The sequence below is a fragment of the Niastella soli genome (genome assembly GCF_017742245.1).
Lineage (GTDB): Bacteria > Bacteroidota > Bacteroidia > Chitinophagales > Chitinophagaceae > Niastella > Niastella soli.
The window spans coordinates 288,358-346,028 of sequence record NZ_JAGHKO010000002.1 but is presented as its reverse complement, the minus strand read 5'-3'; the positions used below and the strand labels follow the sequence as shown (position 1 = coordinate 346,028).

Below are 57,671 nucleotides of genomic sequence, written 5' to 3'. Positions count from 1 at the left end.
CACCCTCTTTCTATTAGAATAACTTAGTATTAATCGTATTTTCTTCCTTTACTATACAGCACTTCTCTGTAAGACAGCGCCAACGTAAATTTAAAGTAGTTTTCTTTCACCAGGTTGTTGGCCAGGGTACCTCTGGTTCCGCCTTCAACGGCTAAATGGAATGCCAGACCGCGGCTCATATAACCTCCAAAACCAACCGTGGCGCCTGATTCTTTTAACTGCTGGCCTTTTACCTGTAAATAAGAATTACCGGCAAATAAACCGGCCTGGAAATAGCTTTTCTCCGCTACCATGCCAAAGCGCTGTACCTGTCTGCTGAGCTGGAAACCGGCTGAATAGCGGTCGCGGTCAACCAGGGCATAGGTAGTACCACCAGCATTCAGTCCATTCCAGTTGGCGCGGGTATAGTCAACGGTGAAAGTAGCGCGGCCTTTATTTACCAGAGCGATGCCGGCGTCGTACTGCCAGGGCAGGGTAAATTTCTCACTACCCAGGTCTTTGTTTGATTCTACCACGCTGGTACCTTCCTGCACGGTCAGGGTTTTACTGAAGGTAAGGTCATTTTTGGTACTAACCTTTCCACCCACAGAGAACTTCCAGTTCTTGTTGATCTTGTTGCCATAAATAGCGCCGCCTTCGAACCGGAAACCACTGTAATAATTGGTCACCTGCGAAATAATGGGCGTGGTCAGGGTGACGCCTTCCAGGGTCTCTATCTGGTTGATAGAACCGAAAATGAAGTTGGAGCGTACACCCAGTGCCAGGTGTTTGCCTAACGCAAAGGCGTTATTCCAGAATAAATTATGTAAACCGCCGTTGCCATCGTACAGTCCGGTGTAGGTGTTGTTACTACCTTCAATGCTTTTCTGCGCAGTGAACGAATAGTTCACATAGCTGAAAGGTTTGAAACCGATGCTGCTGGCCCAATGGTTGCTGAGTTTGGCGGAAATAGAAATGCGGTTGATAACGATGTCCTTGGCGGAGCTGTTGCCGCCGTTGATACCATCACCTTTGAAGTTAACGGTTTTGGCTACCAGGGCCAGGTCAACCTGGGCTAAGCTTCTTTCCAGCCCAATTAATGAGGCCGGGTTCTTATTAAGAAGAAAACCTGGTGTGCTCATAAGCGACAAGGAAGTATTAGCCATCCCGCTGCTGCGGTCTGGGTCAGTATCAGGAATTTCACCGATGCCGTATACAGAATAAGGAGAGCTCAGGTTCTGTGCACGCAACGTGCCCATAAGCGCCACAAAAAGCCCGGTCAGTATAAATATTTTTCTCATTATATAGAGGTTAGTCGATTGTCAGAATGTTTAAGACCAGTTTGGTTTGGTATTGGATATTTTCTCTACTGCCTATAACACCCCGGTTGATCTGCTTGGCTGTATTTGCGTCGTTCTGTATAATGAACAATCCCATATCCTGTGAGCCCGATGTGTTCAGTAACGAGTTTATGTAGGCGGTAACATTGAACGTGTAAGAGGTATTGTTACCGTACATGAAATCGATGGAAGGGGCCTTGTACTGCACTGCCTGACCGGTGGAATCGAGCAACTGGCTGCCGGGTATGTTGGTGGCATCAGTTGTTCGCAGGAACAAGCTGTTGGGCAAACTATTGGTGAAATAATCGTAGGTGCCTTTTACCGGTTTCAGGATCAGTTTAGCGTCCATCAGCCGCACTACATCATCTACTTTTAGAATATTACGCAGTGAAGGGAATGTGGCTTTCATATAAACACCCGTGCCGGCCTGAGTAATGGCAAACGGTTTGGTGTTGCTGGCAAAGAACTCATGCTGACCGGTTGTAGTTGGCTGCAGGGGAGTGCCCGTGCGGTCGGTCAGGATGCGGTTATACTGATAGCTGGTACGGGTTATAATGAAATCGATGTACTTGTCGATCTTGGAAGGGATGGTTTGGTGAAAATACATCCGGAGGCGTATACTGCTGTCGGCCAGGTTAAAGCCATATACCGAACCGGCGGTTGTATTGGCTGGCTGAATGTACATGCCTTTGAAATAATCGAGGAAGTTGGTTTCGCTGGTAAACCGCGTATCCTTGGTCCTGATCTTATCGTACCAGTCCTGCCCCATGCTTTGCGGCATTTTTATGCGAACGGAGTCTCTGGGCGTGGGCCGGATCACCTGTGAATAGGTGGCCAGTGCAGGCTTGTTGATCAGAGAGACCTTTGAGTTATTGAAAAAATAGGTGAGATAGGTATAGTCTGGCTGTTCGGCCAGTTCATTCACCGTAACGGCAAAAGGTTTGGTGGTATCGCCGTAATAATATCCACTGGGGCGCATTAACAACACCAGGGAATCAAAAAAGGCAGTTTTAGGCATAAGGGTAGCTACATCTTCGGGCAGTACAGGGAGACCGGGTTGAAAAACGGTACTGGCGGTAGTTTTACCCGCATAGCTATCGAAGTAATTGCCTATCAGTGAAAAGTTATTGCCATTGGTGACAAATGAATCCAGCACGTAGCTCGATAATTGCACAGCAACCGTATCAACTGTAATAATGCGGGTATGGCTTTCAGCCAGTTCACTACCCACCTGAACATCTTTTTTATAACACGATGACAACAGGCCGATAAACAGTAAGCAGTAAGTCAGAGTAAAAGGTACCCTTTTGTGTATACGCATATTATGGTTAGTGAGTGAATTTTTAAGCTAAATCAATGGTTTAAGGTTGAATACAGCCGTAAGCCTCAAGCTGCAAGCCGCAAGCAATACACCTCAGCGGAAGCCGCGTCGAGCCGCAATAGACGATTCCCCGGCCATGGGCCGGTTTTTCGCGGTGTAAAGTAATGGAATATAAGGTTTATAGTTCCAGTATGGGGCAATATTTGTTTTCATTTTAACACCTCTTTGTGTTGATTTACACCGTTGATGCTATAGCTTGTGCGCGCTACAGGCTGGCGGTGCTTTGCAATTTATCGGATGACCGCCTTCGCTGAAGCTACGGCGGGCGCAGCACGAAATTTTGTTATTATATATTATTGCCATCGAATAATCGGCGAAGCGATTATTTTTGCCGGTGGAAACTAAATTTCAAATGTGCAGCCGAAATTGTGCAAATTTGCAAATTTATAATAAGCCTGCAAAAGTGCGTACAGGAAAATGAAGCGGGGGGCGAAAAATGTTAATACTTGGTTAATCTTATGGTTTACAAGAGTTAACATGTTGGTTGTTTCTGTAAGCTTGCAGCTTTTTACCATTAAATATTGTTTTATAGAAGCTTTCAAACTTCCTTCCGACTTGTCGGGGAGGGCCAGGGGGAAGCCTTTTAACAGCATAAAAGATGTAAAAACCAAATTGGTCGACTTGATAACCTTATCTATCTATTTTATAAAGTTGTTTGGAATACACAGAAATATTTTTACCTGCCGAATTATTAAATTAAAAAACTGACGCATGTGAAAATGCCGGCCGTGATCGGGATAATCGGCTTTCCCGGGCACTGGCAATGTTTTAAAAAAAAACAGAAAATAAAACAAAATGAAGAATGTTCTAGTTTACTCCCTGGCCCTTGTGATTGCTACAGCACCACTGCTCATTAACACTGCTTGTAATAAGAGTTCCAGCAGTTCAAGCGACTTAGTGGGTAACTGGGCAATCAGTGATTATTTTGATGGTCCTGCCCGCAGTGAAGCTGTATTATTTAAAATTGCAGATACTGTATTTGTTGGTACTGGTTTATCAGATAACAAACGTTTTGCTGATTTCTGGAAATATTCTCTGGATAAAAGATACTGGACAAAGATCAAAGATTTCAGTGGTGGCGTGCGCAGTTCAGGCGTTGCCTTTGCCCTGGGTAAAAAAGGTTATGTAGGAACTGGTTACGATACCCAGGTTAACTATACCAACGACATGTGGGAATACAGTGTTGACAGCAATGGCTGGGCAAAAAAGAACAATTTCGGTGGAACTCCCCGTGTTGATGCGGTTGCATTTGTTGATGCCAATGGCAAAGCTTACATCGCTACTGGTTACGACGACAGCTACCTGAAAGATGTTTGGCAATACAACCAGGCTAATGACAGCTGGACCCAAAAAGCCGGTATTGCCGGTTCAAAAAGAAAAGAAGCTACTACTTTCACTATAGACGGTAAAGTATACCTCATCAGCGGTAACAACAATGGTACTGCCCTTAACGATATTCAGGTGTATGAGCCAAATGGCGATACCTGGACTACCCTTAGAAAACTTACCAACACCAGCGACGAAAGCTATGATGACAAATACACGTCAATCATTCGCTACAATGCTGTTGCTTTTGTAATGGGTGGAAAAGGTTACCTGGCAACCGGTGAAAATGGAAGCCTGAACTCTCACACCTGGGAGTACGATGCAGCTGCTGATACCTGGACTGAAAAAACTGCTTTCAGCGGAACTGCCCGTACTGGTGCATTGGGCTTTACCCTGGCTGACCGTGGTTTTGTTTTAGCTGGTCGTAGCGGTACTGCTCCATTTGATAATATGTATGAGCTGCAGCCGAATATTGAAGATAATGATCAGGACAATCAGTAAACATCATAAATTGGTACTGCTGGCAGCTTTGTTAATTGCTGCCGGCAGTATTTTTTATATCCTGGCTGTAAAGAAGCCAGCTACTCCCGCCAACACCTTGCACTACACTACTTTTAAGACCGAACATGGCTGGGGGTACGATATATTGGTCAATGACAGGATAGTCATACACCAGCCCATGCTGCCAGGCCAATCGGGCTACAAAGGTTTTCCCACCGAACAGGAAGCCGGCGCTGATGCGCAAAATGTTATAGAAAGTATAAAATCAGGTACCCATCCCTTCTTTGGGCAAAAGCAGCTGCAACGTCCCGGCGTCTTACGTGCTCAACCGAAGTAATGACCAAGGAAAAGATCCGGGCAGCCCTTGCATCTGTGCTGGGGTTTAGACCGGTAAAAACTGTAAAGCACAAACTGCTGGTAATTAGTGTGCATATTTTGCTCTGGGGCCTGTTCCTTGTTTTGCCCCTGTTCATTTATCGTATCCGGATACCAGACCCAAGCTTCTATTACCGCGAGATCATTAATAAGTCCTTTCTCATTGGTCTTTTCTATCTTAATTTCTATTATTTATTGCCGCGGTTATTCAAAAGCCGCAAATTGTTTACTTACTTTTTAAGTCTTATTGCCGCCCTGGCCTTCCTATGCATGCAGCAATTGGTGCTTGAAGTATATGTTTTAAAAACACAGGCCAAACGGTTTCCGCATTTCTATCGTATCTCTCCCCGTCCGTTTATAGCAAAGGAATACTGGGGTAGGGGTGAAGGGTTTGGCAGAAGGGCTAACATGGATGGCCCATTGCCGGCAAATATGCCCGGTAATGGGGAGGAAATGCCGCCGCCGCCACCGCCGTTCCTACATGGGCACAACCCACGCATGCCCTACCTCATGACGCTGAAAGATGCGCTGAGCTCTGGTATTGTGATCCTGTTATTAAGCGGATTTATAAAACTGGCGCATTCGCTTTTTATAAGTGAGAAACAGAAAAAAATACTGGAGAACGAACGGCTGAATGCAGAACTGAACTTTTTGAAATTACAGATAAACCCCCATTTCTTGTTCAATACACTTAACAGCATTTATTCGCAGGCGCATTTCAAATCGGAACAAACCGAGCACAGCATTTTGAAGTTCTCGCGCATTATGCGGTACGTGCTGTACGATTCGGCCGCCGATAAAATACCCCTGACGCAAGATCTGGAATACATCAGTAATTATATTGATCTGCAACAACTGCGGTTGTCGAAGAACATCGCCGTTAATTATATGGTTACCGGGCCGGTGGCGGGGCTTTCTATTGCGCCCCTGCTGTTGATCACATTTATTGAGAACGCTTTTAAACACGGGATCAGTTATACAACACCATCAGAAATTAAAATAGCCATTGCCGTTACTGGCAACGAATTATTGCTAACAGTGGGAAACGCCATTACCCAAAAGAACAGGGATGCCACCGGTGGGGTGGGACTTATAAATGCCCGCAGAAGGCTGGATGTATTGTATCCTGGCCGGCACCTGCTTGATGTGGTGGAGAATGATCACCTGTATATTGTTAATCTGAAAATCGAATTGGACCATGAAAGTTAATTGCCTTATTATTGATGATGAACCCTGGGCGCTGGACCTGTTAGAAGATTTTATTCAAAAGGTCCCGTATTTGAACCTGGTAGCCCGTTGTGAAGGGCCTGTTGCAGCGTTCCCGTATTTTGAAAAGGAGGAAATTGACCTGGTGCTGCTCGATATCCGCATGCCCGATCTCAGTGGTACCCAGTTTCTTAAAACGTTGAATAAAAAGCCGGCCGTGATCTTTGTAACGGCGCATAATGAATTTGCGGTAGAGGGATTTGAGCTGGACGCTATCGATTATCTGTTGAAGCCTGTTCCCTTCGACCGGTTTATGGCTGCCGTGAATAAAGCGTATGAGTATATCAGCTATAGAAAGACCAAATCATTGTTGAAGAAAGATGACTTCCTGTTTATAAAGACTTCGCACAAGATCCAGAAGATCTTTTATAGTGATATCCTGTATCTGGAAGGCCTGAAAGATTATACCAAGATCCACCTGGTTGATAGCAAGAAGCCATTTGTTACGCTGCAAAGCCTTAAGTACTTCGAGAGCCGCCTGCCGCACGATGAGTTCATTCGTATTCACCGGTCGTATATTATTTCTTTACGAAAAGTAGATACGGTTTCGCGTAAGGCGGTGCTGCTGGGTGAAACGGAGTTGCCTTGTAGTGAACATTATCGTAATGTGTTGTATTCGATAATAGGGGAGAAGCTTTAAAAGGCAAACGGCAGACGGCAGACGGCAAACGGCAAACGGCAAACGGCAAACGGCAAACGGCAAACGGCAGACGGCAGACGGCAGACGGCAGACGGCAGACGGCAGAGAAGAAAGGCAATAGGCGATAGGAGAACCGGTTTCCTGTTGTGCTGCCTCGGCGTCGCCGCTATCGCGGCTCAGAACTGGAACTCGAAACCCTGAACTCTGAACTTTGACCTCTCCGTTAGTATACGCTAAGAAAGTTAGTAATTAAAAATAAATGCTTATATTTGGTGAAAGGAAATCAAAAACCTGATGTAACCACATGTCTTATCCAGCTTCACTTATAGCCTTTGCCTTTGTAAAAAAAGGCATCGATGAAGGGAAGTTTGTAACTCAAATGAAGTTACAAAAGCTAGTCTATTTTGCGCAGGGGGTGCACCTTGCCAAATACCATACCCCCCTTATCAATGAAACTTTTCAGGCCTGGCTGTACGGCCCCGTTATACCCGAAATATATCAGAACTATAGATTATACGGCAGCAGACCCATCACCGATACAATTGAATTTACCCCTTCGCCTAATTATAGGCCCTCTTCACGGCTCAATGCCGAAGCCCTCGAAACCATCAATTATTCCTGGGAAGTCTTAAAAGATTTCTCCGCTATGTCCCTGAGCTATTGGACACACCGGCCCGATGGCCCCTGGTCGAAGGTATATGTCCCCGATGCAAAAGATACCCCTATTAACAACAACGATATAAAACAATACTTCGAAAAATTGCTTATCCGGGCCTAATGAATATACCCCCCAATTCTGAGGTTGCTCCTGTAAACAGAGTAAAGGACCTTTTGCAGCCATTAGTAGAGGATACCACCAATACCTTAGTGACTGAAGCGAATGTAAAAGAGGTAAAGGGATTAGGTATGGAGGAGGAGTTTGCCAGAGTACAATTAAAACGGTTACTAGATGACAATAAAGCACGTAAAGTGTTTAGTGTCATCATTTTCGCCATCACCATTTTATGGATGTTCCTGGTACTGATCATTGTGGTGCAATGCAGCCGCAAGGTCTTTCACCTGAGTGATGGCGTACTGATCGCCCTGATTACCACTACCACTGCCAACGTGTTTGGCTTTTTCTATGTAGTGGTGAATTACCTGTTTAATAAGGATAAGTCGACATAAACCCTTCTGCGCGGCCTTTGAGGGGAGACGGCAGACGGCAGAGGGCAGACAAAAAATACACTTCTGCGCGGCCATCAAAAGGCAATAGGCAATGGGCAATAGGAAATACACTTTTGCTCGGCCTTTGAAGGCAGACGACAGAGGGCAGACAACAAATACACTTCTGCGTGGCCATCAAAAGGCAATGGGCAATGGGCAATCAATGTCGTTTAGTTAATGCGTGTTTTAAGGAGTCCCCTCCTGGGAGGGGTAGGGGTGGGTTTATTCTAGATTAATCAAATTAATACCCACCCCTATCATCAGTCTTTATGCGCTTCGGCCTCCCGATGCATCGGGAGGATTTAGCTCTCCTATTCGCTTAACTAAACGACATTGAATGGGCAATGGGAAATCACTTCTGCGCGGCCTTTAAGAACAGACGGTAAACTGCAAATCCCGACAAGTCGGGAAAGGCTGGCAGACAACAAATACACTTCTTCGCGGCCATCAAAAGGCAATGGGCAGTAGGCAGTAGGCAATAGGAAATACACTTTTGCACGGCTCTCCTTAGCTAACGCGGCAGGCGAATCCCGCCTACGCCAAGGCTTCGGCGGGCAAGGCATTTTATCCACATATTCCCGTAAAGGGAGCTGTCTAAAAGTTAAAAACGGTTTAATTATATAGTTAATGTATAATATATCCGTTCCCGGACTGATTATTGTTATTAAAAAGGGCTATTTTTAAAAGCTGCCTTCGGCATCGCCGGGTCAGCGGTTCATATTTCTGTACCGATAGTAGTGACCTTGCATTCACTAACTATCCCTAAAAACGGGAACGGATTCCATGCAAAAACCATTAATCGTAACACCAGGAAAACAGCTACGCCTTTTTCTGATGGGCCTGGTAGCTTTATTATCGACTTTTACCCCGACTAAAGCGGGTAACAGAACGGCCAATGGCCTGTTTTCGGATACTTCCTACTCAGCTGCCACCGCGCATATTTTCTCTATTTCCAACAAATTGAATGTGTACGACAGCCTGCATTTGAAGGATATGGGTCTGTCGAAAAAGGTTTTTACCATGGCCTTAAAAGGAATGGCCAAACTGGTGAGGACCCGGCACATAAAGGATAACCTGCTGGCCATCGTTGACTTCAGCCAACCCAGCATTAATAAACGACTATACGTAATTGACCTGAATACGTATCAGTTGTTGTACAATACCTGGGTAGCCCATGGCATGAAGACCGGCAAGGACAAAGCCATTTCTTTCAGCAATAAAATGTCCTCCAATAAAAGCAGTCTGGGTTTTTATGTGACCGGTCTTGCCTACAATGGCAGTAATGGCTATTCCCTGAAACTACAGGGAATGGAAAAAGGCATCAATGATGGCGCCATGCGACGCGGCATTGTTATTCATGGAGCTGATTATGTGAACGAAGACCTCATAAACAGCCAGGGCTATATAGGTCGTAGCTGGGGTTGCCCGGCGGTTGCCCCCGAAGTATCGCAACCCCTGATCGATCTGCTGAAAGAAGGCAGCTGTCTGTTTATATATGCTTCTAATACAACCTACCAGAGTAGATCTGCCTTCGTAAAGTAGTCTGAATAGGGATAATTGGGATGTATGGGATGGCTGAGATGTTCATCCAAAATCCCACAAATCCCAAAAAATCCACGATCTCAGTCTAACTTATTAACATCCAATACAATTACTGGTAATAAAAAAGCGTTCTGGTAAAAGGTGCATCCTGTTATCTTTGCGCCTTTAATTGTATATATGCTAAAGATCGGATTATTCGGCGTTGGACATCTTGGAAAATTTCATCTTAATAACTGGAAAGAAATCAAAGATGTAGAAGTAGTAGGTTTTTTCGATCCTAATGACGATGCAGCCCAGGATGTTACAGAAAAGTACCAGCTTCCCCGCTTTTTGGATGCAGAACGGCTGATTGATGCCGTAGACGTAATCGATGTTATTGCCCCCACCAACTATCATTACGACCTGGCTAAAATGGCCATCAGAAAGGGCAAACACGTATTTCTGGAGAAACCCATGGCGCATACCATGCAGGAGGCCCAGGAACTGGTGAACCTGGTAAAAGAATCGCGCATCAAGCTGCAGGTAGGCCATGTGGAACGGTTTAACCCGGCTTTTTTAGCAGTGAGGCAAATGGACCTGAACCCAATGTTCATTGAAGTACATCGCCTGGCGCAATTCAATGTTCGCGGTACAGAAGTGAGTGTTATCCTGGACTTAATGATTCACGATATTGACATTATCCTGAGCCTGGTGAAGAGTGAAGTAAAACAGATCTCAGCCAGCGGTGTAGCGGTTATGACCGATACCCCTGATATTGCCAATGTACGTATTGAGTTCAATAATGGCTGTGTGGCCAATTTGACCTCCAGCCGGATTTCTATGAAGAAGATGAGAAAAATGCGGGTATTCCAAAAAGATGCTTACATTGGTATCGACTTTCTGAATAAAAAATCTGAGATCATTAAATTGAAGTCACCTCAAGACGTTGATGCCTTTTCCTTTGACCTTGATACTATGCATGGTAAAAAGACCATTGCAGTAGTAAATCCTCAGGTTCCCGAAGTAAATGCGATCAAAAGAGAATTGGAGTCATTTCGTGATGCGATCTTAAACAATACACCAACCCTGGTATCGGAAGTGGATGGTTACCGGGCTATGGATGTAGCGCATCAAATTTTACAAAAGATAAAAAGCAATAATATCATTGTGTAACGTGCAACGTACAGATGTCATCCGTAAAACGAATCCATAGTACCTGGTACCTGTTTGGGGACTACATTGCGGCCATAATGGCCTGGATCGTTCTGTATTTTACCCGCCGGTATTTATTGCATGAAACCCTTATTGTTGAACATGGGATCTTCCTCAATAGCCGCTTCTGGTTTGGCATCACCCTTGTTCCCCTTACCTGGATCTTCTTTTATGCACTGGTAGGGGCTTACCAGTCCATGTACAATAAGTCACGGTTGAATGAATTCATTAATACCCTGCTTTGTTGTCTTATTGGCTGTACGGTCATTTTCTTTGCCATTGTGATCAATGATCCGCAAAACAATTACACTTATTATTATAAATCACTTTCGGCCTACGTTTTTGCGCAGGCGGTGATCACCTGGCTGGTAAGGAGGTCTTTATTGAATTTAGTAAGGAGCCAACTGCTACAGGGACACATGCGTTTCAATACGCTGCTGGTAGGTGGTAATCATATTGCCGAGAAAATATATTTGGAGACCCGCGAAGGGTTGCGGATCGCAGGTTATCATTATACCGGTTTTATCAGCGGGGGTGAACCCAATGGCATAAGCAAACATATTCCCTGGCATGGCTGGGTGAACGATCTGGAGAAAGTGATTGACGAACGGGATATAAAACTGGTGGTAGTGGCGTTGGAAAAAGAAGAAAAGACGCAGGTTGAGCGTATTGTGGACCGGTTGAGCGAAATGGATGTGGAAGTAAAAATTGTACCCGAAATGTTGGATATTTTGTCGGGGTCGGTAAAAACAAGCAACCTGTTTGGCGCGGTGCTTACCGATATAAAATCGGGTTTAATGCCCCAGTGGCAATTGAATATAAAACGGGTGATAGATGTTACGGTAGCCATACTGGGTATTGTTTTCCTGTTGCCATTTATCCTGTATGTGATCATCAGGGTAAAACTTTGTTCACCAGGACCGGTACTGTACTCACAGGACCGGATAGGGTATAAGGGACGTCCTTTCAGGATCTACAAGTTCCGTTCCATGTACCATCCTGCGGAGACCAATGGTCCGCAATTGTCTTCCACTTCCGATCCCCGGGTAACGCCCTGGGGCCGGGTAATGCGCAAGTGGCGGTTAGATGAACTGCCGCAGTTGTGGAATATTCTCAAAGGTGAAATGAGCCTGGTGGGACCAAGACCGGAAAGGGCGCACTATATAAACAAGATACACCATCAAGTGCCTTATTATTCCTACCTTTTAAAAGTAAAACCCGGCTTAACATCATGGGGCATGGTGCAGTTTGGGTATGCCGAAAATGTAGATGAAATGATCAAACGGATGAAGTACGATCTGATCTATATTGAGAATGTATCCCTGGCACTTGATTTTAAAATAATGGTGTATACCTTACGGATCATCTTCATGGGCGAAGGGAGATAGCTGCGAAAGGCAGTAGGCAATGGGTCTCGGCTGAGCCGAGAGCAATAGGAAATACACTGCTGCGCGGCCTTCCCTGGCAGACGGCAAATACACCGCTGCCCGGCAACCCTGAACCCAATAACATAAGAACTTAATAACAAAGAAAAAGACCTCAGAATTTGTATGAAGATACTTTGTGCACTAATGATTGTTGTAGGAACGCCTTTATTGGGATTTTCACAAACAGGCTACTGGCAACAGGAAGTACATTATAACATTAAGGTAGCATTGAATGATAAACAGCATAGTTTAAAAGGTGACCTGTCGGTTGATTACATCAATCACTCGCCTGATACGCTTACTTTTATCTGGTTCCACCTATGGCCCAATGCCTATAAAAACAAAAACACCGCACTGGCAAAACAGCTGGTGGTGCTTAATGAAAGTAAGAATCCCCTGTCTGGTGACAAGAAAAAAACGGAGGCCACCGAGCCGGGTTTTATCGACAGCCTGAAATTTGTGGTGAACGGACAAACCGTTTCCACTGAAAATGATACGGCCAATATCGACATGATAAAAGTGATATTGCCCCAACCGCTGTTGCCTGGCAAACAGGTTACGGTTGCTACCCCATTCTTTGTAAAACTGCCTAATTATTACTCCAGATCAGGATACAGCGGCCAACAGTTTTTTGTTTGTCAGTGGTATCCCAAACCAGCTGTATATGATAATACAGGCTGGCATCAAATGCCTTACCTCGATCAGGGCGAGTTTTACAGTGAATATGGCAGCTTCAAAGTGAATATTACCGTGCCATCAGAATATGTGGTGGGCGCTACCGGCAGTTTGCAAACAAAAGCGGAGCTGGATAGATACAAACAGATTGGCATTGAAAATAACAAGGGGGTAAAATCGGCACTTTATAAAACCACTACGCCGGGTAAATCGAAGACCCTGCAATATGTTGGCGATCGCATACTTGACTTTGCCTGGTTTGCCGCAAAAGACTTTGTTATCCGGTACGATACCTTGCAAATGGCCGACAACAATACCATCGATGTGTTCTCATACGGACAAACAGGTGGCAACAAAACCTGGAAGAACAGTACCAGCTATATAAAAGATGCCGTACGTCATTACTCTAATTGGATAGGTCAATATCCTTATCCGGTGGTACAGGCAGTGGAAGGACCCAAGAACCAGTCATCGGGTGGTATGGAATATCCGATGATCACATTAATTACCAGTCCGAACGCCAAAGAGGAAGAAATGGATGCGGTGATCACGCACGAAGTAGGGCATAACTGGTTTATGGGCATTTTGGGCAGCAACGAACGCGAACATGCCTGGATGGATGAAGGGATCAATTCTTATTTCCAGTTCAGGTATGAAGCCGAGAAATACCGTTCAAACAGCCTGTTCGGGAATATGATACCCAAAGAAGTAAAAGAGTTGGATGTAAAGGATTTTCAGGCAAGGATCTATGAAGTGTTGAACTCAATACCCGCCAAGCAGCCTATCAATACCGCTTCTGCTGCATTCAGCAACAATGAGGATTATGGCATTGTTGAATATGTGAAAACTGCCGTGTGGTTGTATATTATTGAGAATACTATTGGTCGCGATACGCTGGATAAAGGGATACAATCCTATTATAAAGACTGGCAGTTCAAACACCCTTCACCGGAAGATCTGAAGAAAGAACTGGAAGCAGCTTCTGGCAAAAATCTGGATGCCATTTTTGCGTTGCTGGATAAAGAAGGAAAACTATTATAAACCCGGAGGGTAAAACCCGCCTTTGCTCTTCGACCGCCATAGCCAAAGGCGACGGTGGTAAGGCTACGGCGAGTAAAACATTCACCATGAAAAAACTTTGCCTTCTACTATTTATTTCGGCGATCGGGTGTAGCGCGATTGGTCAAAACGCTTACTGGCAACAGGAAGTACATTATACCATCGATGTGTCCCTGAACGATACCGAACATTCTCTGGAAGGTTTTTTAAAGCTGCAGTATATCAATCATTCTCCCGATACGCTGCGTTTTATCTGGTTTCATTTATGGCCGAATGCGTTCAAGAATGATAGAACGGCTTTCTCAGAGCAGGCACTGCAAAACGGGAAGACCGATTTTTATTTTTCACCCCGCGAAAAAAGAGGTTATATCAACCGCCTTGATTTCAGGGTGGACAATAACACTTTAAAAACAGAAGATCATCCGCAATTTATAGATATCATAAAAGTATACCTGCCGGCGCCCTTGCTGCCCGGTCAGGCAACTGCAATAACCACTCCTTTTCACGTACAGTTACCAGCTAATTTTTCACGCGGCGGTCATACGGGGCATAGTTACAAGGTAACACAATGGTATCCTAAACCGGCTGTATATGACCGCTTAGGCTGGCATCCTATGCCGTATTTGGACCAGGGTGAGTTTTATGGCGAGTTTGGCAGTTTTGATGTGCGTATTTCGGTGCCGGATAAATATGTAGTGGCCGCCACTGGTGAACTGCAGGATGAAGCAGAAAAACAATGGTTGAAGGAACGGGCGTCTTTCATCCCGCCAGTGCCTGTAAAAACGAAGAGCGGCTTTCAAAAGAAACCTGTTGCAAAAAAAGCACCGGTTAAAAAGACCACAGGTAAACCGTCACATTATACAGCGAAATCAAAAAAAGAACAGCCTGCTGAAATTGCGAAGCAACCACCAATCATAAACCACAAACAACAAACCTTTAAGACCTTACAATACAAACAGAACAACGTACATGACTTTGCCTGGTTTGCCGATTCAAACTTTGTGGTGAAGCAGGATACCATTCAACTGTCATCGGGCAGAGTAGTACAGGCAATGAGTTTTTACAGATCGGCCCAAAGCGATGCCTGGGCAAACAGCGTACAGTTTATAAAGGACGCGGTGCATTACCGCTCGAACCTGATTGGCGAATACCCATATAATGTTGTAAGCGTGGTAGAAGCCAAAATGGGTTTTGAAGGTGGTATGGAATATCCCACTATCACCAGCATTTCGCCCGACATGGATAGCAAGAGTCTCGACATGACGATTGAACATGAAGTGGGGCATAACTGGTTTATGGGTATTTTAGGCAGCAATGAGCGGGACCATCCGTGGATGGATGAAGGCGTGAACTCATATTTCGATGACCGCTATAAAGCGATGAAATATCCCGAGCAGCATCATTCGAAGTGGATCCTTAAACGAATGCCGGACAATGCGTCAGAACTGGCCGTGGATATGCTGGCAAAGATCAAAAAGGACCAACCGGCGGCCCTCCCTTCCCCCGATTTTACCTCTTTGAATTACTCCGTGATCGTATACATGAAAACGGGGATCCTGGTAAAACACCTGGAGAACGCCATGGGTACCCAACGCTTCGACAGTTGTATGCAGGCCTATTACCGGCAATGGCAATTCAGGCATCCATACCCCCAGGATTTTCAACAAAGCTTTACCGTTGGCGATGGAAAGGCTGCAACGCAGTTTTTTGATTCATTGCAGCAGAAGGGTGGCATAAACCCAATGGCCCATCCTAAAAAATTAAAGCCGGTGTTTTTGGGGTCCTTTAAAAATTATGACAGCGTAAATTATATAAACCTGATGCCGGTGATGGGGTACAATGTGTATGATCATTTTATGATCGGGCTGGCATTGCACAACTACTCTTTACCTGCGCATAACCTGCAATACTTTTTGGCGCCCATGTATGCCACCGGTAGCAAGGTGTTTGTGGGTATTGGCCGGGTGGGTTATACCTGGCGTCCCAACAATACGTTTGAAAAAATTGATCTGTCGGTAAGTGGTGCTCATTTCTCCACCCTCGATGGCGCCGATAGCAATGCCAATAAAATAACTGCCGGTTTTTATAAAGTGGCACCAGCCCTGCGATTCACCTTTGCCAATAAAGATCCGCGCAGCAGTATAGAAAAATGGCTGGAATGGCGAACTTTCTTCATTTGGGAGAACGGTTTTCAGTATGTGCAGAAAAGCGAAGACGGCGAATTTTACCCAAGCAAAGGCAAAACCACCCAGCGATATTTGAACCAGGTAAGTTTTAATGTAGCCAATTACCGCGTGTTGTATCCCTACGATGTACGGTTACAGGTACAACAGGGCGATGGTTTTTATCGCGCCTCCGCTACTGGAAATTATTATTTCAATTATGCCAGTTCAGGTGGTTTGCAAATGCGGGTGTTCGCTGCCAAATTCGGTTATATTGGCGCAAAAACAGTTGCCAAACAATTCAGCACATTTGCATACCAGCCCAAGCTCACCGCTGTTCGGGGTAATGAAGATTATACATACAGCAATTATTTTATCGGGCGTAATGAAAACACTGGCCTGGCCAGTCAGCAGATCATGATGCGCGATGGGGGATTGAAGATCCGCACCGATCTTTTCCAGGGATTGCAGGGCCGTTCAGATGACTGGATCGCCTCCATGAACCTGGCTACCACATTGCCAAAAGGTCTGTTGCCATTGAACCTGCCCGTGAAAATATTCCTGGATGCAGGTACTTATGCCGATGCCTGGAAAAAAAATGCGGCCACCAGCCGATTCCTGTATGTGGCCGGTTTACAGGTGAACCTGTTGAAAGATCTGCTGAATGTATATGTGCCGATCGTGTACAGTAAAGAATTCAGGGATAACCTGAAAACGGTGCCTGATGAAAACACCTTCTTTAAAAAGATCTCCTTTAGTATAGACGTTCACCGGTTTAATATTCATAAAGCAACAGAGAATAAGATACCGTTTTAGTATCTTGTCAGCATCATGTTGCCAGGCAACCTACAATATCTTCGTCGTAAACAGGTTGATACCGTTAAATGGGACCAATGCATTGACAAGGCTCCTAACGGACTTATTTATGCCTGTTCTTTTTATCTCGATCATCTGGTGCCAAATTGGGACGCGCTGGTATTGGGTGATTATGAGGCGGTGATGCCATTGCCCTGGCGAAAGAAGTTTGGCGTGCGGTATTTGTACCATCCGGCTTTTACCCAGCAACTGGGCGTCTTTTCCCAAACTGGTTTAAACGACGGGCTGGTAGCGATGTTTATGGATCGCTTGTCTGCCCATTTTCCTTATGCAGAAATGTTGTTGAATTATGCGCATCCGGCCAAAGGGATGTCGCAACGGTCAAATTATGTGCTGTCGTTACAGGAACCCTATGAACAAATTCGGGCCCGATATAAAAACGACCTGGTGAAAAACCTGAAAAGGGCAAACCGGTTCCCGTTATCCTATTCAGATGAAGTTGATCAGCAATTAGTACTTGAGACTTATAAAGAATTTTATGGCAGCCGGACTCCCCATGTAAGAGGGGAAGATTATACCCGTTTTGAAAAGCTTTGTACTTTTCTTTCGAAAGGATCAACAGTGGTGCGGGCAGTTAAAGAAGAAGGGCGATTATTGTCGGCGATATTGTTATTGCGCCATAATAACAGAATGTATTTACTGGCTTCGGTAACATGGCCAGCAGGGCGTTCGCGGGAAGCGAATCATTTTTTGCTTGACCGGGTTCTACATGAATTTGCCGGTATCAATCTGGTGCTTGATTTTGAAGGATCTGATCTGCCGGGGGTTGCACATTTTTATAAGAACTTTGGTGGTATTGACCAGCCCTATTTTTTCTATCGTTATAACAAATTGCCCTGGTGGATCAGGTGGATGAAATAATTACCGCCGTTCATTTTCTTCCAGTATTTTTTCTGCCAGCAAAATATCCAATGGTCTTGTTATTTTAATATTGGAAGCTTCTCCTTCAATAAGTTGAATAGCTATGCCTGATTTTTCTACTACACTTGCTTCGTCGGTAAAGGCCGGGTTGAACGGTTGTTCAAAGGCTTTTTTTATGAGATCGCTGTAAAATGTTTGTGGGGTTTGAATGATGCGCACCTGCTGGCGATCGAGCATGTGGTTGCCAGTTTCGGTTTCAATACGCAGCGAATCGATGGGTTGAATGGCCGGGATGGCATTGCCTTTTTCAAGAGCAGCTTCATAGCAACGATGAATGAGGTTGGTAGAGATCAAACATCTAACCGCATCATGAACAAAAACTATGGATGGTTCGTTAATACAATCAAGCCCATTCTTTACGGAATGGAATCGGGTTTCACCACCCACCGTGATCCTTATACGGGCAGGATGGCTGGTAGTAGCTACGATCTCCTTTCCAGTGTGTACATGATCTTGTGGCAATACGAGGATGATCTCAAGTTCGGGCCATGCAGCCAGGAAAGTATTGAGCGAATGCCATAGCACCGGTTTTCCGCGTAAGGGCAGAAACTGTTTTGGCACTGCAGTACCCATGCGCAAACCGGAACCACCGGCCACTATTACGGCATATTTCTTCATTGATCCTGTACTTGGTTTAACGTTGTAAGTTCAAAGTTTTCAGTTCGTTAGTATTGGAGTTTGTTTTCCGAGCGGAGTATGACCTTTTTATTGCGCCTTTTTCTTCTGTTTAAATTTTAACATATTGAAAAGGGTGTTTTTCACGGTAATAAAACCTTGATAAGGTGACACAAAGTCGGTTCTGTCAGCAACCAGCATTTAGTCAGTATGCTAACCAATTTTTGAACCTGGAACTTATCACTTACAACTAAAATGAATCGCCTAATTCGCGTTCAATTTCTTCCATGTGCAATATGTCCCAGGCTTCGCTTTCTGTGGGTGCTATGTTCAATAATTCAAGCAATTCGACAGCGTCAAGTGCTTTCTCAACCTGCTTTTGCATACAACAGATCACAAAAGAAGCATTGTGCTCGTAAAAGCTTTGTTGTATTTTAACCAGGTGTTCACCGGCAGCGTTCTCAACGTTTTGAATGTCTTGTAAATTAAGCACCACGTTTTTAACTTCCTGTTTCAAGAAGGGCATTAAACAGGCGTCCAATTCTTCTGTCATATTAGCAGATAAAACAGGCTCTTTGATCTGAATGGCATGATATTTCTCACTGGTATCAATTTTGAACTGCATATTGACCTTTTAAGTACTTAAAAATAGCTGCAACCGTTAATAAAAGGGAACAACTAAATGTCAAAAATATTCGTTATTATTGTATAACACACAACAAATTATAAACAAAATGGACAACAATTTTTCAGCCCAGGTGAAGGAGATCATTTCTTTTAGCAGAGAGGAGGCTTTACGGCTTGGGAACGATTTTATCGGAACTGAACATTTGTTGCTGGGGTTGATCCGTGAAGGAGAGAACACTGCTGTCCGTATATTGAAAAGCTTTAATGTGGATCTGTACGAATTGCGGAAAGAGGTTGAACTGGCAGTAAAAGACAAGACCGGTAAAAACATTGCTAACATAAACAGTCTGCCGCTCACCAAGCAAGCCGAGAAGGTGATACGTGTAACTGTGCTGGAAGCAAAAGCCCTAAAGAGTCCGACAGTTGAAACGGAACATTTAATGCTCTCCATTCTTAAGAATAAGGAAAACATAGCAACTCAAATCTTAAATCAGTTCGACGTGGATTACGATTTATTCAGAAACGAATTAGGCGTTGTTAAAAGCAACGACGTACGCAGTGAATATGCCGACGAGAACGAAGACGATTTTGATGATGAAAAGAAATACTCGCAGCAGAAATCACGCTCTGCCGGAAATACTAAAAGTAAAACTCCGGTATTAGATAATTTTGGCCGCGACATTACACGCCTGGCCGAGGGCGGTGCCCTTGACCCTATTGTTGGGCGTGAGGCGGAAATTGAAAGGGTATCTCAGATCCTTTCCCGTCGTAAAAAGAACAACCCGATACTGATAGGTGAACCTGGTGTAGGTAAAACAGCTATCGTGGAAGGTTTGGCCCTGCGTATCGTACAAAGAAAGGTATCAAGAGTATTGTTTGATAAGCGCGTGATCTCCTTAGACCTTGCTGCCCTGGTGGCCGGTACAAAATACCGTGGTCAATTTGAAGAAAGGATGAAAGCCATCATGAATGAACTGGAGAAAAACAGAGATGTGATCCTGTTCATCGATGAAATTCATACCATCGTAGGTGCTGGCGGTGCAAGCGGTTCTCTCGATGCATCGAACATCTTTAAACCAGCCCTCGCTCGTGGTGAACTCCAATGCATTGGCGCTTCTACCCTGGATGAGTACAGAATGTACATTGAGAAAGACGGTGCCCTCGATCGTCGTTTCCAAAAAGTAATGGTAGAACCACCAAGTGTTGATGAGACTATCCAGATCCTCAATAACATCAAATCAAAATACGAAGACTATCATAACGTTACTTACAGTGATGATGCTATTGATGCCTGCGTAAAATTGAGTGACCGTTACATTACCGATCGTTTATTGCCCGACAAAGCAATTGACGTGATGGATGAAGTAGGCGCCCGTGTTCACTTAAAGAACATCAATGTGCCGAAAGAGATCCTTGAACTGGAGAAAAAGATCGAGGATGTAAAGGTGGAAAAGAATAAAGTAGTAAAGAGCCAGAAGTTTGAAGAAGCAGCTTCTTTACGCGATACGGAAAAACGTTTGCAGGAAGAGCTGGAAAAAGCAAAAGCAAGCTGGGAAGAAGAAAGCAAACATAAACGCTATCCCATAGACGACGAAGCCATTGCTGAAGTAGTGAGCATGATGACGGGTATTCCGGTTAAACGGATGGTGCAGGCTGAAAGCGAAAAACTGCGCCGCATGGCTGAAGATATGCGCGGGATGGTGATAGGGCAGGACGAAGCCATTGAAAAAGTGGTGAAAGCTATTCAACGTAACAGGGTTGGGTTGAAAGATCCTAAAAAGCCGATCGGTACATTTATCTTCCTCGGACCTACCGGTGTTGGTAAAACTGAGTTGGCGCGTTCACTGGCCCGCTACATGTTTGACTCGGAAGATGCGCTGATCCGCATTGATATGAGTGAATACATGGAGAAATTTACCGTGAGCCGTTTAATTGGTGCGCCTCCAGGATATGTCGGTTATGAAGAAGGCGGTCAGTTAACTGAGAAAGTTCGCCGTAAACCATATTCGGTGATCCTGCTCGATGAAATTGAAAAAGCTCACCCGGATATTTACAACATTCTGTTACAGGTACTGGATGATGGTCAGTTAACTGATGGATTAGGCAGAAGAGTGGATTTCAAGAATACGACCATTATCATGACCTCTAATATCGGGGTGCGTCAGTTGAAGGATTTCGGTGATGGTGTAGGTTTTGCTACTCAGGCACGTACACAAAGCGCCAATGAAAATAACAAAGCCGTTATTGAAAAAGCGTTGAAACGTACCTTCTCGCCTGAGTTCCTGAACCGTATCGATGATGTGATCATCTTCAATTCATTGACCAAAGAGCACATCTTCTCAATCATCGACATTCTGATGAAAGGTGTAATGAAGCGGTTAGCTAACTTAGGGTTTACCATGGAGTTAACTACCGAAGCCAAAAACTTCATTGCTGAAAAAGGATACGATCAGCAGTTTGGCGCCCGTCCATTACACAGGGCCATCCAGAAATACCTGGAAGATCCACTCGCAGAAGAGATCCTGAGCCTGCATATTAAACAAGGTGATATCCTGTTGGCCGATCTTGATAAAGAGAACTCCAAGATCAGGTTCACTTTAAAAGCAGCAAAGGAAAAATCTGAAGCCTCTTAAGGATTAACACATAGGATTTTATATACACCCTCCCGATTTATCGGGAGGGTTTTTTATGCATTTTTGTCTCCCGGAAACAACTAAATAGATAACCTTTCGTTAATAGATTCGTGTCCCTCGGTTTACACTATTCCCCGGTTTTAAGTGGCATTATCGACATGCCGGCATATTATTCAGGGCAACCTCTAAGGATGGACTGCTAACCAGGTGACACAGCGTAGTGTGCCGATTAAGTCCCACTACAAACTTTGATGTCGTCCGCCTGCTGGTGGGCGACATTATTTTGTATGCCATCGCCCGCCGTAGTATTGGCATAGGCGGGGCTACGTTGTGGAAACCATATAGTTGCATGCAACTTACATTTTCATCTGTGCCATCTGTGGACTATTTTTGCAACCATATCTATGCAACATAAGATCATAATTACCATCGACGGGTGGTCATCTTGCGGAAAAAGCACACTGGCCAAGCAACTGGCCCGCGAATTGGGTTATATATATATTGACAGTGGCGCCATGTACCGGGCAATCACCCTGTATTTTCTACGCAATCACGTTGACTGGACGCACCCTGAGATCGTACATGAGGCTATGGCACATATTAAGCTCACCTTTATGTCGAACCACAAATCGGGTCAAAGCGAGATGCACCTGAATGGAGAGAATGTGGAATATGTGATCCGCGACCTGGTAGTAGCCGAAAAGGTGAGCGAGGTAGCGGCCATCAGGGAAGTGCGGGAGTTTGCTGTACGGCAACAACAGGACATGGGTAAGAACCAGGGTATTGTAATGGATGGCCGGGATATAGGCACCGTGGTATTCCCCAAAGCCGAACTAAAGATCTTTATGACGGCCGATAATGAGATCCGGGTTAAACGCCGTTTCCAGGAACTGTACGAAAAGAACCCCAACGTTACGATGGAAGAGGTGAGGGCCAACCTGGAGATGCGTGATTACATCGATTCTCATCGCGAAGTAAGCCCCTTGCGCAAGGCAGAGGACGCCCTTGAATTGGATAATTCACACCTTACTATAAAAGAGCAGCTGGAGATAGCCAAGAAATGGGTACACGAACGGCTGCCGTCCACTACGGTCTAAGCATTTGATTTACATTACATCGCCCTGGCGTTACCGTTGGGTATTGTAAATAGAAATAGGGCCTTCCCCCTGGTTTGGCAAGGGGAAGGCTTTTTTATATTTATTACTGACTTGTTTTAAGTTAATTAAGTATTTTTACTATTGCGAATATGATGAACGCATATTACTTTTGATTTATGCGATGCATGAATAATCCAATCTTTCGCAAAACCTCCAGAACACAAATATTGATTGTCTCCCTTTAGATTTTTTCATTACCAGTATTCTCTGAACAGGCTGTATTAACCTCTTGTAGCGTAAAAGGAAAGTTATGTTCCCCCACCAATGGGTGCATGTCCCTGCCGGCTATTGTCGTTAACTCAGCTTCACTACCTCATTAATCAACAACACATCATCACAACTTATTTACGTCGGTAAACCGGCGTACCCCGATACTATTGCATTATACCCTTTAAGAAACGCAAAAGCCAATAGCCGCTGAAAACTAACCCCCAAATTATCTAACCACAAAATTGATTTGTTATGAAGCGGTATTTACTATTTGGTTTTTTTATTGCAGCAACGATCACTACGCATGCACAATTGGAAGAAGATTTTGATCCCGCACCTACGGGGTGGGTATTATCACAAGGAGCGAGTTTTAATTCCTTTAATGGTAACGTAGTGGTTCAAACGCCTGGAGTAGGAGGCAACAATCCCGCCAATATAGGTACGCCTGCGGTGAACAAAACATCGAATACAATGAAAGTATGTTTTGATATTTGGGCAACTTCTAAATCGGGCGGTACTACTGTAAAAGTTCCATTTGATTGTAATACATATGCCGATATTTTGTTTGTAAATTCAGCAGTTACCACATCAAATGATGCCGAGAAGCCAGAAAATATTTATGCCCGTCAGGATAATTACTTATTACCTGCCAATGGCGGTACCACTTGTTTTACATTTAATTTTCCATCGGTGGTAATGGCTTCTGATTTTAAAGTATTTATTTCCTTTCATGCCGGATGTACGCAAGGCGGCACGAAGTATATTATAGACAATGTATCAATAAGCGGGGTAACGCTCATTTGTGGCGGAAATAATTGTCCACCCGTAGCGCTGAACGATGTATTTAACCGCGCGAATGTTACTGAAATGTCATTTAGTGGCGCCTTGTATGGTTCTAATCTAAATTTTCCAGGTAACAGTGTAATAGATGCTACTGGTACAGACAACGATCAAAACGATGCATATGGCAATTTAAAATGGTCGGTGTTGACACAACCGGGTAATGGTACTGTTACAATAAATAGTAATGGAACATTTACGGTTACCCGAAATACAAGTGTTGTAACCCTGTTAACTTTCACTTACCAGCTAACAGATGATGGTCCGGATAATGATTTTGCCACCACTGCCGATAATATGACGGATGATGCCACTGTTACCGTTATATGGCCAGCACCTGGTACCCTTCCTGTAACACTGGTTAATTTCAATGCCAGTCGCAATGGAAATGCCGTGACCATGCAGTGGACCACTAATATGGAGAGCAATAATACTGGTTTTGAAGTTCAACGCAGCAATGGCAATGGCGCTTACGAAACGGTTGGGTTTGTAGGTACTAAAGCAACTGATGGTAACAGCGCCACGCCATTGCATTATCAGTTCAAAGAAACAAATAACGCCAAAGGAAATACCTATTATCGACTGGCGCAGGTTGACAAAGACGGTATGCGTAGTATATCAACAGTTAAAGGCGTTCGCGGTATGGATGATGCTTCAAGAATGACGGTATATCCCAATCCGGGCAAGTCGGATAATATAAATGTACTGTTTGGAAGCAGTGCTAACCGTAATATAGTGATCACCGATCTGAATGGAAAAGTAATAAAGCAATGGAACGATTATCATGACGATAATATGGTGATCAATGGCCTGCGTACCGGAGTGTATGTACTCATTGCAACCAATATAGGTACCACCGGGAGATTGATGCAAAAGATAGTGGTTTTATAGGTTTATCAGCAGGTGAATAAAAAAGAGCCCCGGCGGTGTACCGTCGGGGACTCTTTTGATTAATAGCCTTTACCTGCAAACGCCACAAGATCCTCCGTTCTTAGCGCAATGGGTGCATCTGCTGCAGTTTTTGCAGGCTGTGCAATACCTTGATCCTTTAGAGGTGCCATCCTTACATGCAAAACGCCCCGTTTCCGGAGCGTTAAGCTAAATTGTTCTTATGTTACAAAGCTACAGATTGGTTAGTTGAAACACTATTGCGCCCAATCATACTCTTCCTCGTTTTTAACAGGTACTCCCAGCTCAATATCTGTTACTTCATCATATTCGGCATTTATAACCAGCCAGTGTGACTCACTGATATAAGTTACAAAGGAATTGTAATCTTCTTCCTGCCAGTCTTTGATGGCGGCTCCAAACACGTCTTTAATTACTACTTCAGCAGGGGCTTGTATAATGGGCTTTCCCTGATAGGTGAGCTTGGGGTTGGCGCATCGGATGTACCCCAGTTTGCCATCTTCTTCCTGGTAAAAGGTGAATTTTAATTTGCTTTTGTTGTACTGGTAGATCAATTCGTTCTCATCTTCTTCGTCTTCGTATATCCTGTCGGGTTTGCCCAGCTTTGCAATTACGTCTTCTGCCTTCATGCCAAAAGTAAAATCGCCGATCCCTTTTTTGAGTTTTATATCCATATGAAAAAAGTTTTATAGTGAATAATTACCTCTTATTGTTTAAAAATTCCAGTACTTCATTAACAAACGGTATATGTCCGGGCATTAATTTAAGCAGGGTAGCTGCCTCATCAAACCATGCAAATCTATCCATTTCAGGAAATTCCACCATTTTACCTGATTTAGGGGGCCATTCCAGTGTGAAAGTATTGCTTTTTATGTTGTCTGTGGCAAAGTCCTGTTCAATGGCCCATATGTGTACGATCTTACCGCTTTTCTGTTTTACCGGCGTTAGTTGTGTAAGGTGGCCAGTTATGTCGATGGTTGTTTCTTCTTTAAATTCCCTTATAGCGGCCTTGAGAGGCTCTTCTCCGTCCTCCATTTCACCTTTTACAATACTCCAGTGGCCATCGTCTTTTTTACTGTAAAACGGTCCTCCGGGGTGCCCAAGGAAAAAGAATGGTTTTCCCTTTACCAGCTTGTATGGCAAAATACCGGCACTCTGTTTTTTCATAACGTTAAGGTAAGGCTAAAACGGAAGAACCCCATCCGCCAGCTGGCGGACGGGGTCCTTGCTTGTCATGTCAGTATACCTTCTTGAAGAACTTTCGAGTATTAGCGCAAGAACAGCATCTCACGGTATTTTGGTAACAGCCAGTACTCATCGCCTACCAGCAATTCCAGCTTGTCGGCATGGTAACGGATCTGATCAAAATACGCTTCTTTGATAGTATCGCAATAAGCGATGGCTTTCTCGCGGGTATTAGAGATAACGTTGGCTTTCTTACGAGCTTCGATCATCTTTTCAACCAGTTCAGCCATTTTGTTTACATGCTCAGAAACTTTGGTCAGGATCTGTTTCTGGTTAGCATAGCTGTCATCTTTCAAACCGATCTCTTTCAAACCTTTGATGTTTGTGATCAGTTCGTTTTGATATTTGATAGCCGCTGGTAAAATGTGGCTGGTAGCCAGCTCACCCATTACACGGGCTTCAATTTGTACTTTCTTGATGTATTTTTCCAGCTCGATCTCATGACGGGCTTCCAGCTCTACGTGTGTTAATACGCTGTTGCTTTCAAACAGGTGCTTGGCTTTATCGGTAACCATTGCATCCAGTGCTTTTGGCGTAGTGCGTACGTTAGGTAAGCCGCGTTTTTCAGCTTCCTGGTGCCATTCTTCGCTATAACCGTCGCCTTCGAACAATACTTTTTCGCTGGCTACGATGTACTCGCGAATAACGTGCATGATAGCGATCTCTTTCTTCTCGCCTTTTTCAATTAAGGTATCTACGTCTTTTTTGAATTTCTTCAGCGTTTCAGCCATGATCGAGTTCAAAGTGGTCATGGGGTTAGCGCAGTTTGCAGTAGAACCTACAGCGCGGAACTCGAATTTGTTACCAGTGAACGCGAACGGTGAAGTACGGTTACGGTCAGTGTTATCGAGTAACAGCTCAGGAATGCTTCTGTGCAGGTCTAACTTCAGGATGGCTTCGTCTTGCTCATCGAATTTGCCACCAACTCTTTCTTTAACATCGTTCAATACTTTGTACAGGTACTGGCCAATGAATACAGAGATGATTGCTGGCGGAGCTTCGTTTGCACCCAGACGGAAATCGTTTCCGGCAGAGGCGATAGAAGCGCGCATTAAATCAGAATAATCAAATACAGCCTTGATGGTATTCACGAAGAAAGTGAGGAACATCAGGTTGGTCTTTGGTGTTTTACCAGGAGCCAGCAGGTTGATGCCGGTATCGGTAGCCATAGACCAGTTGTTGTGTTTACCACTACCGTTAATACCGGCGAATGGTTTCTCGTGCAACAGGGCACGTAATTTATGACGGCGGGCAACGCGGTCCATAACATCCATTAACAGGGTGTTATGGTCAACGGCTACGCTTACTTCTTCAAAGATAGGGGCGCACTCGAACTGTGCAGGTGCCACCTCATTGTGACGGGTCCTTAAAGGAATACCCAGTTTGTATGATTCCTGCTCGAAATCGCGCATGAAAGCATAGATCCTGTCAGGAATAGCACCAAAGTAATGGTCTTCCAACTGTTGACCTTTGGCAGGTGAGTGACCGAATACGGTACGTCCACCCAGTACCAGGTCAGGACGGGCATTGAAGAATGCTTCGTCAATTACGAAGTACTCTTGCTCCCAACCCAGGGTAGCATTTACTTTGGTTACATTTTTGTCGAAATAGTGGCACACTTCAACAGCAGCTTTGTTCAAAGCTTCGAGCGACTTTAATAAAGGCGCTTTGTAGTCGAGTGTTTCACCAGTATAAGAAACGAAGATGGTAGGGATACAAAGTGTTTTACCCTGACCGATCTCCATAATGAAAGCAGGAGAAGAAGGATCCCATGCAGTATAACCACGGGCTTCAAAAGTTGCACGGATACCACCACTTGGGAAAGAAGAGGCATCTGGCTCTTGTTGGATCAGCGCATCGCCGTCGAAAATTTCGAGTGCAGTTCCATCGCCTTTCAGTGTGAAGAAAGAATCGTGTTTTTCGGCAGTTGTACCAGTTAAAGGTTGAAACCAGTGTGTATAGTGAGTAACACCTTTTGTCTCAGCCCATTGGCGAAGTCCGGCCGCGATCTGGTTGGCCATAGCGCGGTCAATTTTCTTAGCTCCCTTGATAGAGGCATTCAAACTTTTATAAGCCTCATCACTTAAAAACTCACGTGCAGTTTTTAAAGTAAATACATTCTCACCGAAGATGCCGGTAATTTTGGTAGGCCCTTCTACATCCAGGCCGTTCCCTGGAGTGGTCAGGTCGTTGATTGCTTTAAAACGTAATGATTCCATCACTAAAATTTTTGCTTTTGTGCAAATTAAAGACAAATCGCCTGTCAAAAAAAAAAATTGAATTTATATGATGTTTTTTTCGATAAAACGCAGAAAAACCAGGGCCAAAAGACGCTTTTGGTCTAAAATATCGGGGGAAAATGCGATTTTTTTAAATATAAAGATTTTTGTTAATCTTCTCCGGTTGGCTCCAATTTGTACAAATCACCGCTACGGAAAGGAGTAAAAGCTCGGGAATCGCTTTATATCTAACAATGGCACCGGGAAAAGGGATCACATACCCTATGAATATATATAATGTAATGCTAAAAGCCAGGCAAAATAGGATGAGCGGCTTCTGGAGGGTCTGTTTACTATGTATATCTCTTTTTATTATAGCGAGGAATACCAGCAGCCAGCAAAAGATGATCTCGGCTGCCGTCATGATCTGCAAAGCGCCTTTTGCCTCCCAAACATAGGGGCGAAAAAAAGTATGGCTGACTGCCTGTGGTAACACCCTGGCATAACTGGTTACTGTGGGTTGAAGGCTGTCGAGGGGAAACCGGGTCCCCTTTAATTGTAGGAACTGATGCTGTCGTTCCATAATCATGCCCGGCAGGTTTTTAGCCGGTGAGACCCAGGAGGTGGCAAAAAACAACAATCCACTAATACAATAAACCCAGAGGAAGGTAACTACCGGTTTTCGGTTAAATTTTACAACTATTGACCAGGCCAGTAAAGCGGGTATTAATAATAATAACACCTGACTTCTGTATATGATTACGCCTATTGCTCCAATTATACAATATACCACCTGCCTTTTTTTGTGTTCGTACAACAACCGCCGGAATTGCAGCAGCAACAGAGATGTGAAGAATAATAACAGGCCATCGCCCCGGATCCCGCTTAACCAGAATACCAGGGGCGGGAAAAAAAAGATCAGCCACAACAGGGGTTTTCTTTTGTCGGGGAACTCTTTTACAAAAAAGCTGAATAACCAATAGTGTCCCCAGAAAAGAATGAAATTGAAGAACACTACATTAATATAATAATTACCGCCACTAAAGATATCGGCAATGCTGAGCATTTTAATGATGCCATCATTTTCAAGGGTAAGTATGTATACACTGACTTTATGCCAAAAAGATCCGCCCGCTTTGGCAAATGATTCGGCGGGTAAAAGCTCCATAAAGAAACGGCCGGTATCATGTTTCAGCTTTTCCAGCTCCCCGGGTGAGTAATTATGATAGAGCCAGGTATCGTCGCCATTATAATAATGCAGGTATATATAGCCATATAAACAACCCATAACCACTTTAAAAAGAAAGGCCAGGGCCACTTCGGTAACAGTCAGTGGCACATTCCTGCGGGTAAGGCGAAAAAGAATAAAAATGAATATGATACTATAAAACAGGATGCCTGGTATGGTCATTATACATTTTATTGGCTATTGAACTAATGCCGACAAATCTATACATTTGAGCTTAATTTTCGTAGATGTATAGCAAGGTAGGAGCTCATAAGTTGATTGCCTTTGTATCAAACAGCGCGTGGTCTGTCTACAATTTCAGGTTAGATGTGATCCGTTACCTCATCGACCATGGGTTTCAGGTAATGGTGCTGGCCCCTGATGATGAGTATTCTGCCTACCTGCAGGAAAGCGGCTGCCGGTTTATTCCCCTTGATTTCAATAATAAAACAGAAAATCCTGTTGCAGATCTTGCTTTTTACCAGCAATTAAGGACCCTGTACCGTCAACATCGCCCCGATTTTATTTTTCATTATGTAGCCAAACCCAATATATATGGCTCCCTGGCTGCTGCGGCCATTGGCATTCCTTCGGTGGCTGTGATCACCGGGCTGGGTTATCCCTTTGCCAAACGCAACTGGCTCTATCATGTAGTAAAATTGTTATACAAAAGGGCTTTGCGTAAGACAGGCGAGGTCTGGTTCCTGAATAATGAAGACGCTAAAATTTTCATCAATGAGCGCATTGTAAATATCGAAAAGGTGAAGGTATTGCCGGGTGAAGGGGTAGATACCAATTATTTTTCCTTTCCCCAGCGCATTGTAAAAAAAGACAGCGAACCTTTTACTTTTTTAATGAGTACCCGGTTGCTCAAAAGCAAGGGCATTAGCCTGTATGCAGATGCGGCCCGGATCTTAAAGAAGAAGCATTATTCGGTTCGGTTTGAACTGATAGGTTTTTTTGAACAGCATCATCCCGATTCAATCTCCCGGGAAGAGTTAGATCGTTGGCAGAAGGAAGGACTGATCCAATATGGTGGGTTTGCCAAAGATGTACGCCCCTTTTTACAACAGGCCGACTGTTTTGTATTTCCCTCCTTTTATAATGAAGGCGTTCCCCGTTGCCTGATGGAAGCGGCCAGTATGGAATTGCCGGTGATCACCAGCAATAACCGCGGTTGTAAAGAAGTGGTGTTGAATAATACCACCGGCTTTTTATGTCATTTGCACGACCCGTTCGATCTCGCTGATAAAATGGAACGGATGATCAACCTGCCTGCCGAAGAAAGGAGCCGTCTGGGTCGTAATGGCCGCGCCCTTGTGATCAAAAAGTTCGACATCAAACATGTGATCGACGAATATGTTGCTACGCTGAATACCGATTGGGCGGAATAGGAATAGAAAATTTAGATTCCAGAAATGACAATACCCCTGATCGAAAGATCTGTTTTTCGTATGTCCAGCTATTCAGATCAGGTTGCGCATAGGTAAAGCTGTTTATGTTTTCCCAGGTAAAATTCTCCCAATTGGGTTGCAGGTAAAAATAGTGACCTCCATAAGTATGTTGAAAACTGCGCACCCAGTGATAATCGCTGGTGACAACGGGTATGCCACAGGCTGCATAATCGAGGAATTTGGCTGAAGCCTGTTGATTAAAAGGCGCTACGTTGGGCATATAATTAATAGCAAACCGGGCTTCCTGTATGTGGGCATATACCTCATTGAAGGGGATGGGACCTTTAAAGATAATATTACGGGCATTCTTATACTTTACATCCAGCAGCTGGTAATTACGCGTAAGTACTAATAAGGTTCGGTCCTTTAACGCGCCCGTAGTGAAACAGTCAAAAAGCAATTCCATATTTCTGCTTTTATCAATGGTACCAACATAAACAAAATCATATTGCTTTTGCACGTTTGTCTGGTAACTGATGCCAGATGGAATGCCACAATCCCGAAACCCAAAAGGAATAGCATCTGTGAAATTGAAACGCTGGCGCACATATTCACTATTGAAAATGCGGTAGTCGGGTTGCGCGTTGGTCAGTTTTTTTATGCTGTCTTTTAATTTACCAAAGGGTGGGACCGAGGCCGAGCAATATTCATGAATGGTGATCCTGTTTCTATTGCGTTGTACCTGGCGGCCCATAAAATGCCATTCTACATCGCAGGATATGGTGTGTAGCTGGGAAGGATGTACAATGAATGATTGAATTCCCCGCGCTGCAAAAAAATCAGCATACGCGTTGAGTTCGGGTAAAAAGGCTTTATGTTCATGAATGAAACCGATGGTCATGGGAAAGGCAAGTTAGTAAGTTATTTAGTTTGTTAGTTCATCCAATTTTAGGTTCCCTACTATTGGTAAACTCATGCAACTTTTGGCCATAAGCCTAAAAACAAACTAACAAACTTAGAAAGTGAGTTCCGGAAATTTTGAGGTCAAAAACTCCAATACGCCCGACTGGCGTATTCGCTGTTCCCAGGTAAAGCTTTCAACGGTGGGTTTGGAATAAGAGAAATTATTCACCTGTTCCCAGGTGAAATTGGCAAAGCCGGGGTCCAGATAAAAGAGATTGCCGCCGTATTGCTGTTGAAACCTTTCTACCCAGGCGTACCGGGTGGTAATTATTGGTAAACCCAGGGCCGCATATTCCAGGAGCCGGACGGAAGTCTGCTGGTTAAAGGGCTCCTTGTCAGGCACATAATTTATTCCAAAACGTGCTTTTAAGATATAGGTTTCCATGGAGTTATACGGCAATGGCCCCATAAAAACAATATTCTCATACTCCCCATACACGGTCTGCAGTTGTTCATAGTCCTGGCTTATCAATAACAGGGTTTTATCTTTAAGGGCCCCCATGCTGAAGCAATTTAACAGCAATTCAGGTTCCCGCACCGGCGACATATCGCCCGTGTATACAAAGTCATATTCCCGTTCATGTAAAAAAGGGTCGGCCAGCAGCCAGTGTTCCGGTACACCCATATCGCGGTAACCAAAGGGGATCTTATCGTGGAAATTGATCGTTTTTCTTACGTATTCATTTAGAAACAGCCGGAAATCGGGTTGGGCGCTAAAAAAACTTTTCCACCAGTTCTTCCACCATCGCCAGGGGGGAACAGAGGAGGAGCAATATTCATGGATCTTAAAAATTCCTTCTTTTGGTTTTGTGAGGTCGGCGCCCATTATCCACCACTCAATATGCCGGTGCATCAGGCCCAGCTCGTTTTTATCAACGACCTCACACGTTATGTGGTAGCCCGAAAAGAAACGGCTGTAAGCATCCAGTTCGGGCAGAAAGGCTTTATTATTATGAACAAATGCAATGGTCATGAGCTGGTAAATCGGGATAAATTTATCAATAAGATGACAGACTGTTTGTACTTTTGCGCTTTCCTAAAAAGCTGTTTGACAAACAGCTGGTGATAAATAGCTGATGGTGAGTGTTTTTTGCCTCTGCCGCTGCTATCTTTCCTGGCTCTAAAATACGATCAATCAGCATTTTAACTATATTAATTAATATGGAAGTAACAGTAAAAACGGCTAAACAACTACGACTTACCGAAGACGAATTTGAATTGATAAAACAAAAACTTGGCCGTACGCCCAATTTCACCGAGTTGTGCGCCTTCAGCGGTATGTGGAGTGAGCACTGCAGTTACAAAAATTCAATTAAGTGGTTAAAAACATTGCCCCGCGAAGGCAAGAAAATGCTGGTAAAGGCCGGTGAAGAAAATGCGGGTTTAATGGATATTGGCGATGGCTTCGGCGTTGTATTTAAAATAGAATCTCATAACCACCCCTCGGCTATTGAACCTTTTCAGGGTGCTGCAACCGGGGTAGGGGGTATTCATCGCGATATTTTTACTATGGGCGCCCGGCCAATTGCCTCGCTCAACTCACTGCGTTTTGGCAACCTGAAAGAAGCCAAAACCCAGCACCTGCTGGCGGGTATAGTACATGGTATTGGCCATTATGGCAATTGTTTTGGCGTACCTACCGTTGGCGGTGAAATATATTTTGAACAATGTTATCATACCAACCCGCTGGTGAACGCCATGAGCGTTGGTATTGTAAGGAATGGCGAAACCATTTCAGCTACCGCAAAAGGTATTGGCAACCCGGTGTTCTTTGTTGGTTCTGCTACTGGTAAAGATGGTATTGGCGGTGCTTCTTTTGCTTCGGCTGATATCACTGCTGAAAGTGCAGAAGAGTTACCAGCTGTACAGGTGGGTGACCCCTTTCAGGAAAAGAAACTGTTGGAAGCCTGTTTGGAAGTAATAAAGACCGGCGCTGTAGTAGGGATGCAGGATATGGGTGCGGCTGGTATTATTTGTTCTACTGCCGAAATGAGTGCCAAAGGCGAAGTAGGTATGCGCATCGACTTAGATAAAGTACCTACCCGTCAAAAAAATATGAAGGCCTGGGAACTGTTGCTGAGCGAAAGCCAGGAGCGGATGCTGATGGTAGTGGAAAAAGGCCGGGAAAGCGAAGTGCAACGGGTTTTTGATAAATGGGACCTGCCCTGTTCTGAAATAGGTGAGGTTACCAATGATGGCATCCTGCATTTCTATATGCATGGCGTACTGGAAGCTGAATTGCCTGCCAATGAACTGGTACTGGGTGGCGGCGCACCGCAATATACCCGCGAGTATAAAGAACCAGCTTACTTTGAAAAGATAAAAGCTTTCAATGCTGATACTATTGAAGTGCCTGCCGATCTGAAAGCCGTGGCCGAGCAGATCATTACCATTCCCAACATAGCCAACAAACGTTGGGTATATGTGCAATACGATAGTATGGTGGGCGCTGGTACTTCTACCACCAATACCCCTGCAGATGCAGCGGTGGTAATAGCCAAGCCAACGAATAAAGGACTGGCCCTTACTACTGATTGTAACAGCCGTTACGTATATGCTGATCCGTTCATTGGTGGTATGATCGCCGTATCTGAAGCTGCGCGTAACATCGTGTGCAGCGGCGGTCAACCTTTAGGTATTACCAACTGTTTGAACTTTGGTAACCCATACGATCCACAGGTGTACTACCAGTTCGTATATGCGTTAAAAGGGATGAGCGAAGCCTGTCTGAAATTTGATACCCCGGTAACGGGTGGTAACGTAAGTTTCTACAACCAGAACCCTGATGGTGCGGTATATCCTACACCAACAATCGGTATGGTGGGTTTGCTGGATAGTGTGAATGATAAAATGACGATGGACTTTAAAGAGGCCGGTGACCAGTTGTTCCTGATCGGAACCAGCCGCAATGACATCAATTCTTCTGAATATTTACATAAGATCAAAAAAGTAGAATTCAGTCCGGCCCCGCATTTTAACCTGGATGAAGAAGCTACCCTGCAGAACAAGGTTGCTGAATTGATCAAAGCTGGTGTAATTGCATCTGCGCACGACACCAGCGAAGGCGGATTGGTGATAACGCTGCTGGAAAGCTGCTTTAACCGCAACCTGGGTGTTGAGGTAACTGCTGCAAAAACAGACATTCGTAAAGATGCTTACTGGTTTGGTGAAGCACAAAGCCGCGTGGTGGTGAGTGTGAAAGCCGATAAAGTAGAGGTCTTCAAAAAAGCAGTGGGCAATCATCCTTACGAACAGCTGGGACAGGTAACAAGCGGCGCCATAAAAGTAGATGGTAAAGACTGGGGTACTATTGATGCCTGGAAAAATAAATATGATACAGCCATTGAGAACTTGCTGGCTGGCCATGAGTCAGAACATGCATTGAGTGCGTTGTAAGAAAGGCAGACGGCAGAAGGCAGACGGCAGACGGCAGAAGGCCGCGTCGCGGATTGCTCCCGGCTCAGCCGGGACGGATTGCCGATTCACGATTAACCATTGACGAATCACGATACACGTTTGACGAAATGAACAAAGACAGTAAAATAGTAGTGACCGGCGCTGCCGGATTTATAGGAAGTTGTTTAACCGGTTTTCTGAATGAAAAAGGATACAACCGGCTTATTCTGGTTGATGATTTTACCGAGCCTGAAAAGATGCAGAACCTTGAAGGCAAACAATACGATGAGAAAATAGAGCGGGAAGATTTTTTTGAATGGCTGGAAGCCAATAAACCCGCCATTGATTTTATATTCCATATTGGCGCCCGTACCGATACTACCGAATTCGATTATTCAATACACCAGCATTTGAATGTGGAGTATTCCCAAAAGATCTGGAATTACTGTACTGAGAACAAGGTGCCGGTGGTATATGCTTCTTCTGCGGCCACATATGGTTCCGGTGAAGAAGGGTACAACGATGACCATGCCATTGTATATGCATTGAAACCATTGAATCCATATGGGGTTTCAAAAAATGAGTTTGATAAATGGGCATTGGAACAAACTACCCATCCGCCTTTCTGGGCCGGGTTGAAGTTCTTTAATGTGTATGGGCCCAATGAATATCATAAGGGCCGTATGGCCAGTGTGATCTGGCATTCGTTCAAACAGATAAACCAGTCCGGAAAAGTGAAGTTGTTCAAATCGCACAAGGAAGGCTTTAAGGATGGTCAGCAGTTGCGCGATTTTGTATATGTAAAGGATGTGCTCAAGATCTGTTATTGGTTAATGGAGCAGTATGAAAAAGCGAGCAGTGCCGTAGCCAGTGGGTTGTATAACCTGGGTACCGGTAAAGCACGCAGTTTTGAAGACCTGGCGAAAGCTACCTTCAGCGGGCTGGATAAAGAACCAATGATCGAGTTTATTGACATGCCGGAAGACATTCGTGATAAATACCAGTATTTCACTGAGGCTAATATGCAAAAGCTGAAAGACGCCGGGTATACCGATCAATTTTATTCATTGGAGAATGGGGTAGATGATTACGTGCGTAATTATTTAGTGAAAGGAAATTACTATTAGTTCTATGAACAAAAAGATAGCAATTATTGGTGGCGGTAATTTAGGTACTGCCATTGCAGAAGGTCTGATCAATAGCGGATTTACACAACCCGAACACATCCTGATCACCAAGCGGAATATTAAAACGCTGGCGGCGCTGGAAAAGCGCGGCGTAATGGTGAGTGATAATAATGAAGAAGCTGTTCGTTTTGCCGATATGATCATCCTGGCGGTAAAGCCATTTCAGGTTGATGATATTCTGGGAAAGCTGAAAGCATTGCTCAATCCTGATAAACAGGTATTGGTTTCGGTGATCACTGGTATCACCATCAAGCACATGCTGAAAGCGGTTGATCTAAAAATACCGGTGATCAGAGCCATGCCCAATACAGCTATTGCCATACAGGAAAGTATGACCTGTTTAGCGGCATCACAGGATGTAAACCGTGATCAGATCGCATTCATTGAAGACCTGTTCAACCAGCTGGGTAAAGCGGTTTGGATAGATGAGAAGTTGATGGATGCAGCGACGGTACTGGGTGCTTGTGGAACGGCCTATGCCATGCGCTATATACGTGCAAACATCCAGGGTGGTATTGAAATTGGTTTTGATGCCGCCACTGCCAGTTTAATAGCGGCGCAAACAGTAAAAGGCGCTGCCGAATTATTATTGAAAAAAGGCTCACACCCCGAACAGGAAATCGATAAAGTAACTACTCCCAAGGGTTGTACCATTGCAGGTCTCAACGAAATGGAACACCAGGGTTTTAGTTCATCCCTCATTAAAGGAATTGTTGCCAGCTACGATAAGATACAAAAGGACCTTTAGGCTTAGTAGTTTTACGGGGTTCAAATAAAATATATGTTTAGCCGTTAATTGATGCGCTGTGAATATGCGGATAAGTGAGTGTGTTATATCTACGGTATCGTATAATCACGGATTGTTGCGTTAGTAATATTACTAGTAGTGTATTACGAATATATTATTTATGCATACGTTTGCTTGCACATGAAAAGAAATTTTCGTTTTTTTGTTGCTGGAAATTAACAGACCCCGTACCCTTAGGGAATAACCCATAACCAATTATGAAAAAGGAGAAATTGAGTTTTCTTATACTATTTGTGGAAATAGCAGCGATCGTATTTTTACACTCTGCCAAGAACCATCAGGCTGATGGCAGCAAAATGTTAAGCGCCAAAAAAGCAGTGGTTGGTTCTCCATATCAATTAAAAGCACTTACCCTTACCAAGGTAAAATAGTATTAGCCAACTATACATCTGTTTAAAGCCCTATCCGCTGGATGGGGCTTTGTTTTTTTGTGCAGGGAGGTAGCCAGCAAGCCCCGTTGGGTAAAAGTCATTGATTTTAACCGGTTTTTAATAGAATTCACAGGTTGTGGCCCGGTTTTCCACACCCCAAAATCGTGTTTTTCTGGCGCATTATTTTGCCGTAGCTTTGCACGACCTCCCGGAATTATTTTATTGTTAAGCGTATTAAGTTTCCGCTGGTCAAAAATTGTAGTGGACTAGGATTATCAGTAAAAAAGATTGAAGACGTAAAAATTACCATTTATTATGGCCAAGCATATTTTTGTTACCGGTGGGGTAACTTCATCATTAGGAAAAGGGATTATTGCAGCCTCGCTGGCAAAACTGTTGCAGGCGAGGGGATTGAGGGTAACAATTCAAAAGTTCGATCCGTATATCAATGTCGATCCGGGCACGCTCAACCCATATGAGCACGGCGAATGTTATGTTACGGAGGATGGCGCCGAAACCGATCTTGACCTCGGTCACTACGAACGCTTCCTGAATATTTTCACTTCACAGTCGAACAACGTCACAACTGGCCGTATTTATCAAACTGTAATTAACAAGGAGCGCGAAGGCGCCTATCTTGGTAAAACCGTTCAGGTTATTCCCCACATTACCGACGAGATCAAACGTCGCATTTTGCTGTTGGGCAATACCAAAGAATATGATGTTATTATTACCGAGCTGGGCGGTACAGTAGGTGATATTGAAAGTCTTCCATTTATTGAGGCCCTTCGTCAATTGCAATGGGAGCTGCCCGAAGAAGATACTGTTGTAATACACCTTACGCTGATCCCTTATTTAAAGGCAGCCAAAGAATTAAAAACAAAGCCAACCCAGCATAGTGTTAAAATGATGAGCCAGGAAGGAGTACATCCTGATATCATCGTTTGTCGTACTGAAAAGACCCTGACGCCCGATCTGCGTCGCAAGATCGCCCTGTTCTGTAATGTAAAACCAGAAGCGGTGATTGAAGCAGCTGATGCGCCAACCATCTATGAAGTGCCGCTGGCCATGATGCGTGAGAAGCTGGATGTTATTTGTTTAAAGAAACTCAACATAAGCGGTTTCCACGAGCCAGACCTGACAAAATGGAAAGAAGTGCTTGACAAACTGAAATATCCCAAGAGTCAGGTAACTATTGGGCTTATTGGTAAATACATCGAGCTGCAGGATGCTTATAAATCAATCCTAGAAGCATTTGTACATGCCGGCGCCTCTAATGAATGTAAAGTGCAGATCGTAAATGTGCATAGTGAATTCATTACTCCGGAAAATGTAGCTGAAAAACTGGCTAACCTCGATGGATTGCTGGTAGCGCCTGGTTTCGGTCATCGTGGGGTGGAAGGAAAGATCTTAGCCGTAAAATATGCCCGTGAAAACAAACTGCCTTTCTTTGGTATTTGCCTTGGAATGCAAATGGCAGTTATTGAATATGCACGGAATGTACTGGGACTTAAAGATGCCCATTCAACAGAAATGAATGTGAATACCCCTGACCCGGTTATTGACCTGATGGAAGAGCAAAAAGCCATTACGTCCAAGGGTGGGACCATGCGTTTGGGCGCCTATACATGCGAAACAATAGAAGGTACACTGGCCCGTACCATTTACAATAGTCAGACCATCAGCGAACGTCACCGTCACCGCTGGGAATTTAATAACCGTTACCTGGGCCAGTTTCAGGAATCCGGAATGGTTGCCAGCGGTAAAAACAATGAAAGCCAGCTGGTAGAGATCGTTGAACTGCCTACCCATCCTTTCTTTATTGGCGTTCAATACCACCCCGAATTAAAGAGCACGGTAGAAAACCCACACCCGCTGTTTGTACATTTTGTGAATGCAGCCAAAGAGTATGCTGAACAAAAAAGTGCCATAAAAAATCCTTTGTTACAAAGCGAGATGATATAAGGTTTAATTTGTAAGTGAAAAGTTATAAATAGTTAATAGATATGTTGTTATCAGCATATCTATTAACATTTTGTAATAAATATGCAGAACCGTTAACTAATAACTTAAAACTTACAACTTCCGACTATCTTTGCACCTCTTCTAAACTAGTAGTATAATGAATTTTGATCGCAATACGGTGATTGGCTTTGTGTTGTTAGCGCTTTTACTGTTTACTTATCTGTTTATTTCTACCAAGAACAGTCATGAGCTGGAGGCTAAAAAACAACACTATACAGATTCTGTAGCCCTGGTACAAAAACATATCGGGGATTCCGTTTCAAACATACCCGATAGCACTATCAACCAGCCTGTACAACCAGGTGAGCTGGCAACCCGGGGTGTAGAAGCCTTAACTGTAATTGAAAATGAAGTAGTTAAGATCAGTTTTACCAATAAAGGCGGTCAGCCTAAAACGGTGGAGCTTAAGAACTACAAATCGCTCAATACTAAGACTCCGGTAGTATTGAACAATACACCGTTCGATAAGATCTCTTATGGCGTTACCACCAACAATGGTTCCGTACAGGTTTCCGATCTGTATTTCATGGAACCTAAAGTGGTAAAAAATGCTGATAACAGTCAAACCATCATTTACCAGGCGCCCATCCCCGGCAAAGGGAATGTTACTCACCAGTTCACGGTTCATCCCAATGATTACCTGATCGACTGGGACGTGCAATTGAATGGCGCCGATAAAATGCTCACCCAGGGCAACTTCAACCTGATCTGGCAAAATGAGCCCATTCAGCATGAAACAGAGGTAGGTTATGAGCGCACTCAAACCACCGTTTGTTATTATGATGAAGATGGCTTTGATTACGTGCAAACCAAATCGGCCAAAACACTGGAAAAACCAGTGCAATGGGTAAGCACTTCCCAACAATTCTTTAATACTTCACTGATAGCAGCCAAAGACAAGTTTACTTCTGGTGATGTTAAGTTCATCAAGAACGAAAAAGATACCACCACCAAAGTAGCCGAAGTAACTACCACGCTGCAAACAAAAGTACCGTTAGGCCCCAATGTCTCTATTCCTTTGAGGTTGTATTATGGTCCTAATGATTATGCGATCCTGCGCAAGCATAAAGATCAGGTGCCTGAAATGGACAAGATCGTGAACCTGGGTCGTGATATGTACGCTTTTGTGCGTCCCATCAACAAATACATTGTAATGCCGGTGTTTGGCTTCTTCAGAAGTTTTATCGGTAGTATGGGGATCGCTATTTTGTTACTGACCTTATTCATCCGTCTGTTCACTTCTCCACTGGTATACACCAGTTACCTGAGTGGTGCCAAAATGAAGGCGTTAAGACCCGAGATTGAAAAGCTGAAAGAAAAATACAACAATGATCAACAGCAGGTAGGGGTGGAGCAAATGAAGTTGTTCCGTGAGGCCGGAGTGAATCCGCTGGGAGGTTGTTTACCTGCCCTGTTGCAGATCCCTATCTTCTTTGCCCTGTACAGCTTCTTTAACTCAAATATCGATTTACGGGGTGTAGGCTTTTTGTGGGCCGATAACCTGGCTTCTTATGACGCCATTGTGCAATGGAAGACCAGTATTCTGGGTATGACCCACCTTAGCTTGTTCACTATCACAGCGGTATTGACCAGTTTCCTGATCTCGGTGTATAACATGAACATGACGCCCGATCAAAACAATCCGGCGCTCAAGTACATGCCTTATATCTTCCCGTTCATTTTATTCTTTGTGTTCAACCGTTTACCTGCGGCGTTGACCTGGTATTATACCGTGTCGAACCTGATCACGCTGATCTTACAGTTCGTAATTCAGAACTATATTATTGACCACGACAAGATCCTGGCGAAGATCGACGAGAACCGCAAGAAACCCAAGACGAAATCGAAATGGCAGGAAAGGCTGGAAACGATGCAGGCCGCCCAACAGGCCGCTCAGCAACAGCAGAAGAAGAAGTAGTTTAGTGTAAATCGTTATATAAGGAAAGTGAGTCTTAATCAGGGCTCACTTTTCTTTTTGAGGCAGGTTGAAAGGGCAGAAGGCAGAAGGCAGAAGGCAGAAGGCAGAAGGCAGAAGGCAGAAGGCAGAAGGCAGAAGGCAGAAGGCAGAAGGCAGAAGGCAGAAGGCAGAAGGCAGAAGGCAGAAGAATTTTGGAGACGCAAGATAGTGATTAGTCTCAAAAGTCGCGAGTCATGTTTGCCGTTTGCCGATTGCCGTTTCGCGACGCCCTGTTGACATCACAACTGCCTCATTTTTAACAATATTATCAAGATTTCGCGGTTAACCTTTTTAAAATTAACCGGTCTTTGTATTTTACGCAGCAACTATTATCACCTTGTCCTCATCTTGAATATTATTATTATAACCGTAGATTATGAAAAAGCATATTGTAATACTGTTAATGAGTTGTTTGGGAACGCAATTTGCCGCCCAGGCACAACGCAAGGTAAGTGAGCTTGCCCTTACTTACGATGCCAGTATTTCAAGTGGTAGTAAAGAGCCCAAAATGGCCGATGCGCTGGATGGGCACACCAAAACAATTTATATTAAGGGAAATATGAGCCGGGCCGAACTGGCCAGTGCCTTATTCTCATCAGCCACCATACACGACTCAAAGGCAGGGACATCTGTTGTTTTAAAGGAAGTAAGTGGACAAAAACTGCTGATCAGAATGACCAGTGATAACTGGGCGGAGAATAATAAACGGTACGATGGCATCACCTTTGCCAATACCAGCGATACCAAATCTATTGCGGGATATAATTGTATCAAGGCGGTGGCTACTTTGCCCGATGGGACCACCTTTACGGTGTATTATACGCCTGATATCGTTCCTGAAAATAAGGATTATGATTACCAGTTCAAGAATCTGAATGGATTGCCGCTGGAATATGAGCTGGTTCAAGGTAAACTCACCATCAAATACACGGTATCAAAGATCAATATGAATCCTGTACCGGCTTCAAAATTCGATATACCTAAATCTGGCTATCGCGAAATGACTTATGAAGAGAGTAAAAAAATGAACGTAAGTAATTGATCTGGAAACTTCCGGATTATTTACGTAACCGGAATTTCAGGTCAAATGCGTTCAGGTTGTTGCGTTGTTGATAAGTTGAATTATCAGGGATGACATTAATGTTAACCCGGCTGGTGCTTTTATAAGGTAAAATGAATACCTTATTGCCTTGCTGGTAAGTTACCACCGTATTGCGGGTAATAACATTATTGGTGCGCACACTATTGAAAGTATGGCTGCCTGTATAGGCTGGACCGGCTTTCAGGGTGAAGCCATTTGTAGTTCTGATAGGAGTAAAATCGGGGTTGCGAAGCGACTCCGCCTTCTTTTTATCACCACCTCCGCTGCTGGCCAGCGCAAGCGCAAATGCCCCTATCATCGCACAACTGATGACGGTCTTTTTAAGCATGTGGTTAAGTTTTAGCGTAAAGTTTGCTTGCATATTGACTACAAAAATATAGAAAAAAATTTAGTTTTTTTTAACCCTTCGGATTAAAGTTTATACTTCTCTTAACGTATGAGATACTTAAATGTTACGGATTTCATAACAAAAGGGTTGGAATTTTTACAATTTTTTGATCTTCATTTATAAATTATTGTAACACAGTCCTTATTTGCTGGCTGGCCATTGATGAAGTCTTCCATAATTGGGGATAAAAAGAGCGGGTTTTACCGTAAAATCAACCCTGTTTTTCTTGTTCACAGATGTCAAAAATTAAAATTGGTAACCATCTCTGAAAATCCTATTTTACATTAACCTACTATTTAAATAAATGAGAGAAAATCCGTTTCGTCAGGATAATGAAGAAATCAGAGAGTTAGTTCAGCAGTTCCAGAATCTCAAAGCGGGGCGGGGGCATTCTTTTTTAGAAGAGGAGGCCTTTGAAAAGATCATAGACTATTTTGATGATGTTGAAGACCTGCCGCAAGCATTGGAAGCTGCTGAAATGGGAATTGAACAATATCCCTATTCATCCGCATTGCTTATTAAAAAGGCTGACCTGCTGATAGCGACCCGTCACTATAACGAGGCCCTTGAAATACTTAATCACGCCGAATTACTCGATAGCAACGATATCAACCTGTACATTTTAAAAACAGACGTATACCTGGCGCTCGACCAGCAGGAGAAAGCAGTGGAGCTGCTGGAAAATGCCCTCCAATTGTTTGAAGGTCAGGAAAGGATAGAATTGTTGTTTGAGTTGGCCGATGTGTATGATGACTATGAAGAGTTTGACAAGATCTTCGATTGCCTCAGGCTTATTCTGGAACAGGATCCTGCCAACGAAGAAGCATTGTATAAGATCTGTTTCTGGACTGACTTTACGGGTCGCAATGAAGAAAGCATCACCTTACATCAGCAAATTATTGAGGAGAACCCATACAGTGAGCTGGCCTGGTTTAACCTGGCTGCCGGCTTTCAGGGTTTAAAACTCTACGAAAAGGCCATTGATGCCTATAAATATGCGGTTGCCATCGACGAAAAGTTCGATTATGCTTATCGCAATATGGGCGACGCTTATATTCGTTTACGTAAGTACAAAGACGCCATTGAGGTGTTGGAGAAAGTATTGGAGCTGTCGCGGCCCGAAGATGTGATCTACGAAGCTATAGGACACTGTTACGACCGGATGAAGAACTATGCTCAGGCAAGGTTCTATTATCGTAAGGCGTCGCATTTGAGCCAGGGGGATAGCAAGCTGTATTACAAAATAGCTTGTACCTACATAAATGAGGGGCAATGGTCAATGGCCGTAAAACAACTTGAGAGCGCCATGCAGATCCATCGGCTGCAGCCGGAGTATAATCTGGCCATGGGCGAGTGTAAAATGCAATTAGGAGACTATAAGGAAGCCATTCAGTATTTTTCTAATGTGGTTCGGCAACGGCCACGTAATATCTCCAGCTGGGAAGCGCTTATTCGCTGTTTGTATCAGGGGGAATTTTATGAAGAAGCCCTGGAACAGGTGAAAGCAGCCATAAAGATCACTGAGTCGAAACCCATATTCTTATACTATCTAAGCGCCATTTACCTTGAATTGGGTAAAACCAAGGAATCTCTGTTACAATTGGAAGCAGCGCTTACTGCATCGCCCAAATTGCTAAAGAAATTGATACACCTTAACCCCGCTATATTGCGGCATCCGCTGGTTATTGATGTAATAGCCCATCATAAGAAAAAGAATTAATGCACCGGTTTTTATAGCTATCATGCCTGTCAGCGCCAACCACTCTAAGGGTTTGCACTGACAGGTTACATATTAGTCTACCTGGTTGGTTATTGCATAAAGGCTGGGTTTTAATTTCGATTTAACAGTCTTCTTAATATCTGCTAATACCATTAGCCAATTGGTTTTTACATATGATTTGAACCATGTAGCTTGTATGATGTTTTCCATTATTTTTGCGGCGGCTTAAAAATTGTTGCACAAAAAACCAAGGAATGAATTTTAACCTCACACAGATCCCCGACAGGATTAAGAAACCACGCAACAGCGGTATTACCATGGTAATGGACAAAGGCCTGAGCATTCCAGAAGCGCAAAATATGATGAGCGTGGGACACCCGCACATTGATATTGTTAAGCTTGGCTTTGGCACTTCGTTCGTAACACCGAACCTGCGCGAAAAGATTGAAGTTTACAAATCGTATGACATTCCCGTTTATTTTGGCGGCACTTTGTTTGAGGCGTTCCTGATCCGTAACCAGTTTAATGATTACATCAGTGTTTGTAAAGAGTACGATATTTCCTATATGGAAGTAAGCGACGGCTCTATCAATATTCCCCATGCAGAAAAATGCGGTTATATTGAAAAACTGGCCAAACATGGTACCGTACTTAGTGAAGTTGGAAGTAAAGATGCTGCTCATATTATTCCCCCTTATAAATGGATTGAACTGATGAGCGCTGAGCTGAAAGCCGGTTCATCATACGTGATTGCCGAAGCCCGCGAGGCAGGTAACGTAGGTATTTACCGTGGTTCAGGCGAAGTACGCGAAGGCCTGGTACAGGAGATCCTTACACAGATCCCCGGTGAAAAGATCTTATGGGAAGCTCCTCAAAAAGCTCAACAGCTGTACTTTATTGAGCTGTTAGGCTGCAACGTGAACCTGGGCAATATTGCGCCCACAGAAGTAATACCATTGGAAACAATGCGTATTGGTTTGCGCGGCGATACCTTCAATTTGTTCCTGAACGGGAATGGGCAACATTAGTTGGTGAGTTGACCAGTTAACAGGTTAACATGTTGAGAGGGGCTGTCCATCAATTAAAACAAACATTCTCATGAAAAGGTATGGCTTGATTGGCTATCCGTTAAGCCATTCATTTTCTCAGAAATATTTTACTGAAAAGTTCCAGCGGGAAGGGATCGCCGGTTGCGTGTATGATAATTTCCCGCTGGCATCTATTGATGAATTTGCTGCGCTTATAAAGCAACATGCCGATTTGCATGGGCTGAATGTTACCATTCCTTACAAAGAGAAGGTAATTCCTTTTCTGCATGCACAAAGCGAGGTGGTAAAAACCATCGGCGCCTGTAATTGCATCAGAATAGAGAATGGTGAGTTAACAGGCCATAATACCGATGTGGTGGGTTTTGAAGAATCATTGAGACCATTACTGCAACCCCATCATAAAAAAGCACTGGTGCTGGGCACCGGTGGCGCTGCCAAGGCCGTACATTATGTATTGAACAAGCTGGGCATTGCTTTTTACGAAGTGTCCCGCACTCCGGGCACTGCCCGTCAGCTTTCTTACCAACAGGTAGATGAAGCGGTGATCAAAGAGCATGAGGTCATCATCAATACCAGTCCGCTGGGCATGTATCCCAATATCAATGAATGCCCGCCTTTACCATACCAGGCGCTTACTCCAAAGCACTATTTATTCGACCTGGTGTATAATCCCGATAAAACATTATTCCTGCAAAAAGGAGAAGCACAGGGCGCTGCTATCAAGAATGGACATGATATGCTTATTATTCAGGCTGAGGAAAGCTGGAGGATTTGGAATGGTTGATAGGTTGACAGGTTAACAAGTTGACAGGTTAACAAGTTGATAGGGTTGATATAGTTGATAGGATTGATAAAGGGAAAGAAGTAAGAAGTAGGAGGTAAGAAGTAGGAGGTAAGAAGTAGGAGGTAAGAAGTAGGAGGTAAGAAGTAGGAGGAAGGCACAAATTTCGGGAACCCTTTCACGTTTGCGGTTTGCCCCATTGCCCATTGCCTATTGCCCATTGCCTATTGCCCATTGCCTTTCATGTCTGCCGTCTGCCGTCTGCCTTCTGCCGTTTGCCGTCTGCCGTCTGCCTTCTGCCGTCTGCCGTCTGCCGTCTGCCTTCTGCCGTCTGCCGTCTGCCTTCTGCCTTCTGCCGTTTGCCGTCTGCCGTCTGCCTTCTGCCGTCTGCCCATTGCCGGGCGTCAGCTGTTTACCCTTTTAATTTGTCAACAACTTCTAAAGGAATAGCTGCTACTTTCTTCTTCGCGTAATCATAACAAACCATGCCGGTTTTAGCTACTGCTACCAGTTGTGTAGAATCGCCGCTGCGTTTTTCCAGTTTATAGTACAGATCGAAAGATACTTTGGTAAGATCGCCTGCTGCAATGGACGCTATCACTTCATCGCCATAGAACAGTTCGCTTTTGAACTCAATAGCTACATCGCTCATGATGACGCCAACTCCGGCCAGTGTTAATTCACCATAGCCTAAATATTTCAGGTATTGCACCCGAACCTCATGTATCATAGACAGAATGGTGTCATTGCCAACATGATTGCCATAATTGAGATCGGTAATGCGAACAGGAATAGTAGTAGAGAATGCAAAATGTTGAGGGAGTTCTACTTTAATTCTGGCCATGCTGTATGAAATTAATAACCTTTCTTATTCATTCTCCATTAACAGGTCTTTCAGTTCCAGGATGTCGGTAAAGCTGTTGGCTGTTGGAACAAAGGAAGCCTGGTTCATGAATTTTTCTTTCCATTCGCTGAAACGTACCTTCCACAAGCTGTTCTCCTGCATCATGAAATCAAAATAATCCTGAGGTTCAGCTTCCTGGTTCAGGGTGCTGATGATGTGCAGGAATTTGGAAGAAATACGGGTTTGCTCGCCATTGGGACTGGTGACATTGATATAACAATTATCAGGAGAAGTGACCAGTTTTTTATCGAGGATAACCTGACCCTTTGCGTCGCGAATAAGCGGCGCCTCTACATCAGGAGAGTTGGCATTGGTAAAATTAACAGCCGGCATCTCATCTGTACCTGCATAGCTGGTAGCAATGGGCTGATAGTCGTAAGCAGTACGACGGGCGCCATGGCGGTTAGCAAAGCGGTTGTTGATCATATTAGCATCAGTAGAAGCCGTTAAAGCTGCAATGGGTTTTGGCGTAACCCGGTCAACAGACCGCTCTCCAATTTCCATATCGGAAGCACGTGTTCTGCCTGGTGAAGTTGAACGTTTGTTGGTAGCGGGATTGGCGGATTTGCCGGCCACTTCTGGCCTGTCGCTAGTATTGGCTCTATCCAGCAAGTACCAGGCGCCAACGGTCAATAATACCATGGCTGCGGCAGCTATTATAGCTTTGCGGGAAGAATGCAGGGCAATAACGCGGCCTTCTTTTTTGGCAGCATGTTGTTCTGCTGATAAATAGGCGGCTATCTTTTCCCATACAGTAGCGGGCGGCGCTACTGACAATTGATTCATTTTTTTGCCGGCCAGTATTTCGTCTGTTTTGCGCTCACTATCCAGTTCTGAGGCAATATTCGACCACATACCCGCAGGTGGGGTAACTGATAGATCAAACATCTTTTGAACAACCGGAGTTTCACCCGCGTCAAATTCAGCATTCAGCCTGGCCGCAATTTCGGGCCATACACCTGGTGGAGGCTGTACTTCCAGATTATTCAATATATGTTTAATAATCATTGCCATGGTTGGGGTTATCTGGTATAGGATTTTTGCGTATCGCTCAAATATTGAGCTACCTTTTTTTGTAAAACAGATTTGGCTCGCGCCAATTGTGATTTGCTGGTTCCTTCGCTGATCCCCATCATATCACCAATTTCTTTATGTGAATACCCCTCTACTACATACAGGTTGAAAACCGCTCTGTAGCCGGGAGATAATTCCTGAACAATTTTTATGATGTCTTTTTCTGCCAGGTTTTCAAGAGCCGAAATGTCGGTATTCTCAATCGTCCCTTCCTCTTTTTCAGTAACCATCGCCAGTTTGGTCGATTTTTTACGAAAATGTTCAATGGACGTATTTACAAATACCCTTCTGATCCAGCCTTCAAAGGAGCCTTCTGCCCTGAAATGTTGTAAGTTCCTGTAAACCTTAATAAAACCTTCCTGCAGCAGATCCTGCGCGTCTTCTACATTGCTGGCATATCGCAAACAAACCGCGTACATTTTGGGAGAAAAACGTAGGTACAGTTCTTCCTGCAAACGTCGGTCTCCTGCAATGCATCCTCTTATTAAGTCGGATTCAGATATGGTATAGTTGCTTTTTTGCTCCAAAAAATATTAAAATTAGTCCTATCGTGTTGTAATTACATGATTTTGCAAAAATAATACAAGTTTCTCAGCCGCTTTTTTGCGATGGCTGTACTCATTTTTTTCTGCCATGCTCATTTCGGCAAATGTACGGTCGCTCCCGATAGGTTTAAAAACCGGATCGTAACCAAATCCTCCTGCTCCGGATTGTTCCTGCGTGATCTCGCCTTCACAAATGCCTTCAAAAAGCCATTCTTTACCTTCCCAAATAAGCGAGATCACCGTGCGGAACCGGGCCCGGCGGTTTTCCGCATTACCCAGTTTGGTCATCAGCTTTTCAATGTTCTTTTCAAAAGCTTTGTCTTCCCCGGCATAGCGGGCGCTTTTTACGCCAGGTTCGCCATTCAGGGCTTCCACTTCCAGACCGGTGTCTTCACTGAAACAGCTCATCCCCGTCAACTGGTGTATGGTGTGCGATTTTTCGGAAGCGTTTGCTTCCAGGGTATCGTGTGGTTCAGGAATGTCAATATCTATACCAGCCTGGTTTAAAGGGATCACTTCCAGGTGCTGGCCAATGGCCGCCTGGATCTCGTTTACCTTATGCTGGTTATTGGTAGCGAAAATTAGTTTCATTGTGAATAGTTAGTTGTTTACGGCTAACTGGGGGTATTTAGGGTTAAAGTCTTAAATTATTGGGTTATTATGTTTTGAGACTTAAAACTCAAGAACCTACGAACCTAATAAACTTTAAACATTAAAATGGCTATTGCCCTTTATTTAAAGAAACATGCGTTTTAAACAATCCCATAGTTTCCGCTTCAACAACTTCGCCTCTTCCGTTTCCTGGTTCAGCAAGCTGAGCGCGGGCGTGTACAAATAAGTGGTACCGGCGTAAGGTTGTTCTTTAAAGGGCGGAAAATTAATAGGCAATTGAATATCACCCGGTTCTACCCCAAACAATAACAAAGATTTAGGTTGTAGCTGGGCTTTCAATTTCTCAATGGCGACGGGCGCAGTGGCGTGGTTCACTATGGCCACATCGGCCATATTCAGTTTACAGGCCCCCAGCATTTTGGTCAGGAAGGCCAGATCGGCTTCCGGAACATACACATCGTTGGTACAATTTACCACAACAGTGATCTGTTGCTTATTGTTTCCCAAGGTTTTATAAACAACTGGCTCTGCTGTATGCACCGGTTTGGCAGCAGTTAAGGGTTCTGCTACCGGTATGGACTTCTCTTCTTCCTTGCCAACAGGTTGAGAAGGTGTTTCCGGTTTTGTTTCCCGCTGGGGCAGGGGGGCTTCCGGCATGGCCTGTGGCACGGTACCAAAGTCGGCCGCCGAAGGCTGCATCAGTGAGTTGCGATACAGATCGGCAATTACAAATCCAGGTAAATGTATATTAGTTAAGCTCATTTTTTAAAAAGTGTTCTAAATCAAAGAAATAGCTGTCTATCGATTTGGTAGATTTAACGAACGATTGTTAGTAATTTATTTGACAGCCACAAACTTTATTTGTTTATTTGCGGCTCAAAAATACTGATTATGGTAGAAGCTTATAATATCCCGGTTACAAAAATTGGGCATAGTCGCCTGCCGGGAGTTACGCTCGAAAATATTCCTTTTGGCAGAACCTTTACCGACCACATGTTGGAGGCGGATTTTGAAAACGGTGAGTGGAAAAATGTGGAGATCAAGCCATATCAGCCGTTGGTGATGAGTCCATCCCTGGCGGCCATTCATTATGGCCAGGCGATATTCGAAGGCATTAAGGCTTATAAGAATGAAGCCGGAGATGCATTCATTTTCAGACCTTATGACAACTATAAACGCTTCAATTTTTCTGCATCACGAATGGAGATGCCCGAGGTTCCTGAAGATATTTTTATTGAAGGCATGCGCAAGCTGGTAGAACTGGATAAGAACTGGATCCCGGCGCTGCACGACCACTCGCTGTACATTCGTCCGTTCATGTTCTCTTCCGATGAAATGATCGGGGTACGGCCTTCAGAAACATATAAGTTCATGATCATTCTGGCGCCAACGGGGCCTTATTACAGCGCGCCCATGCGTATATATGTAGAAGAGAAATATACCCGCGCCGCTCCGGGTGGGGTAGGACAGGCCAAAGCTGCAGGTAACTATGGTTCTTCCATGTATGTTACCGCCCAGGCTAAGAAAAAGGGCTACGACCAGGTTTTATGGACCGACGTTTATGAGCACAAATATGTACAGGAAATAGGTACCATGAACGTATTCTTTGTTATTGGAAATAAGGCATATACGCCCGATCTGAGTTCCGGGACCATTCTGGCCGGGGTTACCCGCGACAGCGTAATGACCATTCTGGAAGAAATGGGGCTGAAGGTAGAAGAACAACCCATTTCGGTAGATATGCTCATGGAGGCGTACAACGCCGGTGAACTGCGTGAGGTGTTTGGCACTGGTACTGCTGCCACGGTTTCCCTGATCCGCGAATTGCGGTATAAAGACTTTGTAATGTCGTTCGATACCACCAAATGGACGGTTACCCCCGAAATTAAAAGCCGCCTGGATGATATCCGGGAAGGCCGGGCAACCGATACCAATGGCTGGATGTTCAAAATATAGGACGTGCCCTCAAGATTTATTTCGATTTCGAGAAAGAAAACAGACCCGAAAAGGGTCTGTTTTTATGTTTTTTTAGGTGTTTTACGAGGTAAAATTGCTGTTTTTCAACTTATTTTGCACAGATTTGGCACATAAGCGGAATTGTTCCTGAAAAATGGGGACGTTTTTTTTGGTTATAATATTTATCCGCTTACCTTTGCCGTCCCAAAATCAAAAGGTTCAGAATGCCTACTATACAACAATTGGTAAGAAAAGGAAGAGAAATCATTAAGGCTAAAAGTAAGTCAAGAGCTTTAGACTCCTGTCCTTTCCGTCGTGGTGTGTGCACCCGTGTTTATACAACCACTCCTAAGAAGCCAAACTCAGCATTACGCAAAGTGGCTAAAGTACGTTTGACAAATAAAGTGGAAGTTATCGCCTACATCCCAGGTGAAGGTCACAACCTGCAGGAGCACTCAATCGTGCTTGTGCGCGGTGGTCGTGTGAAGGATTTACCAGGTGTACGTTACCATATCGTACGCGGTAGCCTGGATACTGCCGGTGTTAAAGACCGTAAACAAAGCCGTTCTAAATACGGTACTAAAAAGGAAAAGGCTAAAAAATAATTTAGACAGCTCTACAAATTTTTATAAATGAGGAAGACAAAAGTCAAAAAAATTCCCTTAGCACCTGATGCCAGGTACAATGATTTGATGGTAACTCGTTTTATCAACAACCTCATGTGGGAAGGAAAGAAAAATACTGCTTTCAATATATTCTATACTGCATTGGACCGTGTTGCAAAAACAACTGGTGAAAATGGGTATGAAGTTTGGAAAAAAGCGCTCAGCAACGTTACGCCTGCCGTAGAAGTACGCAGCCGTAGAATTGGTGGTGCCACTTTCCAGATCCCAGCTGAAGTTCGTGTTGATAGAAAAGTTTCTCTTAGCATGAAATGGCTGATCCGCTATAGCCGCGAAAGAAACGGTCGTAGCATGGCTGAAAAACTGGCTAACGAGATCGTTGCTGCCAGCAAAGGTGAGGGTGGTGCTTTCAAAAAGAAAGAAGATACTCACCGTATGGCTGAAGCCAACAAGGCTTTCGCTCACTTCCGCGTATAACTTACGTATAGTATATCTTACCATATATACCCGCCAGTTTCCTGGCGGGTTTTTTTCATGTACCTACAATACTGAAGTTGATTGAGTGACAGGGGTAATAGAGTTGACAAAGGATCAAATCAAATTCCAAGGGAATGAAAGTTGGGCGCTTTCTTGCTGAAAACAGTTGATGGGTGGTTGCATAGTGGTGGGAAAGTAGTAAGGGAATGGTAGCTTAATGGCCGGGGTATTGTCTTAGGGTGCTCTAAGGATACTCTAAGGATACTCTAAGGATACTCTAGGGACTCTAGTCCGTATGACCACTTCCAGACAACTTCCAGACAACTTCCAGACAACTTCCAGACAACTACCCTACAACTCCACCGCCTTTCCCGCTCGACCTCTCCTTTAAGAAATAGCTTTTGATGTTGGGGTAGGTAAGCCCAACCCAATTTCTACCTTAATGGTACCTCAATTCCATCTCATTTCCTTCTCGGCCCCGGAAAACCAAAAGAAGCCCCATTGAGGCCCCAATATGGAGCGCATGATTTGGAAATACTTTACTTAAAGTAGGATACAGCCCATTGCCCATTGCCGTCTGCCGCGACGTGGCTTTCACGTTTCACGTTTCCCGTCTACTGCACCATTACTTTAGTTGTAAAATCCTTCTTTCCATTCTTTTTGATCATTACAAAATATATTCCGCTTTTAAGCCCGCTCAGTGGCACCATTTCTACCGTTTGCTGGAGCCGGTATTGCAAAACCTGTTGGCCCAACGTGTTGTACAGCAATAAATAAGAATTCTCGGGTTCCTCCTTCGAAAGCACCGACAGATAACCGGTTACTTTTACCGGATTAGGGAAAATTAAATAACGGGTAGTGATGAAATAATAGATGCTTTGGGGATTGCTATAAATGACCATCCCGTTGTTGAGCAACAGCTTTACCCGATAGGTATTCACGCCATCTACAAGGTTATTATCGGCCATATTAAAGAAAAGCGAGCTAACAGGCTGGAAGGTTTGCAATGGCTCATATCCGCCGCTGGTGAGCTTCTCGAACGTCAAACTTTTTACGTTGAGCGTGGTGCCTATCTCCGCCATCAACATCCCGGTATTCCCATTTTCCAGTTCTACCAGGAAATTTTTTATGTAACAATCAACCCCCTGCAGCTGATAATTGATGGTATATGCTTTGGTGCCCTCCCGGGTGGGAGTTATTACCGGCGCTACCGTATACCACAAATTATTTCCCGGTTGGCGGATGATTATGCTGGTATCGGTAAGGGTAGTGAGCGGTTCCAGGTATTTACTTCCCAAACGGTATACCCGGTATGTATTGATGCCGGGGATGTGGTCCCAGAACAACATGGCAGAATCGGGGCAGTTGAAACCAACCTTAACCTGTAATACCGGCGAAATGGTAAAGGTGTCGGTAGTGAATACCTGTCCGTTGACGGTCATCCGTAGCAGGGCGGTGCTGCAGGTATCGGGTGCCTGCCAGTAGGTATGGCCTGGTGACAGGGTGGTGGTGTTTTCCATGGTTTGCCAGGTGAGGCCTTTGTTGAGGCTGTATTCCAATGAACCATTTGTCGTATTGAAAGAGGATGACCAGCGCAACAGGTTGTTCTCCCCGCTTTTTACATAATCTACGGCAGTCGGGAACTGCCATTGGAACTGGTCCGCCGCATCGGCCAGCCAGGCAATGGAAAATGACTGGTTGCCACCAGCCGTAACTGAAAAGCCCTTGACCCTGATGGTATAACCACCCGGACTGGGATTATCTATCGTGATCTGTTCAACCGTATTCAGCGTGTCTTTTTTTCGCACTGCCGGCAGTAACAGGGAGTCAATAATAGGAGCAGGGCTTAACACCCAGGGTTGCCAGGTCTTTCCGGTATTGTTCTCAACCAGTTCAAGATCCAGGTCGTTGACCAGCGCTTTGGGAGTGTTCACAACGGCGGCTGGGTCCATCCAGCACAGTGTAACCTTTAATTGGCGGGTATTGGCTGGCACGGGTAAAGAAAAAGTCTGGGTGGTGTTTGTGGCCACAGAACCGGAAAAATATTGTTCGGCAATCAATCCTTGAAGGGCTTTGTAAGCATTCAGGCTGCCATAGCCTGCCTGGTAATCGGGTCCTTTGGTGCCCCGGTCATCGGCGCTGTTCACTAAAATGGTTTTTATCAGGGAACTGGGTGGCAGCGTGCCGCCATGTTTTTCCTTGTAATACTGTTGTAACAAAAGCACGGTACCTGAAGTATGGGCGGCAGCACCTGAAGTACCATCTTCGCCAAAGGCGATCAACTCGGGTTTAAGACGGCCATCATAGGCCGGCCCGCGGGAACTTAGATAGGCCACATTGCCAAAGGAATCGGTGGCGCCTACGGTGATAATGTTTTTGGCCATCTTAAAACTGCCCGTAAGATTTGACATGTTATTAATGCCTGCATACGGACCAGTGCTGGTTAAATTTCCGGAATTGCCCGAGGAGAACACATGTAGTAAGCCTGGATTATTTATGATGCTGGCGTCATAAGCGGCTGCATCGGCCCCATAGTAATTTTCAAGACCGGTGCCATATGAATGGTTCTGTACAGAAATGCCGTATTGTTTGTAGATGTTTTCGCCATCGGGTAAAAGTGTGGCGAAGTTGGAAGAGGTGAGGGAGGCTGCCGGGGCCACGCCACTGCCGGTATAAAAAGAATTTTCTCCACCTGCGATAATGGTGCACATGTATGATGCATGCGAAGAAATGAGGTTTGAAGAAAGCGGGGTTGAAATGTACCGGGCTTTATAATCGATGTCGGTGGTGTCGGGTTTGTTTTCTTTAACCGATACTACCAGATTAGTGCCGGTTAATTGAGCATATTTACTATGTACCAGATTGATGGTGTTAAGGCTGTTGTCGAAAGTGCCTACGGCCAGTTCTTCATGCGGCTGGCGGGGTACATCTACAAAACGAACAAAGGGTTGGTTCAATACTAATGAATCAATGATGGGGCCTTTGGCCGAAACAACCAGTAAGCCGCCGGCATGTTCCTGAAGTATGCGAATGGCTACCTGTTTGGTACGAAAGTATGTTTTGGCGGAATCGACGTTGGAGGTAACAATCCAGAATACCTGTTCTTTTTTCTCACTGAATAGGTTCTTGTTCTTTTGTAAAACGGGCGACAGTTTGTGATTATAAATAGTTATACGCTGTTGCGCCTGTACCATAGGTACGGTGATGATAAGGATGAGCAGCAGAAGCCCTATTCGTTTCATGATACAATCTACAAAATTTGTGAATGATGCCGCTGAAAATCATTTATTAACATAAGGAATTGGTAAGTCAATCTATCTAACCCCATAGGGCATACTAAATTTCATCTGAAATAATTTTTCCAGATCAGGGATGTTCAAAGCCAGCAGGTTATAAATAAAAAAGTTTCTTCTGCAACTATGTTGCTTTAATTATAAATCGCATATGTTACATATTTGATTAAATTGATATCAGCTTCTATTTGTAAACCATTTAATCATCACTTTTATGGGAAACACCCTTCGTAACAGGGCTGCTGTAGCGGCCTGCCTTGTAATGCTTTGTGCCTGTCGTAAAAATGTTGCTACCGAACAAACTGCCTCTCCCTCCGATGAAGCCCTTAGTAAAATTTATGCGCTTGGATTTAGTAACAAGAATGTAACCATGGATGAAGATGGGAATTATTTGGTGGAAGGTGATATCGTGTTGAATGCGGCTGATTTAGATGGGAAGCCCGATATGCAGTTTCTACGGGTAGGCAATGCCGAACAGTATCGTACCTATAACCTGGTTACCCGATTGCCAAGGGTTATTACCGTAAGCGTTTCCAGCAAACTTTCAAAGTCGTATGTTGCAGCATTGGATGAAACCATTAGCCGGTACAATGCAGAAAAGTTACTGATCACTTTCAAACGGGTCAGCTCCGGGGCTGATATCTCCATAGTGAAAGCCAGTGGGAATTACCTGGCCTCTTCCGGATTCCCTTCCTCGGGTAATCCTTATAACCAGGTAAAAGTGAACTCCACTGCAATAGGCAGTCAACCACAGGCTACAGTGGCCACTATTCTGGCGCATGAGATCGGGCATTGCATAGGATTCCGACATACCGATTATATGGACCGCTCGTATAGTTGTAATGGAGATCCCGTTAATGAGGGCGCCTCTACTATTGGAGCGGTATTAATTCCGGGAACCAACTCCAATCCGGACCCCAACTCCTTTATGTTATCGTGTATTGGCTCAGGTGAGAACCGTCCTTTCAATGCCAATGATAAGACAGCTTTAAATTATATGTACTAGTTAGTTGATCAGTTGATCAGTTGACCAGGAAGGTAGTGGGCAATAGGCAATGGGCAATAGGCAATGGGCAATGGGCCCTCCTACGCTAAAGCTTGCGCTTACGCTAATGCTTCCGCCTACGCTAAGGCTTCGGCGGACAAGTCGGCGGACGAGGCAATAGGCAATGGCTTGCGATATTTGAGACTCGCTTAATCGGTAAACGTAAGACGTGAAACGTGAAACGTGAAACGGAAAACCCACGACGCGGCAGTCGGCAAAGCCGCAACGCCTCGCGCTAAAGCGCTCCGTAGACGGAAGCTTTAGCAAAGGTGGGCCTTCTGCTGTCTGCCGGATGCTTATAATAATCGGAGTTCCGCAATAAGGGCTTTCACGTTTGCCGTTTCACGTTTCACGACTCAGGACCTGAGCGTAGCGAAGGCGCCGTCTGCCCTTAGCGAAGGATGGCTGTTTGGCTGGCAGCTAATTCGTTATACTAACTGCCTTGTATAGT

The 57,671-nt window shown here is 44.4% G+C and carries 48 protein-coding genes; 30 read left to right on the top strand and 18 right to left on the bottom strand.

Annotated features, from left to right (window positions below):
- Positions 1-29 precede the first annotated feature (29 nt).
- Together J7I42_RS14015 and J7I42_RS14010 are read right to left on the bottom strand one after the other, a co-directional pair.
- Complete coding sequence (locus J7I42_RS14015) at positions 30-1,280, bottom strand: hypothetical protein (RefSeq protein WP_209139440.1); 1,251 nt, start codon at positions 1,278-1,280, stop codon at positions 30-32.
- Positions 1,281-1,290: 10 nt separating this feature from the next.
- A complete protein-coding gene (locus J7I42_RS14010) occupies positions 1,291-2,640 on the bottom strand; it encodes a DUF4270 family protein (protein ID WP_209139439.1) in 1,350 nt (449 codons plus the stop codon).
- A gap of 855 nt (positions 2,641-3,495) precedes the next feature.
- On the opposite strand from J7I42_RS14010, the gene J7I42_RS14005 reads away from it, so the two are divergent.
- From J7I42_RS14005 to J7I42_RS13950, 12 genes are all read left to right on the top strand, one after another.
- On the top strand, positions 3,496-4,527 hold the full coding sequence (locus J7I42_RS14005) for a Kelch repeat-containing protein (protein WP_209139438.1): 1,032 nt from the start codon (positions 3,496-3,498) through the stop codon (positions 4,525-4,527).
- A complete protein-coding gene (locus J7I42_RS14000; RefSeq protein WP_209139437.1) occupies positions 4,508-4,864 on the top strand; it encodes a DUF4907 domain-containing protein in 357 nt (118 codons plus the stop codon). The genes J7I42_RS14005 and J7I42_RS14000 overlap by 20 nt, the downstream gene beginning before the upstream one ends.
- Positions 4,864-6,111: a sensor histidine kinase gene (locus tag J7I42_RS13995; protein ID WP_209139436.1), complete on the top strand. Its 1,248-nt coding sequence runs from the start codon at positions 4,864-4,866 to the stop codon at positions 6,109-6,111. The genes J7I42_RS14000 and J7I42_RS13995 overlap by 1 nt, the downstream gene beginning before the upstream one ends.
- Positions 6,101-6,808 (top strand): LytR/AlgR family response regulator transcription factor, encoded by a 708-nt coding sequence (locus tag J7I42_RS13990; protein ID WP_209139435.1) that lies wholly within the window; start codon positions 6,101-6,103, stop codon positions 6,806-6,808. The genes J7I42_RS13995 and J7I42_RS13990 overlap by 11 nt, the downstream gene beginning before the upstream one ends.
- Positions 6,809-7,112: 304 nt before the next feature.
- Positions 7,113-7,586: a Panacea domain-containing protein gene (locus J7I42_RS13985; protein WP_209139434.1), complete on the top strand. Its 474-nt coding sequence runs from the start codon at positions 7,113-7,115 to the stop codon at positions 7,584-7,586.
- Positions 7,586-7,975: a hypothetical protein gene (locus tag J7I42_RS13980; RefSeq protein WP_209139433.1), complete on the top strand. Its 390-nt coding sequence runs from the start codon at positions 7,586-7,588 to the stop codon at positions 7,973-7,975. The genes J7I42_RS13985 and J7I42_RS13980 overlap by 1 nt, the downstream gene beginning before the upstream one ends.
- An 822-nt stretch (positions 7,976-8,797) precedes the next feature.
- Positions 8,798-9,556, top strand: coding sequence for a murein L,D-transpeptidase catalytic domain family protein (locus J7I42_RS13975; protein ID WP_209139432.1), 759 nt, complete (start codon positions 8,798-8,800; stop codon positions 9,554-9,556).
- Between the two features lie 177 nt (positions 9,557-9,733).
- Positions 9,734-10,708 carry a Gfo/Idh/MocA family protein gene (locus tag J7I42_RS13970; RefSeq protein WP_209139431.1) on the top strand — a complete coding sequence of 325 codons (975 nt, stop codon included), beginning with the start codon at positions 9,734-9,736 and terminating at the stop codon, positions 10,706-10,708.
- Between the two features lie 14 nt (positions 10,709-10,722).
- The gene (locus tag J7I42_RS13965) at positions 10,723-12,135 is read left to right on the top strand and encodes a sugar transferase (protein ID WP_209139430.1); all 1,413 of its coding nucleotides are present in this window, start codon (positions 10,723-10,725) and stop codon (positions 12,133-12,135) included.
- A 162-nt stretch (positions 12,136-12,297) separates the two neighbouring features.
- On the top strand, positions 12,298-13,890 hold the full coding sequence (locus J7I42_RS13960; RefSeq protein ID WP_209139429.1) for a M1 family metallopeptidase: 1,593 nt from the start codon (positions 12,298-12,300) through the stop codon (positions 13,888-13,890).
- Positions 13,891-13,976: 86 nt separating this feature from the next.
- A complete protein-coding gene (locus tag J7I42_RS13955) occupies positions 13,977-16,886 on the top strand; it encodes a M1 family metallopeptidase (protein WP_209139428.1) in 2,910 nt (969 codons plus the stop codon).
- A 15-nt stretch (positions 16,887-16,901) separates the two neighbouring features.
- Complete coding sequence (locus J7I42_RS13950) at positions 16,902-17,807, top strand: GNAT family N-acetyltransferase (protein WP_209139427.1); 906 nt, start codon at positions 16,902-16,904, stop codon at positions 17,805-17,807.
- Here J7I42_RS13950 and J7I42_RS13945 read toward each other — a convergent pair whose 3' ends face one another.
- Together J7I42_RS13945 and J7I42_RS13940 are read right to left on the bottom strand one after the other, a co-directional pair.
- On the bottom strand, positions 17,808-18,485 hold the full coding sequence (locus tag J7I42_RS13945) for a 2-C-methyl-D-erythritol 4-phosphate cytidylyltransferase (RefSeq protein WP_209139426.1): 678 nt from the start codon (positions 18,483-18,485) through the stop codon (positions 17,808-17,810).
- Positions 18,486-18,732: 247 nt separating this feature from the next.
- A complete protein-coding gene (locus tag J7I42_RS13940; RefSeq protein WP_209139425.1) occupies positions 18,733-19,107 on the bottom strand; it encodes an STAS domain-containing protein in 375 nt (124 codons plus the stop codon).
- 109 nt (positions 19,108-19,216) lie between these two features.
- Here J7I42_RS13940 and J7I42_RS13935 point away from each other — a divergent pair, with 109 nt between their 5' ends.
- The 3 genes from J7I42_RS13935 (at position 19,217) to J7I42_RS13925 (ending at position 24,840) form a co-directional block, all read left to right on the top strand.
- Positions 19,217-21,742, top strand: coding sequence for an ATP-dependent Clp protease ATP-binding subunit (locus J7I42_RS13935; protein ID WP_209139424.1), 2,526 nt, complete (start codon positions 19,217-19,219; stop codon positions 21,740-21,742).
- 404 nt (positions 21,743-22,146) lie between these two features.
- Positions 22,147-22,839 (top strand): (d)CMP kinase, encoded by a 693-nt coding sequence (gene cmk, locus J7I42_RS13930; protein WP_209139423.1) that lies wholly within the window; start codon positions 22,147-22,149, stop codon positions 22,837-22,839.
- Between the two features lie 522 nt (positions 22,840-23,361).
- Positions 23,362-24,840 (top strand): T9SS type A sorting domain-containing protein, encoded by a 1,479-nt coding sequence (locus tag J7I42_RS13925; RefSeq protein WP_209139422.1) that lies wholly within the window; start codon positions 23,362-23,364, stop codon positions 24,838-24,840.
- Positions 24,841-25,094: 254 nt separating this feature from the next.
- On the opposite strand, the gene J7I42_RS13920 is transcribed toward J7I42_RS13925, so the two are convergent.
- The 4 genes from J7I42_RS13920 to J7I42_RS13905 all read right to left on the bottom strand — a co-directional run bounded on the left by J7I42_RS13920 (position 25,095) and on the right by J7I42_RS13905 (position 29,733).
- Complete coding sequence (locus J7I42_RS13920) at positions 25,095-25,532, bottom strand: hypothetical protein (RefSeq protein WP_209139421.1); 438 nt, start codon at positions 25,530-25,532, stop codon at positions 25,095-25,097.
- Between the two features lie 25 nt (positions 25,533-25,557).
- Positions 25,558-26,025, bottom strand: a complete 468-nt coding sequence (locus tag J7I42_RS13915; protein WP_209139420.1) for an NUDIX domain-containing protein — start codon at positions 26,023-26,025, stop codon at positions 25,558-25,560.
- 101 nt (positions 26,026-26,126) lie between these two features.
- Positions 26,127-28,322: a glutamine synthetase III family protein gene (locus J7I42_RS13910; protein ID WP_209139419.1), complete on the bottom strand. Its 2,196-nt coding sequence runs from the start codon at positions 28,320-28,322 to the stop codon at positions 26,127-26,129.
- Positions 28,323-28,473: 151 nt separating this feature from the next.
- Complete coding sequence (locus J7I42_RS13905; protein WP_209139418.1) at positions 28,474-29,733, bottom strand: hypothetical protein; 1,260 nt, start codon at positions 29,731-29,733, stop codon at positions 28,474-28,476.
- A 65-nt stretch (positions 29,734-29,798) separates the two neighbouring features.
- On the opposite strand from J7I42_RS13905, the gene J7I42_RS13900 reads away from it, so the two are divergent.
- Positions 29,799-30,944, top strand: coding sequence for a glycosyltransferase family 4 protein (locus tag J7I42_RS13900; RefSeq protein WP_209139417.1), 1,146 nt, complete (start codon positions 29,799-29,801; stop codon positions 30,942-30,944).
- Here the strand turns inward: J7I42_RS13900 and J7I42_RS13895 are convergent.
- On the bottom strand, positions 30,916-31,845 hold the full coding sequence (locus tag J7I42_RS13895) for a glycosyltransferase family protein (protein ID WP_209139416.1): 930 nt from the start codon (positions 31,843-31,845) through the stop codon (positions 30,916-30,918). The two genes, J7I42_RS13900 and J7I42_RS13895, sit on opposite strands and share 29 nt — an antisense overlap.
- 114 nt (positions 31,846-31,959) lie before the next feature.
- The gene (locus J7I42_RS13890) at positions 31,960-32,880 is read right to left on the bottom strand and encodes a glycosyltransferase family protein (protein ID WP_209139415.1); all 921 of its coding nucleotides are present in this window, start codon (positions 32,878-32,880) and stop codon (positions 31,960-31,962) included.
- A gap of 188 nt (positions 32,881-33,068) precedes the next feature.
- On the opposite strand from J7I42_RS13890, the gene purL reads away from it, so the two are divergent.
- The 7 genes from purL to J7I42_RS13855 all read left to right on the top strand — a co-directional run bounded on the left by purL (position 33,069) and on the right by J7I42_RS13855 (position 42,693).
- On the top strand, positions 33,069-35,303 hold the full coding sequence (gene purL, locus J7I42_RS13885) for a phosphoribosylformylglycinamidine synthase subunit PurL (RefSeq protein WP_209139414.1): 2,235 nt from the start codon (positions 33,069-33,071) through the stop codon (positions 35,301-35,303).
- A gap of 128 nt (positions 35,304-35,431) precedes the next feature.
- Positions 35,432-36,430 carry an ADP-glyceromanno-heptose 6-epimerase gene (gene rfaD / locus J7I42_RS13880; RefSeq protein ID WP_209139413.1) on the top strand — a complete coding sequence of 333 codons (999 nt, stop codon included), beginning with the start codon at positions 35,432-35,434 and terminating at the stop codon, positions 36,428-36,430.
- 4 nt (positions 36,431-36,434) lie between these two features.
- Positions 36,435-37,238 (top strand): pyrroline-5-carboxylate reductase, encoded by an 804-nt coding sequence (gene proC, locus J7I42_RS13875; protein WP_209139412.1) that lies wholly within the window; start codon positions 36,435-36,437, stop codon positions 37,236-37,238.
- A gap of 257 nt (positions 37,239-37,495) precedes the next feature.
- Positions 37,496-37,669, top strand: coding sequence for a hypothetical protein (locus tag J7I42_RS13870; protein ID WP_209139411.1), 174 nt, complete (start codon positions 37,496-37,498; stop codon positions 37,667-37,669).
- 315 nt (positions 37,670-37,984) lie between these two features.
- A complete protein-coding gene (locus tag J7I42_RS13865; protein ID WP_209139410.1) occupies positions 37,985-39,634 on the top strand; it encodes a CTP synthase in 1,650 nt (549 codons plus the stop codon).
- Positions 39,635-39,791: 157 nt separating this feature from the next.
- Complete coding sequence (gene yidC / locus J7I42_RS13860; RefSeq protein ID WP_209139409.1) at positions 39,792-41,612, top strand: membrane protein insertase YidC; 1,821 nt, start codon at positions 39,792-39,794, stop codon at positions 41,610-41,612.
- Between the two features lie 415 nt (positions 41,613-42,027).
- Positions 42,028-42,693 (top strand): hypothetical protein, encoded by a 666-nt coding sequence (locus J7I42_RS13855; protein WP_209139408.1) that lies wholly within the window; start codon positions 42,028-42,030, stop codon positions 42,691-42,693.
- Positions 42,694-42,709: 16 nt separating this feature from the next.
- Here J7I42_RS13855 and J7I42_RS13850 read toward each other — a convergent pair whose 3' ends face one another.
- Positions 42,710-43,081: a hypothetical protein gene (locus J7I42_RS13850; protein ID WP_209139407.1), complete on the bottom strand. Its 372-nt coding sequence runs from the start codon at positions 43,079-43,081 to the stop codon at positions 42,710-42,712.
- Between the two features lie 364 nt (positions 43,082-43,445).
- On the opposite strand from J7I42_RS13850, the gene J7I42_RS13845 reads away from it, so the two are divergent.
- From J7I42_RS13845 to J7I42_RS13835, 3 genes are all read left to right on the top strand, one after another.
- Positions 43,446-44,861: a tetratricopeptide repeat protein gene (locus J7I42_RS13845; protein WP_209139406.1), complete on the top strand. Its 1,416-nt coding sequence runs from the start codon at positions 43,446-43,448 to the stop codon at positions 44,859-44,861.
- 254 nt (positions 44,862-45,115) lie between these two features.
- Entirely contained in the window at positions 45,116-45,889 is a 774-nt protein-coding gene (locus J7I42_RS13840; RefSeq protein WP_209139405.1) for a phosphosulfolactate synthase, read from the top strand.
- Between the two features lie 70 nt (positions 45,890-45,959).
- Complete coding sequence (locus tag J7I42_RS13835) at positions 45,960-46,694, top strand: shikimate dehydrogenase family protein (RefSeq protein WP_209139404.1); 735 nt, start codon at positions 45,960-45,962, stop codon at positions 46,692-46,694.
- A gap of 221 nt (positions 46,695-46,915) precedes the next feature.
- On the opposite strand, the gene J7I42_RS13830 is transcribed toward J7I42_RS13835, so the two are convergent.
- From J7I42_RS13830 to J7I42_RS13805, 6 genes are all read right to left on the bottom strand, one after another.
- Positions 46,916-47,086, bottom strand: coding sequence for a hypothetical protein (locus J7I42_RS13830; protein WP_209139403.1), 171 nt, complete (start codon positions 47,084-47,086; stop codon positions 46,916-46,918).
- A gap of 17 nt (positions 47,087-47,103) precedes the next feature.
- On the bottom strand, positions 47,104-47,535 hold the full coding sequence (locus tag J7I42_RS13825; protein WP_209139402.1) for an acyl-CoA thioesterase: 432 nt from the start codon (positions 47,533-47,535) through the stop codon (positions 47,104-47,106).
- A gap of 24 nt (positions 47,536-47,559) precedes the next feature.
- Positions 47,560-48,609, bottom strand: a complete 1,050-nt coding sequence (locus J7I42_RS13820) for a hypothetical protein (RefSeq protein WP_209139401.1) — start codon at positions 48,607-48,609, stop codon at positions 47,560-47,562.
- Positions 48,610-48,617: 8 nt separating this feature from the next.
- The gene (locus J7I42_RS13815; protein ID WP_209139400.1) at positions 48,618-49,196 is read right to left on the bottom strand and encodes an RNA polymerase sigma factor; all 579 of its coding nucleotides are present in this window, start codon (positions 49,194-49,196) and stop codon (positions 48,618-48,620) included.
- Between the two features lie 18 nt (positions 49,197-49,214).
- On the bottom strand, positions 49,215-49,805 hold the full coding sequence (gene rdgB, locus J7I42_RS13810; RefSeq protein ID WP_209139399.1) for an RdgB/HAM1 family non-canonical purine NTP pyrophosphatase: 591 nt from the start codon (positions 49,803-49,805) through the stop codon (positions 49,215-49,217).
- A gap of 144 nt (positions 49,806-49,949) precedes the next feature.
- Positions 49,950-50,588: a hypothetical protein gene (locus J7I42_RS13805; protein WP_209139398.1), complete on the bottom strand. Its 639-nt coding sequence runs from the start codon at positions 50,586-50,588 to the stop codon at positions 49,950-49,952.
- 129 nt (positions 50,589-50,717) lie between these two features.
- On the opposite strand from J7I42_RS13805, the gene J7I42_RS13800 reads away from it, so the two are divergent.
- The 3 genes from J7I42_RS13800 (at position 50,718) to rpsG (ending at position 52,882) form a co-directional block, all read left to right on the top strand.
- Positions 50,718-51,782, top strand: coding sequence for a branched-chain amino acid aminotransferase (locus tag J7I42_RS13800; RefSeq protein ID WP_209139397.1), 1,065 nt, complete (start codon positions 50,718-50,720; stop codon positions 51,780-51,782).
- A 224-nt stretch (positions 51,783-52,006) separates the two neighbouring features.
- Positions 52,007-52,387 (top strand): 30S ribosomal protein S12, encoded by a 381-nt coding sequence (rpsL, locus tag J7I42_RS13795; RefSeq protein WP_014220863.1) that lies wholly within the window; start codon positions 52,007-52,009, stop codon positions 52,385-52,387.
- 27 nt (positions 52,388-52,414) lie between these two features.
- Positions 52,415-52,882 carry a 30S ribosomal protein S7 gene (gene rpsG, locus J7I42_RS13790; RefSeq protein ID WP_209139396.1) on the top strand — a complete coding sequence of 156 codons (468 nt, stop codon included), beginning with the start codon at positions 52,415-52,417 and terminating at the stop codon, positions 52,880-52,882.
- A gap of 614 nt (positions 52,883-53,496) precedes the next feature.
- Here the strand turns inward: rpsG and J7I42_RS13785 are convergent.
- Positions 53,497-56,124: a S8 family peptidase gene (locus J7I42_RS13785; RefSeq protein WP_209139395.1), complete on the bottom strand. Its 2,628-nt coding sequence runs from the start codon at positions 56,122-56,124 to the stop codon at positions 53,497-53,499.
- Between the two features lie 265 nt (positions 56,125-56,389).
- Here J7I42_RS13785 and J7I42_RS13780 point away from each other — a divergent pair, with 265 nt between their 5' ends.
- A complete protein-coding gene (locus J7I42_RS13780) occupies positions 56,390-57,181 on the top strand; it encodes a M57 family metalloprotease (protein WP_209139394.1) in 792 nt (263 codons plus the stop codon).
- The last annotated feature ends 490 nt before the right edge of the window (positions 57,182-57,671 follow it).

Coding starts and splice junctions, on each gene's coding strand:
- J7I42_RS13825 (WP_209139402.1), bottom strand. CDS start 47,535: ATGGCCAGAATTAAAGTAGAACTCCCTCAACATTTTGCATTCTCTACT.
- J7I42_RS13940 (WP_209139425.1), bottom strand. CDS start 19,107: ATGCAGTTCAAAATTGATACCAGTGAGAAATATCATGCCATTCAGATC.
- rpsG (WP_209139396.1), top strand. CDS start 52,415: ATGAGGAAGACAAAAGTCAAAAAAATTCCCTTAGCACCTGATGCCAGG.
- J7I42_RS13965 (WP_209139430.1), top strand. CDS start 10,723: ATGTCATCCGTAAAACGAATCCATAGTACCTGGTACCTGTTTGGGGAC.
- J7I42_RS13805 (WP_209139398.1), bottom strand. CDS start 50,588: ATGAGCTTAACTAATATACATTTACCTGGATTTGTAATTGCCGATCTG.
- J7I42_RS13910 (WP_209139419.1), bottom strand. CDS start 28,322: ATGGAATCATTACGTTTTAAAGCAATCAACGACCTGACCACTCCAGGG.
- purL (WP_209139414.1), top strand. CDS start 33,069: ATGGAAGTAACAGTAAAAACGGCTAAACAACTACGACTTACCGAAGAC.
- J7I42_RS13900 (WP_209139417.1), top strand. CDS start 29,799: ATGTATAGCAAGGTAGGAGCTCATAAGTTGATTGCCTTTGTATCAAAC.
- J7I42_RS13870 (WP_209139411.1), top strand. CDS start 37,496: ATGAAAAAGGAGAAATTGAGTTTTCTTATACTATTTGTGGAAATAGCA.
- J7I42_RS13915 (WP_209139420.1), bottom strand. CDS start 26,025: ATGAAAAAACAGAGTGCCGGTATTTTGCCATACAAGCTGGTAAAGGGA.
- J7I42_RS13980 (WP_209139433.1), top strand. CDS start 7,586: ATGAATATACCCCCCAATTCTGAGGTTGCTCCTGTAAACAGAGTAAAG.
- J7I42_RS14000 (WP_209139437.1), top strand. CDS start 4,508: ATGATCAGGACAATCAGTAAACATCATAAATTGGTACTGCTGGCAGCT.
- J7I42_RS13990 (WP_209139435.1), top strand. CDS start 6,101: ATGAAAGTTAATTGCCTTATTATTGATGATGAACCCTGGGCGCTGGAC.
- J7I42_RS13850 (WP_209139407.1), bottom strand. CDS start 43,081: ATGCTTAAAAAGACCGTCATCAGTTGTGCGATGATAGGGGCATTTGCG.
- J7I42_RS13830 (WP_209139403.1), bottom strand. CDS start 47,086: ATGGGCAGACGGCAGAAGGCAGACGGCAGACGGCAAACGGCAGAAGGC.
- J7I42_RS13995 (WP_209139436.1), top strand. CDS start 4,864: ATGACCAAGGAAAAGATCCGGGCAGCCCTTGCATCTGTGCTGGGGTTT.
- J7I42_RS13975 (WP_209139432.1), top strand. CDS start 8,798: ATGCAAAAACCATTAATCGTAACACCAGGAAAACAGCTACGCCTTTTT.
- J7I42_RS13845 (WP_209139406.1), top strand. CDS start 43,446: ATGAGAGAAAATCCGTTTCGTCAGGATAATGAAGAAATCAGAGAGTTA.
- J7I42_RS13935 (WP_209139424.1), top strand. CDS start 19,217: ATGGACAACAATTTTTCAGCCCAGGTGAAGGAGATCATTTCTTTTAGC.
- J7I42_RS13835 (WP_209139404.1), top strand. CDS start 45,960: ATGAAAAGGTATGGCTTGATTGGCTATCCGTTAAGCCATTCATTTTCT.
- J7I42_RS13925 (WP_209139422.1), top strand. CDS start 23,362: ATGAAGCGGTATTTACTATTTGGTTTTTTTATTGCAGCAACGATCACT.
- J7I42_RS13985 (WP_209139434.1), top strand. CDS start 7,113: ATGTCTTATCCAGCTTCACTTATAGCCTTTGCCTTTGTAAAAAAAGGC.
- J7I42_RS13780 (WP_209139394.1), top strand. CDS start 56,390: ATGGGAAACACCCTTCGTAACAGGGCTGCTGTAGCGGCCTGCCTTGTA.
- J7I42_RS14015 (WP_209139440.1), bottom strand. CDS start 1,280: ATGAGAAAAATATTTATACTGACCGGGCTTTTTGTGGCGCTTATGGGC.
- J7I42_RS13895 (WP_209139416.1), bottom strand. CDS start 31,845: ATGACCATCGGTTTCATTCATGAACATAAAGCCTTTTTACCCGAACTC.
- rpsL (WP_014220863.1), top strand. CDS start 52,007: ATGCCTACTATACAACAATTGGTAAGAAAAGGAAGAGAAATCATTAAG.
- J7I42_RS13785 (WP_209139395.1), bottom strand. CDS start 56,124: ATGAAACGAATAGGGCTTCTGCTGCTCATCCTTATCATCACCGTACCT.
- rdgB (WP_209139399.1), bottom strand. CDS start 49,805: ATGAAACTAATTTTCGCTACCAATAACCAGCATAAGGTAAACGAGATC.
- J7I42_RS13905 (WP_209139418.1), bottom strand. CDS start 29,733: ATGACCATACCAGGCATCCTGTTTTATAGTATCATATTCATTTTTATT.
- J7I42_RS13800 (WP_209139397.1), top strand. CDS start 50,718: ATGGTAGAAGCTTATAATATCCCGGTTACAAAAATTGGGCATAGTCGC.
- J7I42_RS13855 (WP_209139408.1), top strand. CDS start 42,028: ATGAAAAAGCATATTGTAATACTGTTAATGAGTTGTTTGGGAACGCAA.
- J7I42_RS13970 (WP_209139431.1), top strand. CDS start 9,734: ATGCTAAAGATCGGATTATTCGGCGTTGGACATCTTGGAAAATTTCAT.
- cmk (WP_209139423.1), top strand. CDS start 22,147: ATGCAACATAAGATCATAATTACCATCGACGGGTGGTCATCTTGCGGA.
- J7I42_RS13945 (WP_209139426.1), bottom strand. CDS start 18,485: ATGAAGAAATATGCCGTAATAGTGGCCGGTGGTTCCGGTTTGCGCATG.
- proC (WP_209139412.1), top strand. CDS start 36,435: ATGAACAAAAAGATAGCAATTATTGGTGGCGGTAATTTAGGTACTGCC.
- J7I42_RS13890 (WP_209139415.1), bottom strand. CDS start 32,880: ATGACCATTGCATTTGTTCATAATAATAAAGCCTTTCTGCCCGAACTG.
- J7I42_RS13960 (WP_209139429.1), top strand. CDS start 12,298: ATGAAGATACTTTGTGCACTAATGATTGTTGTAGGAACGCCTTTATTG.
- J7I42_RS13820 (WP_209139401.1), bottom strand. CDS start 48,609: ATGGCAATGATTATTAAACATATATTGAATAATCTGGAAGTACAGCCT.
- J7I42_RS13955 (WP_209139428.1), top strand. CDS start 13,977: ATGAAAAAACTTTGCCTTCTACTATTTATTTCGGCGATCGGGTGTAGC.
- yidC (WP_209139409.1), top strand. CDS start 39,792: ATGAATTTTGATCGCAATACGGTGATTGGCTTTGTGTTGTTAGCGCTT.
- J7I42_RS14005 (WP_209139438.1), top strand. CDS start 3,496: ATGAAGAATGTTCTAGTTTACTCCCTGGCCCTTGTGATTGCTACAGCA.
- J7I42_RS13865 (WP_209139410.1), top strand. CDS start 37,985: ATGGCCAAGCATATTTTTGTTACCGGTGGGGTAACTTCATCATTAGGA.
- J7I42_RS13920 (WP_209139421.1), bottom strand. CDS start 25,532: ATGGATATAAAACTCAAAAAAGGGATCGGCGATTTTACTTTTGGCATG.
- J7I42_RS13950 (WP_209139427.1), top strand. CDS start 16,902: ATGTTGCCAGGCAACCTACAATATCTTCGTCGTAAACAGGTTGATACC.
- J7I42_RS14010 (WP_209139439.1), bottom strand. CDS start 2,640: ATGCGTATACACAAAAGGGTACCTTTTACTCTGACTTACTGCTTACTG.
- rfaD (WP_209139413.1), top strand. CDS start 35,432: ATGAACAAAGACAGTAAAATAGTAGTGACCGGCGCTGCCGGATTTATA.
- J7I42_RS13840 (WP_209139405.1), top strand. CDS start 45,116: ATGAATTTTAACCTCACACAGATCCCCGACAGGATTAAGAAACCACGC.